Source organism: Nocardiopsis quinghaiensis, from assembly GCF_008638365.1.
Lineage (GTDB): Bacteria > Actinomycetota > Actinomycetes > Streptosporangiales > Streptosporangiaceae > Nocardiopsis > Nocardiopsis quinghaiensis.
Genome location: NZ_VWVU01000006.1, coordinates 56,054 through 112,040, shown reverse-complemented (window position 1 = coordinate 112,040; position 55,987 = coordinate 56,054). Strand labels below are relative to the sequence as shown.

Genomic DNA, 55,987 nt, shown 5'->3' with positions numbered 1-55,987 from the left:
CCCCGCGATCCGCTTCCGCGACGCCAGGAACGCCGTGCTCGACTTCGCGGACGCCCTGGGCGGCTTCGTCCGGCAGATGGCGGACGGGTTCCGGGAGGGCGATGACGGGCTTGACGAAGCCGACTACTGGAAACGGCTCGCGGACGGCTTCGACGCCACCGCGCGCAACGCCCAGGAGACGGTCTCGCAGCAGGAGTACCGCATGCGCCTGAACCCGAGGAAACTCGTGGACGGATCCCCTCCGGCGGGGAAGCCGATGGCCTACCGCGACTGGATCACCGCCCTGAGACGGTCCTCCCGGCACCTGCAGTCCCTCACCCGCACCCTGTTCTTCGCGCGTTCCTCCCACAGCCGCTCTCCCGAGCCGAGCGACTCCTTCCTGCGCGCCTTCGCCCCGGTCCTGGACGCGGCCGCCGAAGCCTTCCGCGCCGTGCACGACGCCGACGAGCCCGAGCGCGAGACGTTCTCGCCGGACCTGGACTCCTGCCTGGAGGAGGCGTTCCAGCGGATCACCCGGATGCGCGAACACATCGGCGATTACGGGACCGCCGACCTGTGGTCGGTGCACAGCGCGATGCTCACCGACATGGAGCGCCTGTTCGACGAACTGTACGAGGGACACACGAACACTGAGCGCGACGCGCGCGAAGGCGCGTGAGAGTACCCGGACACGACGGGGGAAGGGAGCGGGCATGGAATCCGCAGCGACCGGAAGGCCGGCGGTCCTCGTGGCCGCCGTCACCGGTGTCCTCGTGCTGATCGCCGGATGCGGTGGTCAGGAGGGCACGGACGGCGGACCGGCGGAGGACGGGGGCGGGGGTTACGGGAGCGGCTCCGCCGCTCCCGCGGCGGTCGAGCCCGGCGAACCCGAGGAGGTGGCCACGGGTCTGGAGGTGCCTTGGGGGACCATCTTCCTCCCCGACGGCTCCGCCCTGGTCTCCGAGCGCGACTCGGCCGAGATCGTCCGCGTGTCCGGGGACGGCACTGTCACGGACGTCGGGACCGTCGAGGGGGTCTCTCCGGTCGGGGAGGGCGGTCTGATGGGGCTGGCCCTGCACCCGGACTTCCCCGACGAGCCGTACGTGTACGCCTACTACACCTCGGAATCCGACAACCGGATCAGCCGCATGGAGTACGACCCGGAGGGCGGGAGCCTCGGGGAGGCCGAGGTCGTCCTCGACGGCATCCCCTCGTCGTCCCGACACGACGGCGGCCGGATCGAGTTCGGCCCCGACGACATGTTGTACGTGGGCACCGGGGACGCGACCCGGTCGCGCCTGTCCCAGAACACCGACTCGCTGGCGGGCAAGGTCCTGCGGATCACCCCCGAGGGGGACCCGGCGCCGGACAACCCCTTCGACAACCATGTCTACAGCTACGGGCACCGCAACGTGCAGGGCCTGGCCTGGGACGAGGAGGGGAACCTGTACGCCACCGAGTTCGGCGCGGACAAGCTCGACGAGGTCAACCTGATCGAACCGGGGGACAACTACGGGTGGCCCGAGGTGGAGGGTCCCGGAGGCGGGGACGAGTACGTCGACCCGCTGGTGACCTGGCCCCCCGAAGAGGCCTCGCCCAGCGGTGCGGCGATCGCCGGCGGCTCCCTGTGGGTGGCCGCTCTGCGCGGGGAGCGCCTGTGGGAGGTGCCGCTCACCGACGGTGGACTGGGTGATCCGGTGGCGCACTACCAGGGGGAGTTCGGCCGCCTGCGCACGGCGGTGGTCGCTCCGGGCGGTGGTGAACTGTGGCTGACCACCAGCAACCACGACGCTCTCGGCAGTCCCGTCGAGGAGGACGACCGCGTTCTGCGGGTGCCGCTGGAGTAGCCGGCCGGAGCAGCCGGTGCCCTTCGGGGCCGCCCCGCCCGTCGCGGAGAACGGCGGACGGGGCCCACGCTCTCCTGTGGGACCCCGTCCTTCTCCGGGAGGGTGTGCGGGGCGGGCGCCCGTCGCGCCCGCCCGTGGGATCAGCCGCAGACGGAGCCGTTGAGGGTGAACCTCTCGGGCACGGGGTTGGCCCCCCTCGGGAGTTCGCCGACGAAGCCGAAGGTCACCTCCCCGTCGGGGGCGAGGGCCCCGTTCCAGTCCAGGTCCCGGGCGGTCACCGCGTGTCCGGACTGCGTCAGCTCGCTGCTCCAGTAGCGCTCCACGGCCTGCGCGCCGGTGAAGGACCACCCCAGTTCCCAGTCCGGCAGGGGCTCGCCGCCCGTGTTGCGGACGGTCACCTGGGTGTTGAAGCGGTCCTCCCACTCGTCGTGGACCACGTAGTCGACCTCGCAGGAGGCCCCGGCCGGCGCGGAGGCCTCGCCCTGGTCGGCGACGAACCCGGACACCCAGGCCAGCGTGGAGTTCCAGTTGATGGTCAGCTCGTTGGTCGCCCACGAGTCGATGTGGTCGATGTAGCAGAACTGGGGGGCGCATCCGGCCAGGTTGGCCTGGGCCACGGGGTCCCAGGTGCCGGTGTCGGAGTTGGGGCCGCCGGACAGGGTGCCCTCGGGTGGGTTGGGCAGGCTCGGGTCGAGCTGGTTGGCGTACCAGCGGCTGTGCTGGTTGACCGCGTCGTTCTCGCCGTACCCGGTCACGTACGACTGGTTGAGGGCGTTGCGTCCGAGGACGTAGTCCATGCCCTCCAGGACCGCGTCGCGAAAGCGCGTGTCGCCGCTGATGTCGTAGGCACTGGCGATCACCACCATGTTGTTGAGCACGAGGTTGTTGGAGCCCCAGGCGAAGACGCCGCCCTCGGGGTCGTAGGCCAGCCCGTACGGGTGCTCCTCGACGTTGGCCAGGTACTGCTCGGCGCCCTCGACGACGGAGGCGCGGACCTCGTCGCGTCCGTCCAGGGAGTTGGGCACGGTGGCCAACTGGAGGCGGCCCAGCGGGGCGGTCCAGCGCCAGTCGAACCCGGAGGCGGTGAACACGTCGCCGGTGTGCAGCTCGGACGAGGCCACCGCATCCTCGTAGGCGTCGTCCCCGGTGGCCAGGTACAGCTCCGCGGCGGCCCAGTAGAACTCGTCGGCCAGGTTGTCGTCGTCGTAGGGACCGCCGCCATCGCCGCCCGCGGTCGCGTAGCGCTCGGGATCGGCCTCGGCGGCGGCCCAGGCGGTCTCGGCCGCGTCCAGGCACTCGGAGGCGAAGCCGGCGTCGTGGGGCGCGAACACGCGGGAGCACTGGGCGGCGGTCGCGGCCAGGTTCAGCGTGGCCGCCGTCGACGGCGGGTGCAGGTAGCGGGGCTGGGGGTCGTCGGCGGGCAGCAGGGGCAGGCCGGTCCAGCGCTCGTCGTGGACCTTGTGGTGCGCCATCCCCGCGAGCTCCTCGCCCTCGGGGACCTGCATGGACAGCAGGAACTCCATCTCCCAGCGGGCCTCGTCCAGGACGTCCGGCACGCCGTTGTCCCGCTCGGGGACGGCCAGGGTGGAGTCGGCGACCCGGTCGGGGTTCCCGGTCGGCGCGGTGTGCGCGCGCTCGTAGACGCTCATCAGCTGGTGGACGGAGATGCCGCCGTTGACCACGTACTTGCCGTGGTCGCCCGCGTCGTACCATCCGCCGGACACGTCGAGCGCGTAGTCGCACGGGGAGGAGGGGTGGCAGGTGACCTCGGTGTCGCCCTGGTTGGGCTCGACCCCGGCGTGTCCGGCCTCACGGCCGTATCCGGGGGCGATCTCGTCGAGGATCTCGATGCCGCTGCGCTGGGTGTAGTAGAAGTCCAGGGCGTCCGTGGCCAGTGTCGCGTAGGGGTCGGCGGTGATGCCGAAGGGATGGCTGGTCTCCCCGTCGGCGGTCAGCGTGTAGCCCTCGCCCGTCTGGGTGAACCCGCTGAAGTCGACGGTGTGCACGTTCTGCCCGGAGGTCTCGTCCAGGCCGTACGGGGAGGTGAGGCCCTCGGCCACGACCGTGCCGCCGGTGTCGGCCAACTCCCAGGGCAGCGCCTCTCCGGACTCGGTGACCACGGTGGCGTTCTTGGGGCCCTGCGGGAGGTAGCCGACCTGGTTGACCCGCACGCGGGGGCCGGTGTCGGGTTCGTGGACCGGCGGTTCTGCGCCGCCGGTAAGGGACACGTCGTCCAGGCAGAACGTCCAGTCCTCCTCGGCCCCGCCGACCTGGAAGGCGAGCTGGGCGTCCGCCATGTCGGCCGCCGCGGTGAAGACGTACTCGTAGCCGGTCGCCGTCCCGGTGAGTACGGGCCGCTCGTCCAGTTCGGTGCGCCAGGGATCGACGGGCTCCTGGACCAGGGAGCGGACGGGGTGGCCGTCGGCACCGGAGGCGGTGAACGAGAGGGCGTAGGACTCCCCGGCCACGAGGGGGACGTCGTTCTGACCGACGATCTGATCCCACGGGTCGCCGGTACCGCCCGGGACGTCGACGCACAGGGTCTCGTCGTCGTTGACGGCGAGGTCGATCCCCTCGGTGGCCCACCACCCGGTGGTGCCGTCGCCGAAGTCGCCGTTGGTGATCTGCTCGACGGGTTCGTCGTCGGCCTGGACGGGTGAGGCCGCGAGAAGGCTCGCGCTGAGTGCGGCTGCGGCGCCGAGCGCCGTCGCCGTGTTTCTTCGTGCCGGGCTCAAGGGGGTCCTTCCGCTGGGGGGTTAGCGGTCGGAAGCACTGGGAGCGCTCCCAAAAGTATGACCATTGTTGTGTCGCCCCTCACACATGTCAATGGGGGCAAGCGAAGCGCCCCGCGTGCCAGGGGCGACGGGCACGCGGGGCGGGTGGTCACGCGGGAGACGGGAAACGGAGGCCGGGGGAGGTGGGGCGGGGGTCAGTCCGAGAGCAGGCCCCGGGCGACGACCTCCTCGACCAGGGCGCGGCGCACCTCGTCGGCGTCACCCGTGTGCCCCTGGTGTCCGGTGGCGGCGCGCACCTCGGCGCGGACCGCCTCGACCACGGTGTCGCCGCGCAGGATCTCCGCGAGCGGGGCCGCCTCGACGGCCTCCTTCCATCGGCGCAGCGCGTCCAGCCGACCGTGCTCGACGGCCTCGCGGGTGATGTGGAACAGGGCGTCGATGTTGTGGTGGTAGGCGTCCGGGTCCGTGAGGTCGACGCTGATCACCTCCACCGGCCGGTTGCCGCCGTTGTCGTTGGGGCGCAGGTGGTAGACCTTCCAGAGGCGGCCGCTGGTGAGGATCACCCACTCGGCCCCCTCCTCCGCGGCCACGCGCCGGGACACCTGGATGTTGCGCTGGTCGAGCTCCTGGCCGACCCTTCGTACCTCCACGGGCGCGAACAGCTTGCCGTCCAGCACGATCGCGTAGTCGATCGAGTCACCGCTGGTCCGGTACTCGGTGGTCATGTCCTGGTACTTGCTGAAGTTCAGACCGACACTGAAGAAGTCGGCGACGAGCATGCGGGTGTCGCCGTCGTTGGCGTCGCGTTCGATGAGTTCGTTCAGCGGACCGGTGAGGCGGTCGACCGCGGCGGCGACACGGCCGTGAACGGCGGTGTCCCAGCTCAGCGTGGTGCTGGTGAACTCGCTGGTCCTGGTCAAGACCTGGGTCTCTTCAGCGTCCATGAACGTCCGTTCCCGTGTGTGTCCCGTGTACCCCATGTCTCGCGGGCTCCGCCGCACGGCTTTCTCCGGGGAGCGGGGCGCACGCGGGCAGGAGGCGAGTCCGGCCCCGATGGTACAGCTCACCAAGGGTGCGGACGCCTCCAGGTTCCCCCGGCACGCGGAGGTTCCCCACGGGTCACAGGGGTATCGGGGATCTCGGCCGGGAAGGACGGAACCGGCCCGCACACGCGTCACCGGACCGTCCGCGCGGCCGTGCTCGACGGTTCGCGGAGGTCCGGCACGCCTCACGGCGGACGCCTGCGGTCAGGCGGTGCCGCCGACCAGGTGCTCGACGAAGGAGCGGTAGTCGCGCAGGGCCAACCGGAGCGCTTCGGTGTCCGCGCCCTTGTCCTCGTTCCAGGCGGCACGGAGTGCGGAGCGACGCGACTCGATCTCGGCGACCACGGCGTCGGCGACCTCCGTCGCCAGCGAGTCCAACTCGCGCACGGCCTCGTGGGGATCGTCGACGAACTTGTTCTGCGCCTCACTCCAGCGGTTCCGTACCGCTTCGGGGTCCATACCGCGCGGCTCGATTCTCCATGTCCCGTGGTCCGTGCCGGCGGTGGAACGCCCCGGTGCGGGGTCGGTCACCCGCGCGTCGGTCGCCACCGCCTCCGGGGCACCGGAATCCGCCCGGGGCCCGGGAACCTCGGCCGCCTCCGGCTGGTACACGTCCGGTCGCGTCCCCCGGTTTCCTCCGGTCCGCGCTGTACGCTCCACCATCTCGACCTCCTCCTGGTCTCGTCGTCGGTGTTGCTGATCCGTATGCGCTGAGGTGCTGCCGGGACCGGTCACCGCTGTGCCTTCGATCCCCGCTTCAGCCACGGATGCTTCGTCTCGGCCCTCGGCCGGGGCGCGCCCCGGTGGCCCGTGTCCTCGGACTCGGGCAGTCCGCCCAGCAGGGCCTCCACCAGTCCGCGGTAGGACACCAGCTCCTCGCGCATGTGCTCGGTACCGGTCTGGTCCGCCTCGGCGGAGCGTCCGGAGGCGTGCGCGCTGCGGAAGTCTGCGACCGCGGCGGGATGGTCCACCGACAGGTCCCTGAGGCGCGACTCGAAACCCGTGGTGTCATCGGCGCTGGCCGGGCGGTCGGGGTAGCCGCGATCGATCATGATCGCTTCCACCAGACCGCGGGCGCTGCGGACGGAACGGACGGGGTCGTCCACGAACTCCTGCTGCACCACGGCCCACGTGTCGGTGTGCGCCGCACGCTGCTGGTCGCTCAGTTCACGGAGCTTCATGTTCTTGCGGTGGCGGAGCCGCTCGGACAGATCGCGTTCGGCGGCCGCCGCATCGCCGTGGGCCTCCACGGCATGGTCGTACTCCGCGCCGAAACGCTTCTTCAGCCGGGTGGTGCCTCGGGCCGGAAGGAGGGAGGACCGCGCAGCGATCGCTATTCCTCCGGCGATGACGACCACCGCTACCACGATGATGGCGATGATGACAATAGTTCCGGTCTCCATTTATGCCACCTCCTGTCATCCCGCCTGCCCCCAAAGCCCTCGCCAAAACGCGACCATGGTTTGACCAGGTACGCGTGTCGGACGAGGGTGCGGGCGGCGCGTACCCGACGGGGCCGGTGGGAGGAGTGTCCCGGTACCGCCTGCCGGGGGTGCCGGTTCAACAACGACACCGATTGCCAGGAGGGCTTCTACGGCCTTCGCCTGTACCGGAACCGCCACGGGCGCTACCTGGTGGGTGTGTGCCTGCAACGCATGGACCTGTGCCAGTCGATCGAGGACTTCCTCAGTGCCCCCGTAAGGACGAGATCCTCCGCTTCCGCCAGGCCGACCGTGACAGCCTGGAAGCCGCCCACCGCACCCCCGCTTCCCTCACCACGACACACAGCACGGAAGGGAATCCGACGCCATGAGCGCGATCGAGTACGAGGCCAAGGTCCTGGAGATCGACGTCGACCAGGTGGCCCGGCGTATTCTCGACAAGGGCGGCACGGACCTGGGCGAGGTGCTCCAGCGCCGCTACGTGTACGACATCGAGCCCGGGGACGCCTCCCGGTGGGTGCGCCTGCGCGACACCGGCGAACAGGTCACGCTCACGGTCAAGGAGATCGACTCCGACGCCATCGGCGGCACCCGCGAGACCGAGACGGCTGTCGGGGACTTCGAGACCGCCAACGCGTTGCTGGGCAAGCTGGGCTATGTCCCCAAGGCCTATCAGGAGAACCGCCGCCGCAGTTTCACCCTGGACGGTGCTCAGGTGGAGATCGACACCTGGCCGCGCATCCCCGCCTACCTGGAGATAGAGGCCGACAGCCGCGCCGAGGTGGTGCGTGTAGCGGCCTTGCTCGGCTACACCGAGACGGACCTGACGGGGGAGAACACCACCAAGGTCTACGCTCGCTACGGCATCGACCTGTCCACCATTACCGACCTGCGCTTTGGCATGGAATGAGCCTTCCATGGGAGTACCGCGGCCTCGACGAGCGATGGTGCACCCGGAACGCGAAGACGGCCCCTGGTGTGCGAAGCGTCTTCGCAGACCAGGGGCGTCTTTCGAACGGAGCGGATGACGGGAATCGAACCGCCCAGTGTCAGTGCTGTGACCTGCGCGAATACGAGAACGCGCAGGCTACACCGCTGGCCGTCCCTTTGTTACACCCGGTTGACCCCAGTTGCGCTGCACCCGGTGCACCCTCCGGGTGCACGACCTTTGCCTTTCTGGTGCACCCTCGCGGGTGCACAGAGTCTGAGCGTGAATCTACCCAGCGGCTTAAAGTCCCCAGATCTCATTTTTCCACGGACAACTCCATGCCGGTTTGAAGCCACGGGACACTTCTTTGGCATATACATGCCTGCAAGCAGGAATCGGCCATCAGAACGGCGCGCACTGCAGCTCATCTGGTACGTGATACGAATCTCCACTGCTTGCCATGGAGGCTGCAATCCGAACTGCTTATGGCAGTTCACGAAGCTGGTGATCCACGGGGACGGTCGACGGTGGCAGGGTTGTGATGAGGAGTTCGTCAGCGTTGCGCTTTCCGGTCTTTCCGCTGACGGTATACCGCATCTTTACCAAACGTTTTGTCAAGGCCCATGATCGAACTCCGAGCGTCTCCCGGTCCTCGCGGCTCGGAGTCATTCTGGAGCGCGAATAGAGCCAAGGGTTTTCGCTCAGAAGTGGGTTACTGTCGTAGCTGAGAAGCCAGCGAAACTGTGCTTTAGTGCGCAGGTATGCGGCGAGCCTCATGTGGAGCATGTGGTCATTTAATCCCGCCTTGCTGGACCTATCAGAACCATATCCACCGCTCGGATCAAAAGATGTGCGATACAGGTGCGATGCCTTATTAATATAGGGCGGGTCGAGGTACGCAACGACACGGGATGGAATCAGCTGTGGATAGTACTCGGGAATGTCAGTAAGTGTCTGTTTCCAATCTTTATGCCAGACATCTACGAGTCGACCTGTTTCATACAAATGGCCGACGTACCGAATTCGCTCTTCTATGGAGTCCGGGTTCCATCGACATCCGATGCCATAAGGACTTTCTTGCTTGCGTCCACCAATAGGGCCCGCCTTGCCGTGGAGGATCCCAGAGAATGTTGTGCGGTTCAGGAATAGGCACTGCATTGCCAGCCCCAGTCGAGCCGTGGTTGGCTTCGTATTCCGAGCTGGCACCCAGGAACGCCAATAATCCCACCGTTCAACTGCAGCCGCTCCGCCCTCTTTGACGTAGCGGGTCCACTCATCGTGCATACGATCGATTAGTGCCTCTGTGTCAGCGGCAGCAGCCTGCCAGAATGCAGTCACTAGCGGATCAACATCGGCGAGCAGTACTCGATCGACGATCCCTTGGCCGACGAGTCGCAAGGACGCTGACGCCCCGCCTGCAAACGGCTCGACCAGCAGGTTGATTTCAGGAACGGTGCGCGAACACTTGGCGGCGTCCAAGACCCGGGCGATCACTGGGGCGAGGGACGACTTGGCTCCCGGGTAGCGCAGTGGCGACTGGTATCTGCTCGTCATGAGCGCGTGGTCGATGGCACCGAGCGGTGAGACGAGTTGGCGGGGGTCGTCGAGGATGTGCGTCGGAATTGTGGGCGTGGCAGCGGGAGCGGCGCGCATGGGTGCGACCGGCGGCACATCCACATTCTGGATCATGAGGCAGACCATACCGGATCTGCTTGCCCACCAGAAGAATCGAGACCGAGACGTTTGGTGGCTACGAGGCGGAGCACATCGGTGCCTACCCCGATCGGGAACGCGGCCTTCCCATGCGCGGCAGCCACCGGGATGATGCCATCAACGTACATCGAGGATCCGGTGCGGTCGATCACGTCCAGGATTGCCGGCAGTGTCGGGTAATCCGCTGGGACGGCTTTTCCCCCGTTGTCATCGTACGGTGCGCCGACTGGTGGTGGCACCGTCGGGACGACGACTCGACCGTCAAGAGCGCGATAAACGAATTTACGGCCCCAGTACGTCTCCTTGCCGTAGGCGCGAGCGTTATTGGCGTTGACGACACGAGCGATGATTTCTTCGTCGCATACCAGCAGGTTGCCCGGCTCGAGAATGTCGTGCCGAGCCAATTGGCGCGCATAGTCCACCAAAGCTCCGGACTTCTCGATCCCACAAACGTATGGTGCTTTGCCCGGAGAGGTGCTGCCCATCGCTTGAAAGTACTGGAGGGCTCGCCCGCGAAGTTTTGCTGGTGTACCGAACACGGCCAGCGGGCCATCGACGATGAACAGCGTCGTGGGAAGAGCCCTCTGACGCGACTGCTTCCACAGCAGCGTAGCCAGCCCTACCAGCGCTAACAGCTCGATAACCGACATTAGCCGTCCAAGAGCGGACTGGTTCGTGCCCTCTTCTCCGACCTCTTCATGGATACGAAGCGCGTCGGTGGGAAAGAGATGCACGCCGCAGGCGTCGCAGTCGGTGCCAGCGGGCGGCACGGGGACGTTCTTGCTGCTGCATGCCTGGTTCGGGCAGTTGACTGGCACTGTGGCAGCTGGCCTATCGGGAACGCCGTGGAGAAGGAAGAGGAGGTCCAGCAGTGGCTGGTCAAGGCGGTTGACCTCGATCTTCTTCTGCCGGAACAGCTCGTTGATGGTCTCGCGCCACGAAGTCACGATGTCGACACCAGCGCGCGTAAATGCGCCAGAGACCGGCAGATCCAGCGTCACGAGGGCGGTGTTGACCGCACCCTCAATCTCGTACGGGTCGACAAACCGCTCGGCCTTTTGCGACTCGAGGACACCGAGGTCCACGTACGCGGCGGCGGCCTGCGCGAACCCATACAGCACCGATGGTAGACCGTCGCGCACTTGCTCAACGACATGCGAACCGTCGATTGCCAGCGCGGCGGTAAGGCGCTCTGAAACAGGTGGGGCGGCGAAGTCGCCCCGCGGATGGATTCGCTTGCGGATCGAATCCGAGTCCTGGATCGCCTCGGCCGGAACGTAGAAGGCGCGTTGGTCTGCGATAGCCCGAATGGCAGCCGACGAGTGCCCTAACCGTGATGCGATTTCGTGAGCCCCACCAGCGGTCTCGTATGGCATTAAAACTCCGTCCCGTTCAGTGTCAACGGCGAGTCACCGGCCGCTGCTCGTGCTTCATTAACGAGCGCGCTGTCGTACCGGTCAATCTGGACAGGGACGATATACGGTGAGGACAGCGTCTTGAGCCGTACATAACCTCGGTCCTCCGAGGCGATAATCGCATCCGAGAACGCCCCGAAGTCGTAGAATTTGGCCAGCTCGCGTACCTCTGTCGTATTGTTCAAGTGGGCGACAACCCAGTTGGCAGTGTTGGCCTTGACCTGGTGCGCGACGCCGGATACCTCCTGCGTTGCGTACGTCATTCCGAGGTTGAGTTTGCTGGCTTCTTTGGCGAGCTTGACCCACACGTCGAGATCGTCCTTGTACCGGTCTGACGAGAACAAGTTATGAGCTTCCTCAAGCATCACCTGAATGTGCGGGGGTTCCTTTCCCGATGTGAACACTTCGGTTTGCTTGGAAAGGAGCCGTCGGGTGATCGATTCGCTAAGCGCCTTGGTGATCGCCTCGGCGCCGACGTGAAGATCGACGATGACGATTCGACCTTTGACGAGCTCGCCGTAGATCTCCAGAGCGGGATCTTGCTGTGTCAACGGGCTGTGGAACGGACGCAGCGGGTTCAGGTTCTTCCAGCCTCGGACGTTGCGATTTCCGCTCTTCGCCGTGAAGATCGGCTCAACACTCTTCCATCGCACGTCGTTAGTAAACTCGATCGCGTCAGTGTCATCGGCCTCGCGCAGTTCGATGATCTTGTCGACGACTGCCTCAATCTCACTGGAAGCTATGGTGACAATGTTGGCAGTCCGGCCAGCTTGTGTGAAAGGTTTGCGGTTGAGTCCGACTACTGATTTCTTCCCTTGAATGCCGTTTTCGATCTTTAGTTGCAATGCGCTTTTGATGTTGATCTTTGCGGCGAAGTTGGAAGGCACGGGGAAACCCGCGCGCATCAATGCGCCATACAGTACCATCCGCGCGCGGCCCGGATGGGCATTGTGCGGATTGGCGGGGTCATTGACGTAAGACGTGCCAGCGAAGTCCTTGACGTACCCAGAGTCCTCGCCACTCAGTTGGTTGGCAATAAGTCCTTGGACGGCATCGATCTGGTTTTCCGCGAAGAAGTTGATGCTGAGCGGCTTAACGTGGAGCTGTGATCCGTCAGCGCCGAACTTGAAGATTCGGACGTGGTTCGCGCCGATCGCCGCGATCTCGGTGCCATCCTGCGTGTTCGGGTTGGCGTACTCGCCCTGCGGATCGAAGATTAGCTGGCCGATGGGCTCTCTGCCTGCGGCGCGCTGCAGCTCTGAGATAACGAACGTTCGCGCGATGATGATCTTTGCGGTATTCGATTTACCCATCCGGGTCATGCCGAGCAGGGCGGTCTTGTTGCCAATGAAGTCTCGGATGTTGACTTCGACCGCGGCGTTGGCTTGCCGGGCGGCCTTCGCTCGCCGCCGTGTCGCCGAGTACCGTACCGCACCGATACGCACGCGTTTGACCGGGCGCCCGGTCGGCTTGAGGTAAGAAGCGATTGTTGCGAGACCTTTACCGATAGGCTTCAGGACTCGATACGTGGACGTGGCGTAGAAATTATCCACGTCGGCACCAAACTCCAGTACCTTCTGTCCGTCCACATCGTCTTCGTAGAAGGTGCCGAGGATTTTACACCGCACGCCGGTGAACGAAACTCGGTTCTTGGTGAACGGGTCGAGCTCCGCATCGAGCACGACAGATGGCGATGGGTCCTGGTTATTCGAAAGAGCCGTTCGCAGGGACTCCTCGCGCACGGCGTGCAAGTCGCGCTCGAGCGACAACGGCGCAGTGCCCTCGACGCGCAGAAGCAGTACCTCGTCGTCGTCGACGTGAGGGTCGTTGACGTCCTGTGCGGTCGCGAGTAGGAACGAGAACTGTGGGATGCCGCCAGCGTCGAACTTCCAGCGGTCGTGAGTCAGCACGACGGCCTGGCCGTAGTCGATCTGATGAATCGCGCCGATCCGCATCGACCGACCGTCAGCAAGCAGCTCCGACCGCAGCAACGACCCAGCGCCGACGCCGGGGATAAGCTCTGTCATTCTCCGCCCTCTCGAGACACCGCTAGGGGACACGCCTGCACAGCTTACCGGCAACATCGACACCCCGTAGAGTGCTTTGGACGATTCGCAGCATGAGCAGGGAAGACCTGTCGGCATCGTGCATTTAGCGGGCCGATGATGAATTGAGGTGAACAGCAAAGAAGGGCGCCACTGACCTGTAAGGATCCGAGTATCGCAAACGGATCCTTAGCGGGAAGCAGGAGCGCCTCTTACGGTGAAAGTAACTACACGCTGAGATCAAATTCTTGCAGTACGTGTCGGACGCGGTCTCGGCCACCAGCTTCGCAGCATCGAAGACATCAGGTCTGAGCAAGAGACCTGGTCCAATGGCCAGAGGAGGAATACATGGCGGACGACGCACGTACCATCACCCAAAAGCAGTGGCGGCACGCGGAACTGATCTGGGAGTACCACCGCATGCACCACCGGGTGCGGCCGTGTGACGTGGCGATCGCCCTGGGCTGCAACGACATCGGCGTTGCAGCGCACGCCGCCGAGCTGTACCACGCCGGGCTCTTCCCGGCTCTGGTGTTCACCGGAGGGAATAGTCCTTCGACCGCGGAGGTGTTCCCGCGCGGGGAGGCAGTGCGTTTCCGTGAGCGGGCCCTGGAACTCGGCGTCCCTGATTCCGTGATCCTGGTGGAGCCGGAGGCGTCGAACACCGGCCAGAACATCACCTTCTCTCGCCGGGCCCTGGAGGTGAACGGCATAGTTCCCGCCACCGTGCTCCTGGTCTGCATGCCCTACATGGAACGGCGCGCTTTCGCGACCGCCCGGAAACTGTGGCCCGAGGTTGAGGTGGTGTGTGCCTCCGCGCCGCTGAGCCTTGGCGACTATGTCAAGGAAACCGGGGACGCCGAGCTCGTCATCGACATGATGGTCGGTGATCTCCAGCGGGTGATGGAATATCCCAAGCTCGGCTTCGCAATCGATCAGGAGGTCCCCCGGGAGGTGCGTGTCGCCTACGAGTCCCTCGTTGCCTCAGGGTTCGACAGCCGCCTGATCCAGGGCTGACTGTGAGGATGTTTAGTGACTGGACCAGAGCGTCCTCGACCCGGCCGAGCTGGCGGATTATGAGCTCCACGATGTGGCTTCGATCGAAACGGCGACGATCCCCGGTTCGCTCGGAGGATCGTTCAGGAGGACCGTGCTCGTCGCGAGGGAACGGCGCTCTATCTGGTGAATGGCGAGGTCGCCGAGTCACGGCTTATCGGTCGGTGAGCTGGGCGGTCTCGATGAAGGCGCGCCATTCCGTGCGGGTGAAGGCGAGTTGGCCGCGTGAACGGTTCTGGGTGTCCCGCATGTCCGCTCCAGTGTTGTGCTCGCGGACCTCGACGCACTCGTTCGACCCGCCGCTGTAACTGCTCTTGTGCCAGTCACTCATCGTCGATCTTCCTCATCTCGTCATGGATGGCCTGCAAGGTCTCCTGCGGGTCGCGGGCTGCTCCCTGGAGGGCTGTGAACAGCAGGCGGCTACGAAAGATACCAGCGGAGTCAGTGATGATCCGGCCCTCCTCAGCTGATTCCATGTAGACCACTTCCGGTTCGTCAGCGGTCGTGATGATCCGCCGCGGACCGGAGTTCCCCGCGTGGCGAGGAGAGTTCGTCGGCACCATCTGCACGGTCAACCGGTCGCCGTCCACAAGGCTAGCGACATGGGCGAGCTGCTCCCGTTGGATTTCCGGAGAGCCGTAGCGGCGGGCCAGCACGCTCTGGTCGATGATCAGCCAGAGCGAGGGAAGTTCAGCCTTCGCCATGTGCTCCGCGCGTTCCCGACGCTCCTTGGCCAGAGCCCGAACTTCTCGACCTGCCAGCCAGGGAGACCCATAGCGAATGAGCGCGTGAGCGTACTCCTCTGTCTGCAGGTAGGAGGGAAACACCAGCGGCTGGTACTCGAACAGGGCGTCGGCGGCGTGGGTGCGTTTGGTGACCTCGTGCAGCCACACCTGGCGTCCGGAGCCCGTCAGTTCCTCCCAGAGCTGCTCCAGCCTTCCGTTGCTCTCCAGGACCTCGTCCAGGAACTTGCGCAGCCACGGCCGGGCCATCGCCCGGCCGTTCTCGATGTCGGACACGTGCGAGTCGCTGATCGCCGTACCGCGCTGGCTGATGCGCCGGGCCAGGGCCTGCTGGGTGAGCTCGGCTTCCCCGCGCAACCTGCGCAATTCGCGTCCGAAAGCCTTGAGGGCACGTTCGTCTGTGTGCATGAGGCCATGTGAGCACAGAGCAACCCATCCTGTGGGGCGTTCCACGGAATTCCAGAGCCGTATGGAAGATTCGGGAACTCTCCGCTTGGACTTCCCGTGGCTAACGGCCTGACCACATTCTTTCGTTGCGGGCTCACGCACAGCGACCACGATCACGGCGAAAGGATCCGGTGGAAATCCATGACCCCGGCTCAGACCTCTCTCGATCTGCCCAGGCGTATCCGCCACACCGACCCCGACACCAGCGGCCTGGTCTGCGGTGCCGACCTCCACCACGTGAAGGCCGCACGCCGGTGGGCGATGCAGGCCACCAGGACCACACTCTCGGCCGCCCACCCGCTGTTGGTGTGCCTGGCCGAGCTGCACACCAACGCCCTCAGGCACACCGCCTCGGGGCTCCCGGGTGGCCGGGTGCGAATCGAGATCCAGCGGCGCTCGCGCCTGTTCCTGCTCCGTGTCGGTGACGACGGCCCCAAGCCGGACGCACAGGTCACCGTGCCCACCAAGCTCAGCGCTGGGAAGGCGGAACCCGTGTTGGCCGAGGGCGGGTACGGCCTGGCGCTGGTGGAGGCCCTGGCCCTGTATTGGGACTTCTCCGGGAACGAAGGCGGTCCGTTGACGGTTCGTGCTGCTTTCGACCGTTCCGGACGGACCCGCCTGCCCCGGTGATCTCAAATGCGATGACGTTTCCGAGCGGCCGGCATTGAAGAACCTCGTTCACCCAAGCGAACATCAACCAGCCCGGCGGAAACGGCGCACCTTTCCGTGGGGATCGGGCCATTGATGCCCTTTGTGTGATGTGGGTGGGAAGCGCAGTTCCGGGTGGCGTACGAACCCAGGGCCAATGACACCCGCTCGCCCCACACGGTCAGTAACACAAGAAGTGGAGGCGCCCCGGCCCGGTGTTCACAGCACCGGACCAGGGCTGAATCCCCACCTGGAATCAGCAGGAGGAGATCGTGGAGAAGCCTAGCGGGAAGCACCGCAAACCCGTCCGAGGATGGGCCCAGCAGGTGCGGTGGCTGTTCGGAGCGCTACTCACCGCGCTGCTGTGCAGCTCCGTGGACGTGCGCCAGCAACAGCGCCCGCTGCCGCCATCTCGCACGGATGCGCTGGAGCAGGCGAGGCCTTTGCCGTGTACCAGGACCGCTGTACCTGGAGTGCAGAGGCCACGACCGGGAAGCGCTCCGGCCGCGGCCCGGCACACACGCCCGGTTCCGGGGTCGGTGTGGGTACCGCGTCCCCGTCGCCCCCATCCCTCGGAACAGGGCTGGTGTGTGGATGACGACGGGGTGCGCGGAGTACGCCCCTACCTCTTCCATCACCCGAGTGCGGCGTCTTGCCGTCGGGAGCGGGTTGCGGTTGCGAGTGGGCCGGGGGAGTTCGATGAGCTGGCCGGCCTGGTGAGGACTTGGCTGGACACGCGCCGCTGAGCAACCCGCTTTCATCTCGGGGCGGTGCCACATGTGTGGTGCCGCCCCACGCGCGTTGGCGGGGGCCGTTGCGTCCACTGAACCCGCTCTGAACCCCTTCGGAACCCGAAGCGAACCCGCCCTTCGAGGCCGTGCAGGGGACGCCCGTGGGTCAAGGTTCTGCCCACCGGTGTCGAACCCGAGCCTTCCCCTGGCTTCTTTAGGGAGTGAAAGGCGAAGAACAGCAACACCCCGGGAGGGCACACGTGAGCGACTACAAGAAGACACTGATCCGGCTGGCACCCCGGATCACCGACCGGGACCGGCAGATCCTGGCCGGGCTCTGGGAGCACCGGGTGATGACCACCCACCACCTGCACCACATCTACTTCCCCGACGCCGGACCACGCCGCGCCCGCTCCCGCCTGCTCACCCTGCACCGCTACGGGGTCCTCAACCGCTTCCGCCGCCACGCCCACGACCGCAACGCCCCCGACCACTGGGTCCTGTCCCCCACCGGCGCGGTCCTGGTCGCCCTGCACCAGGGCAGGGAACCCGACGCGCTGAAGTTCCGCGCCGATCGTGCTCTGGCCGTGGCGCACTCACCCCAGCTGAACCATATGCTGGGCCTGGCCCAGACCCGGGTGGACTTTCTGCACAGCGCCCGCCAGTGCGGCGCCGAGGTGGAGCAGTGGTGTGGGGAGCGCGAGTGTGAACGCCGCTACGGCTACGACGTGCGCCCCGACGCCCAGGTGTACTGGAACCAGGGCGGGGTTCGTCTGCGGGCGTTCGTGGAGTACGACACCGGCACCGAGTCCCTGACCCAGCTCAAGAACAAGATGCGCGGCTACAAACGGCTGACCCGGTACCGCACCCTTGCCGCGGTGGTGCTGTTCGTCGTCCATTCCACAGAGCGCGAGCACAATGCGGCACAGAAGCTGGTCGGGGACTGCACCAACCGCATCGGGGTGTACCTGACCACGCATCACCGGCTGGCGGATCCGGGGGCAGGCGCACCGATCTGGCGTTCGGCCGATGACCCCCGCACCGTTTCCCTGCACCAGATCGCTGACGTCTATCGCACGGTCGAGGAAGACCAGTGGTGAGCCCTGAGGGTGCGGTGAACCCCGGGGCCAACGGGTGGGCCGGCATGGGCTCCGTCCGGGCGTCCGTGTGGTGCTCCGGCCTTGGGTGGACCACCCCTGAGAACAGTCACAGTGCAGGTCGCGCGGGCTTTTGGGTGGTCCACCGGCCGCCACGGCTGTCTACCCAAGTAGGTAGTCCTCTTCACGTAGGGCGGGCGGTGCCCCGGGGGTGTGCGGGGGCGTGAACGCCCCCGCACACCCTCATCACCAGACCGTCATGATCCGAGACGGTCTGCTCTCTCCGCTCTTCTGTGGAAGCTCTTCCTGCCTCTCAGCACTGCTCTTTGGTCTTCCCGTATCTGCTCTGTGGTGGCGGCGTGGCGCGGTCAAGATCAGCCAGCCGGCCGAGGAGGACGACGGCGCGCCTGTCCTTCTCACGCGCTGCGCTCGCGGCGGCGCGGACCTGCTGCGCGCCCGGTCGGGCGAGTGGTGGCGGTGCTGCGAGGACGCGGCCTCGCGGTCGCGGATGGGATGTCGCATCCGCGGTTGCGGGTGTCTTCGTAGGGGTTCATCAGGGCGAGAACGCCAGACGATGACACATCTCGCGCAGGGAGGTCGGTGCGTCCGACATCGGTGTTCAGGGCGGACCGTGACCGATCACGAAAGGGCGGTTATGGGGGACATGCAACGACGGGCGCCGCTGGGGGATCGGGGACTGGTGGGCGACGCGGCGGCCCGAACCCGGGGCCCGCGCCCTACGGGCCATGGCGGTGCTCCGGGCGCGGACGGGCCGTTTGACGGCCCCACAGGGGCCAGTGCCGCCCGTACCGCCGGGGACGACGATGGGGGCGGGTTCGGTGGGTGGCAGGAGCGTGCGGCCTGCCGGGGTCAGGATCCGGACCTGTGGTTCCCGGGCCAGGGTGGGTCGGTGCGTGCGGCCAAACGGGTGTGCCGCGTGTGTCCGGTGCAGATCAACTGCTTGGCCGAGGCGATGAAGCGCGACGAACTCTACGGGGTGTGGGGCGGCGCCTCCGAGGACGAGAGGCGCCAGTTTCGCACCGCTCTACGGAACAAGCGCGGGGGAGGTGTGCATGGCGCAGACCGGGTGGCCTGACAACGACGGCGAGGGGAAGGTACCGGAGCGGCTGTTGACGATTCCCGAGGTGGCGCGGGTGTTGGCGGTACCGCAGTCGTGGCTGCGGGAGAAGGTGAGGCTGCGCAAGGTGCCCCACCGCCGGTTGGGCAAGCATGTGCGCTTCAGCAGCCAGGACTTGGAGCGGATCGTGGAGGGCGCGGCCCAGCAGGTGGTGACCCGCCACCGTGACAGGCAGCGCCGTCCGCACTCCCGGTAGCCGGGGGAGTTGAGGAAGGGGCGGACCTTTGGGGGGCCGCCCCACCGTTGTGTCTGCGGTGTGGTTGTTAGGAAATCAGTCGCAGGCGTTGCTGGTCATCGAGCCCGAGCCCGGGGGTGTCGGCGGTGGTGCCGTCGATGGCCTCGATCATGGTCTCGTCCAGATCGGCCATGAGGTGGCCGTAGCGGTCCATGGTCGTGGTGATCGAGGAGTGGCCCAGGCGGCGCTGGATCTTGAACACGTGCACGTCCTTGTCGATGAGCCGGGCCACGTGGGTGTGGCGCAGGTCGTGGATGCGCGGCTTCTTACCCAGCCCCCGTTCTTGAGCGCGTTTGACCCCGGGTGCCCACCTGCGTGAGTAGAAGGAGGCGTGGCGCCACCACGCTCCGGTGGAGGTGGTGAACACGAAGTCCTCCGGGCACTTGCCTTCCAGGCGTGGGCGCAACAGGTGGATGGTGCCGGGGGTCAGCGGCACCCGCCTGCGGGAAGTCCTGGTCTTGGGGGCCCCGAGCTTGAAGGTGTTGTCCTTCTGGCGTTTCCACGCCCGTTTGACCTCGAGGTAGCCGCGGTGCACCCGCGTGCCGTCCACGGCTTGGATCGTGGTGGTGGTGATGTCGCGGACCTGTAGGGCGGCCAGTTCGCTGTAGCGCAGCCCGGTGCACAGCAGCACCTCCACCATGTCCCGCACGTCGGGGTCCATGGCCTCGATGAGCAGGCGGGCCTCGTCGTTGGTGAGGAAGCACATCTCCCGGCTGCCCTCGCCGTCGTCGACCCGGGGCAGGCGGGTGCGGGCGGCGGGGTTGGACTGGCGCAGCGGCGGCTCGGTGCGTGTGGCTTCGGCGCAGATGATGAACAGCAGCCCGTGCAGGTTCTGGATGGTCTTCGGTGCCAGCGGTGGGCGCAGCCACCCGTTGCGCTGCCCGCGTTTGGCGCCCTTCTTGGAGCCTTTGCCGTTGATCGGGTTGATGGGGGTGCGCGGGTCGGGGACTCCGGCCTGGAGGTGGTTGACCCACTCGCGCACGTCCTGGGGTGTCAGCTCGGATGGTTCGCGCAGGTTCGCCTTGGCGAAGTAGGGGAGCAGGTGGCGTTGGAGGTCGCGGTGGTAGTCGGCCCAGGTGCGCTCATCGATCCCCGACAGCGAGTCGACGTGCTCACGGGCGAAGTCGGCGAAGAGCACCGGCTCATCCTCAGGCTCCTCCGCCAGGTTCACCCATCCGTGGCCGGGGACCCACCCCTCGGCCCACCCCTGGCGGGGTACCCAGTTCTCCGGCCACTGGTGGCCTGCGGCTTCGACGTGGAGTTTGAAGGTGTGGGCGTCGGCCTGGGAGTCGAAGGGCTCGGACTGGGGCGCCCCGTCACGGGTGCCGCCGAGCCGCCATTTGACCCAGTACCGGGTGCCCCCGCCTGCGAGTTTGCGCTGGTTGATGGTTGCCATGGGACCGACCATCGCTCGGGTCCGGGCGGATACGAAGGGAATCGGCGAAGGTTCTCCGAGAACCTTCGTTCCGCACCGATTCCGGGTGTGCGGTCGTGCCCCTGGTTGGTTGCATGCGGCGAAAAAGTTGGTTTTGTGGAATCTGGATGATTTGTCTGTGTCAGGCGTGGTTCCTGTTGAGCGCAGCGAAGATGACAGTGGTCGGCGCAGCGGGGATGTCAGTGGATCGGTCTGCGCCCTGGCGAGCGGCGCATGTTCGCGCGGTAACCAGCATTAAGAGGTCCTGCCCGGGGCGGGGCCTGAACTGCGACACCACCCCGGGCAGGACCGGGCGCTATTGCGACAGGCCCGCCCGTGTTCTCCGGCGGCGCACGAGCACAACGACCGTGCCGGTGAGGGCGACCAGCAGCGCGAGGGCGCCCCACACCTTGCCCCAGCCGATCACGCTGGCGATCACCAGCGGATGGTTGGGGTTGGTGCCTTCGTACTGCAAGGGTGTCAGCCGGTCCAGGCCGGGGTCGGTGCCGTCGAAGGCCATGTCTCCCCAGGCCTGGCGTGCGGCGGGGTAGGGGTCCCGTTCCACGCGCAGGTCGTGGTCCAGCATAAGCGTGGAGCGCTCCTGTGCGTCGTAGAGCGGCCACTGGATTCCCGGCGTGGCGGGATCGCCGTCCCGGGCGAAGCCCACCCACAACTCCTGGACCTGCTCGGACAGGGCCCGGTTGTCGGCGGTGTCGCCCACGAAGGTGTCGGCGGCCTCCAGAGTGCCGAACATGAACGGCAGTTCGACGGCGTGGGGGGAACCCATGCGGCCGCCCAGGTCGATCGCGGGGACCGTGGCCAGGTACATGCGCACGTCGACGCCGCGCTCGGCGAGGGCCTCGGCCATCCGGATCGCGGGCATGCGGAAGGAGACGTCCCCCGCCATGGCCATGCCCAGTTGGGCGTCGGTCAGCTCGGGCCGCTCCTGCAGGTAGGCGTCGACGACCTCCTCGGAGCGCTCGCCCACCAGCGACTCCAGCCAGGGGTCGAAGTACATGCGCGGGAGGCGGTCGAGCTCGGGCAGCAGGTACAACCAGTACCGGGCCTCGTCCAGGGTGGTGCCGATGACGACCGGGGCGGTGGGGCCCTCGGAGGACGCCAGGCGCTCGTAGGGGAGCCCGGGCAGGAGGTCGCCGTCCACGACCGGGTGGAAGGCGGTGTCGGCGAAGTGCGAGGCGTAGAGCTCGTCGGCCGCGTCCAGTATCCGATCGGTGTCCAGGTCCAGGACATCGGAGGCGCTCTCCACCCCGGCGGCCTCGGTGAACGTGGTGGCCACATCCCGGCTCCAGTCGGCGGTGGCCACCGTTCCGGAGGTCCCCGACTGCAAGATGGCGCGGTCGTAGAGACCGTCGGCCTCCTCGATGCCCATCAGCGCCGAGATGCTGATGGCGCCGGCGGACTCGCCGGAGACGGTCACGTTGTCGGGGTCACCGCCGAACGCGGCGATGTTCTCGCGCACCCAGCGCAGCGCCTCCATCTGGTCCAGCAGGCCGTTGTTCATGCTCTGTGCGTAGCCGGGGCCCGCCTCGCTCAGGTCGAGCCAGCCCAGCGGGCCCAGCCGGTACTGGATGCTCACGACGGTGGCGCCGGCGGCGGCCAGGTCCGCGCCGTCGTACCAGGCGTTGCGGGCGGTGCCGGAGGTGAAACCGCCCCCGTGGATGAACACGATGACCGGGTCGGAGCCGGAGGTGTCGCGGCTCCAGACGTTGAGCGTCAGGCAGTCCTCCGAGATCGGTTCGCCCTCGCCCAGTTCCAGGTCGCTGGGCCTTTGCGGGCATGCGGCGCCGAACTCGGCCGCGTCCAGGGGCTCGCTCCAGGACTGGACAGGCTGCGGGGGCAGGAAGCGGTTCTCTCCCACCGGGGGCTCGGCGAAGGGGATGCCGCGGAACGCCTCCAGCCCGTCTTCGCGCACCCCGGTGACCGGGCCGCTGGCGGTGGTGACGGTGGGGCGCTCGGCGGGCTCGGCCGGCTCGCGCGGTTGAGCGGTCGCCGGCCCCGCCCCTGCGGTGAACAGCAGGGCCGCGGCGACGGCCGTCGCGGCCGCGCGGGTGAACAACTGTGGCATATCGGTTCCTGTGCCGTGAGGTGGAAGGATGATGCGATAGCGTATGTTGTCATCAGTGACAATAAAAAGGGGGTGGCATGGGCAGGCCGAGCAAGGCCGCGGAGCGCACCGAGCAGATCCTCGACGCCGTGGGGCGGTGCATCGTCCGCTACGGCATGGACGGCTGGACCCTGGAGCGCGTGGCCAAGGAGGCGGACCTGAGCCGCAGCCTGGTCCGCCACTTCGTGGGCAACCGCGATGAGCTCAGCGCGTTGTTCCGAGAGCGCATCCTCACCCGCTACGGCGACATGCTGGGCGCCGACGACGGTGGGCGCCCGCCCACGGAGGTGGTGCTGGAGAAGCTGTTCTCACCTTCGGCGAACCTGGACGACTACGCCGCCATCGACGCGATCCTGGCCTCGGCCCGCTACCAGGACGGCCTGCGCGAGGAGGCCCGGGACATCTACCTGCGCTTGGAGGCGGCCATCGCCCGTGCCATGGCCCACGACAACCCCGGCTGGGGCGCCCAGCGCGTACAGGGCCGCGCCCACCGACTCCTCCTGCTGGCCTTCGGGCACTGGAGCATGACGTCTCTGGGATTCCCGGCCGACCGCACCGAACACGTGCTCACCGCGGCCCGGGAGCTGCTGGGCCTTCCCCAGAACACACCATCACACGAGGAGCCCTGCGGATGAGCCCGCACATCGATACCGCCTCCCACGCCGACATCCCGGCCTGCGCGCGGATCATCGCCCGCGCCCTGCACCGCGACCCCGTCGTCCGCGACATCGTCCCGGGCGAGGAGGACCGCATCGAGCGTCTGACCTTGCTCTACACCGCGGAGCTGCGTTCGGGCCCGGCCCGCACCGGGACCATCGACATCGCCCGCTCCGAGGACGGCGCGATCCTGGGGGGCGCGGCCTGGGAGGGGCCCCGCCGGCCCGGCTTGGGGGACCGGTGGCAGCGGCTGCGGGCGCTGCCGCTGCAGGTGCGGGCGATCGGGGTGCGCCACCTGGGGGCGACGCTCTCCACGCTGTCGCACTTCGGTGCCGCCAGGCCCCGGGCCCGGCACTGGTACCTGGCCGACATCGCCGTGGGCGACAGGGCGCGCGGACTGGGAGTGGGGTCCGCGCTGCTCACCCACCGGCTGGCCGCCATCGACCGGCAGGGACTGCCCGCCCACCTGGAGGCCACCACCCCGCAAAGCCGCCGCCTCTATGAGCGGTTCGGCTTCCAGGAGACGGGGCGGCTCGGCATCCCGAGCCGACCGGCGGCCATGACCCGCCCGCCCGCCACGCCCGATCACGCGCAGTGATCGTTGGCGGCCCGGACGGCCACCGGCACCCGACCACCTCCGCGTAGTCCTCATGCGTCGTCGGCGCAGGTCAGAAGGTAGACCAATCCGACCGAACGGAGTGGTCTAGCTCGCGCGCGTGGTATGCCCTGTTTTCGACTCGCCCCCGAGCGTTGTCACAGCCGGTGACCACCGGCGCGGAGTCGGTAGAGGGGAAGATGGGGCGGGTCGACCTGGAGAAGCGCCGCGCGGCGACCGAGCGACTGCGCCAGCTCGCCGACGCCGGGCACCTCACGTCCCGGCACGTGCGCCTGACTGCCGCCGGGCGCGGGATCAGCGAGCACACCGTGTGGCGGTGGATCGGCCCCCATGCCCCGCCGACCGACGGCCGCTCCCGGCCCGGGTACCGGCTCACCGACACCGACCGTGCCGCCTTCGTGTTCTACCAGGGCAACGTCGGGTGTACACCGTGCCCGCGCCGCGCGGTCATCAAGGGCACACCGGCGCCCAGCGGGACCGATCTGCCCGAGGAGTTCGTCCAGGGATGGCGCTGAGCCCGACCGGTGTCGCTGCGCACCCTTCAGGTCGCCTTCGCTGACCAGTTCACCGAGGCCGAGAAGGCGCTGTGGAGCAGCGGGGAGAGTGCCGCCGTGACGCCGAGGTGTACCTGTCCCGCCCGCCCTGAGCTGGGTACGCGATGCCCAGCGAATCCGTGAAAACACCATGTCCACAGCAGGCTGCCGGGGCAGGATCGCCTCTATGGACACAACTAAGCTCCGTGCCTTCGTGGCTTGCGCCTCTCAGGTGAAGATGACCCGTAAGGAGTACACCTACGTCGAGGAGACCCCGGGCGTCTCGCTGTGGTGGGAGGACGCCGTCTTCGAGCCGGGGCACACCGAACAACGTTGCCCCAAGGGCCGCGACCGTCATTGGGAGCTCTGCGCGGTGATGCCCACGAAGATGCGCACCACGCTCTCCTGTGCGTTGCAGTACGGGCATGAAGGTGAACACGCTGCGACAGCCGGGTACGTCAACGAGAACAGCGGTCTGGATCTGTACCTGTTCTGGACTGTGGGGGTTCCCGGTGCCCGGGAGATCCGCCAGCCTGGTTGCTGTCCGCATGATGGGCCAGGTACACCCGAAGAGTGCTGCACCTTGTTCACCGACCATGTCGGCGACTGCACCTTCGCCTGATCGAACAGGAACGGCTGGGGCACTCGGGCGGGACTGCGTTGCTCACCACCTTGGAACAGTCACCCCGAGATCAGCGGTGAGTATGTCCGCTGGGTGCACCCCCGTGCACCCGCAAACAGGGATGTATGACGGGAGCGGGGCGCGTCATCCATGGCGCCGTGCACCCGCTGGTGCACCCCCAACGCGAAAACGGCCCCTGGTGTGCGAACGATGTTCGCAGGTCAGGGGCCGTTTTTCGTACGGAGCGGATGACGGGAATCGAACCCGCGTTATCAGCTTGGGAAGCCGAGAACGCCCCTGACGCCTGACCTCGCGACTCGTCTACCTGCGCTGACGCGGCCCTTCTACCCGCGACTCCCCGTGGTTCCCCGCCGCTGACCGCCTCGTGTGGCACGTGTGTGGCACAACCTTTGTTCCTCTGGTGTGAACAAGGCACAGATTGTCACACCCGCTCTGTACGGTCCTGGGCAGAGCGGTTGACCCTGTGCCAGAAGTACTGAGCAGTGGTCTACGAGTCGCAGTCGCGTTACTTCGGCTCGCGCTCGGAAGGGGAGGGGCTATGTCCCCGAGGCATGTGAAGGTAAGGCTGGACTGCCGAGGTGCCCGTCAGGGCATTGACTTGTGCGTGCAGGTCGAACGGCAGGTTCCTGAACCGCTGCGGTGCACGCCGGGCGGTGGTAGGCCCGTGGGGAGTGGGAATGGGCCCAGTTTCTGCCCTGAGTGCGATGCTCTCCTCAGGGAGGGCGGTCGCCTTCGGGAGCGCGTCAACGACCTGACCAGAGGGGGCTGGGGCCCCTGGATACAGGCCGGGTCAGTGGTCATCGGATGCGGTGGCTCGTAGGGGAAACCATCCGGCTGGAACTCCTGACCCGAGGCACGTAGTTCTAGCCGGGAAGTACCGCATGCAGTAACCACGGAATCGAGCCGAGGTGCCCGGTAGCGCTGGTGGCGTTCACCCATGACAGTCGCACTCCGCTACCGGGTGCCTCGGGATCTGAGCACGTCATCAACCGATTTTGTCTGAACGGCAACCGTTCGTCTCCGGGCCGCGTCATGATGCCAAGTGGTACGGCGGTCGGCCGCGCTCGGGACCGGGCGGCAGCCCGCAGCCCGAGCAGTGGCCGTAGGCCGGCGCGACGGCGCTTGCGCCGTCGCCTTGATCCCATACAGCCCAACTCGGCAACCACACGAGGATAGGTCAGTGCTAAAGAGATTTTCTCATAAACCCACGTTTGACAAGAGTTGCATATATTACACATTTGCTTTCAGTCTCCCAAGGGGGGTGGATATTTACTTGCTTTCCGATGAGCTATTGAAAACGGGAATGGCGGAGTTTGGAAGGGCGGCCGGAAGCGCGGAAACTCGGTTTTCGAGTAGATATATGGCTATGAAGAATAAACTGAATCTTGTAAAGTCTATAACAGGCTTCCCGGGTGACGGTAGTACTTTAGATTCTCTAAGGTGGATTCTGAAAAACCCACACATATCTTTCGAGATGGCAAAGATGAAGTTGATCTCTCTTCGTATGGGTGGGCGAGGTGAAGAAAGTACAGATCACGCGCCTGATGACAAAGACTGGAAGGGGTTTATTCGCGATCTCGAGGAAGACATTGAAGACTTTCATGGAAAGTTGTTTGGTGCCCAGATGAGATTTGGAATCAAGTCGGCTTCTGATAGTCGCATGTTTTCTTCCCCTTATCTAAAAGGCGATCCTTTTGTCCGACTTGAGCTTAGGCCGGTTCGACTGGGGTTGGGTCGGGGAGTTGATCAGTTCCGTATTGAAGTTGATCTTCTATTGCATCGTTCCGGGGTGGCAGTCCTGACTTTTGTAGCGCCAATGCCGGAGGGGCAACATGTAGCAAATATTTCCAAGATGTCAGCCTCTTCGGAAGGCTTGGCTATGGATTCGGTGATGCTAGCCACAGATGTCTGGGACGGACCACTAGCGCCAGCCGAAGATTTTATTAGGGATAGCATTATTTTGGAGGAGGAAGGGACGAGATGGCGCCTTTTGGAGAGGGTAAACTTGATAACCCTACAAGACTTGTTTCGCTTGTACTCTGCGCGAGTGATTGGGCATACCGTCACGAAAAATTCTGAACCTGAAAACTGGATGTGTTATACCACTGTTTCATTGAGTGGAATGCCATGCTGCAGAAATAGGAAAACCTGGATTAGGCGTCATTCTCGTGACCTTGCTAGATTAGTTATGCGCACGTCTTCAGCTCACGATTTTCGGGCGGAATACCTGCAAGAAATTTTGAGTAAGGATCGATCCAAGGTTGAGGGTTCTTCTCATTTCTTTATGCCAGGCAATGCTCTCTTAGTTGATTGGAGCTTCCCTTATAGTGAGCGGGACGGCGACGATATGGCCGCAAGTGACTATCAACATCTCGCTTTGATTGAGAACGTACTAATTCAGTTTTGGCAACTTCGTTCCATAGACTCGGAAATGAAGGATGTTAGAGTTAGTCCTCTTGGTGTTGCTGAAGTGCAAAGATCTATAGCTCAGGGGATAAATGAATACATGTCAGCAGTTCTTTCTCGTGGAACTTCCCGAGAAGTGGTGGATTCGATATCTCAAGGGCTTGGGTTGGATCGTCTGTACTCCCGTGTAATGGACAGATCGAATAAGCTTGACCAGTTGGCGAACTCTACTTCTTCTGCCCTATCCGCCAGGAATAGTTTTCTGCTGGCAATTTTGGTTGGATTAGTTGCGGTTGTGGCGGGTCTTCCTGCGATAGAGGACACAGTTGATTCTATTTCGGTAGTGGCCAAAATAATCCCCCAAGAGGTGCAAGAATTTCTTCCGGAAGAGAGGGTTTTTTCTCTGGGGGTGTACTTTTCATTCGTTTTGGCTTTTATTTCTACAACGGCGTTTCTGGCTCTTCGGAGTTTGAGAAATAGGAGGGTTGGGAGGAGTCGTGATTTTGGCGTTCAATGGACTGAATCGAGTCAAAAAGTCTGGATAGTTGACCAGTAGAGGTACTAATGTTTATTATCGATGTAACTTCTTGTCAGATCCTTATGGCTCCGTGCCATGTGTTCTCAAAGCTCTTCGCGTAAGTATCGAACATGGCCTGATGCGAACTTCGGTTGATCCTGATTACAGGCGAAATTGCTGCAGGCATGCCGTATATATGTTGATTTGAAATGATTGTTCTCTCTGTTAGGTAAATAGAGTTGTACAGGACGGTCGAATGCGTACGGATCTCGACGCCATCGATGTCCTGGAGTGCTCGGAAGAGTAGTAAGGCGTTATTCGCCCTGGCAGGCAGGGCTTCTCCGACCTGCTCATCTCTCCCCCGCTGCTTTACCTGCTCGGATTCCGGGTCGCCGAGGAGGATACGGGTATTCACACCCTCGCGTGCCCGCGCTCCGAGGAGTTGCAGGATCCCCGCGTCGTCGGCGAGGAATAGGCCGCTGTAGACCAGGATGCCGATTTCCTGTTCTGCTGAACTGAACAGGTCCCACCACACTTTCCGAGGTACCTGCCAACGGTGTGCGTAGACACGTTGGACGTGCTCGGACGCGGGTTCGTGTGCTTCTTCTTCCTGGCTTCTTGGAGGCCAGAGAGCGTCTTCCTCGGTTTGGAGGAGATCAGCCAGCGCCCAGCGGTGTCGGGGGTAGGGCCGTTGTCCGGAGAGCCAGCGGCGGACGGTCTTGGGATCTACGCCGAGGTGTGCGGCCACGTCGATCTCAGTGAGTCGGGACGCGGCCAGTGCCTTACGCAGTGCAGCGTTCACGTCGGTGCCCTCCGGGGTGCGGGAAACCGACGATAACATAAGACGTCCCTAGACGTCCCTCAAGTTGTCCGATACGTGGTACACATGTCCGCTCACTCAGAGCATCGTTTCCGCATGTAAGAGGACTCCGACGCTTCCCTCCGTCTCGCCGTGAGTCTCACCCGAACTGACCAGGGGTGACCATGCGGAACCTGATCCCACACCTTCGGACACGCGGACCCACACGGATCCGGGCCGTCAAGCCCACACCGTGCACGGGACTCCCGTTCACTCCTCCACCTCCGGCTCGTCCCGTTGCGCCACTGGCGCGGCTGGTCCGCCCCTACGTCTTGGACGACACGAGGCATCGCCCGGTGGAGCTGGCCGACCCGTCCCAACTCGGTCTGGAACTACTCCTGGAGATCTCTCGCTTGGAGGCTGTCGCCGCATGAGTACTGGAGATGTTCCGAACACTCTGCTCCATGTCCTGCAACGCCACTACGCACAGCAGTGGTCGATCCGCCGCCACGGGGGCCTGTGGATCGCTACTGCCACCCGACACGAGATCACGCACGCGCCGACGCTGATCGAGGAGGACGTGGAGGTCTTCGTTCACCAGTTGGAGTATCCGCCTTCGGGGATCGGCAACTCTGATCTGTCTAGCAAACACCTCCGCGCAAGCGAGTCCCGTGCCGAGACCAGTTCTCGGCGGGGTTGAGGACCGACCGTAGGCCGACGCTGCTGGCTCTGCGGTTGGAGCGTCCGCCTGGTGCCGACTGAGGGGAGGACCCTTGGGTCGGGTCGGCACCGGCGGACGTTTGCAATGCCCATATCTTTTTGCAAGGTTCAAGTTGAATCGCAAGATTCGTTTTTGCCGTCCTGCCAGGAGGAACCCGCTTGAGTCCGCGCACCCCGTGGGGGACGTACCACCAGATCGCAGAGGCCCTGCGCTCACGCATCACCGCTGGGAACCTCGCACCAGGTGACGCGCTCCCCTCCGAGGCTGCTCTTGGTCAGGAGTTCAGCGTCTCTCGCACCACCGTGCGTCGTGCGCTGGCCGAGTTGGAGGCGGAGCGACTGATCAAGGCTCTTCCGGGAACCGGCCGTGTCGTGTGTACCGCCGAGGAACGGAATAGCGCACTTGCGGATGGAACCTCGCCTGCCCAGTACCGGCGCATCGCCGCTGACCTGCGAGAGCGCATTTCCAGCGGGGATCTCGCTCCCGGTGATGCCCTGCCCAGTGAGGCCGCGTTGGTCCGCCAGTACTCGGTGTCGCGCGGGACGGCTCGTCAGGCGCTCTCCGAGCTGGAGGGGACCGGGCTTGTCGTCGCCATCCACGGCAAGGGCCGGTTCGTCAAAGGGGCCGAAACGACCGCGGGTTAGCCTGGTACATGTGGGACATGTTCACTGGGCGCGGGATCTCGCGCGAGAACTGCTCGAACAGCCGCTTCCCCGACGCTGGGCGCATTCCCAGGGGGTAGCCGAACAGGCGCGGTCCCTCCAACCCGTGCTCGGCGCACATGCCGACCTGATGGAAGCCTCCGCCTGGCTGCATGACATCGGGTACTCCCCGGACCTGGCGACCACGGGCTTTCATCCCCTCGACGGCGCCCGTTACCTACGCGAGGTCCAGAAGGCTGACGAAGCCCTGGTCTCCCTGGTGGCCTATCACTCCTGCGCCGTGGTGGAGGCTGAGGAACGGGGTCTGCTCGCCCCGCTCAAGGACGAGTTCGACGTCCCACCGGATGATCTGCTGGACGCGCTCACCTACTCGGACATGACCACCGGCCCGGACGGCACACACCTGCCCGTGGAAAGGCGGCTGTCGGAGATCCTGGAGCGTTACGCGCCTGAGGACCTGGTCCACCGCTCCATCACCCGCTCCTCACCGCTGCTGACGACGTCGGTTCGGGCCGTGGAACGCCGCCTGGCCGAGGCCGGCTGACCGCTCACCCGATGTAGGTCGGGCCTCCGCTGAGAAACTGGTCCACGCGCATGCGCATGGACCGGTCCATCCGGTATCCGGACAGGTCGGCCTTGGGCGCCCAGACGACTTCCTTGGACTCGTCGCTCGGCGTGGGCTCACCCGCCAGCGGTCGGGCGGTGAACACCAACGAGAACTCCTGCCGGGCCTCGCCGTCGCTGGTGTAGTAGATGATGTGTTTCGGATCGCTGTAGATGCCCACGATCCCGGTGATCTCGCACGTCACACCGGTCTCTTCCAGCGTCTCACGCACAGCGGCCTGGGGGACGGACTCGCCCAGGTCCACCGCGCCCCCGGGCACGGCCCAGTTGCCGTTGTCGGTGCGGCAGATCATTAGGACTTCGTCGCGCTCGTTGACGACGAACACGTTCACCGACGGGACGAGGCTGTTCGCTGTCGGGGCCTCGGGGTCGTCGTAGTAGTCGATCCGCTTGCCCATGGTCTACTCCCGCGTGTACTGGGACGGTTCAGCCATGCTCTGGTGGACTCGCTCGCGTACAGCCTTAGGCGAGATTCCGAGACCGTTCAGCACAGTGGCCGCGGTGCCCTCCTCGTTGTGTACCAGTCCAAGAAGCAGGTGCTCTGCTCCGATGAAGCCATGGCCGAAACGCTGAGCCTCCGGAAGCGCCTGATTCAGAGCTTCCTTGCTCTCCTCGGCGAAGGGTACGTTTCCCCAAAGCCGCCACTTCCTCCGCCCAGGAACCTTCAGCACCTCAGCGGGGATCCTCCCAGGATCGAGCCCCAACGCTTTCAGGGTTTCAGCAGCCACAGACCCCTCCGCTCCCAGGATGCCGACTAGGAGGTGCCCAGGTCCGATAACGCTGCTCTTGTGCGTGACTGCTTCTTCTTGGGAGAGAACCACCACGCGTCTAGCGTGATCGTTGAACATCTGGGCCATGCTTCGAGTTCCTAGGTCATGCGAGCGGGGATGCTTGTGCCCATACCTTCTCGTAGCTCTCCAGGTAGGTGCTGACCATCTCCCCGCCCGGGATCTTGCGCAGGTGGAAGACGGGGGCCTCCGAGGCCATCGCGCCGTAGACGTGCGTGTTCACGATCAACTGGTCATCGGCGCGGTAGAGCGAGTTGTACAGCGTCGTCCCGTGGAGACGGAACTCCACTCCTGGTACCTGGCGCAACGACCGGTACAGCACGATGACGTTGCGGATCTTCGCCGCGAACAGCTCGTTCAAGCCTTCGTCCCGGCCGCGCTGGGCCACCGCCTCGCTGTCGGGGTCTCCCAACAACATGCGCACACGGACCCCCGCCTTGGCCTTGTCCGCCAGCAGCTTGATCATGCTCGGATCGTCGGCCAGGAAGAACCCGCTGAAGACCAGGACCGAGATCTCCTGCTGGGCGTTCTCGAAGATGCGACGCCACAGATCGTTCGGCACGCTCCACCGGTGCGGGTAGATCTCCACGATCTCGCTCTGTGAGGCGGCCTTGCTCTGCTCGGGGGACAGGGCCTTGGGCCAGAGGTAGGTCTCCTCCACGCCGAGGTAGGCCGCTGCCGCGTAGCGGTGACGGCGGTAGGGGGTGCGCCCCTGGGTGATCCAGCGCTCCACGCTCTTGGCGTCCACGCCGATCTCCTCGGCCAGAGTGGCCGGGGTGGCTCCGCGCTGGAGGAGCGCGGCTCGCAACCTCTCGTTCGGCATGTACCTCGGGGGTTCGCTGGATGTCTGGGGACGCGCTCACATTATCGAGACGTCCTGAACACGTCCAGCCATGTAGTGATCCCGTCCCGGCCCTGCCAGGGATGGTGGAACCCTCGCCGCCACCCGAGAGCGGCGACGGATGCGACAGCGACGAACAGGAGCGTGCGGCTATCACTGGTTGCCAACTTAGATACATGCTATACATGTATCGATTCTCGGTTGAGGCGATCGCCTGTCGGTCGTGCCGAGGGTCGTGAACAGCACGAACAACGAGAAGAGGACTCATCCCATGGCTATTCAGGGTGCGTTGCCCGTCGCGTTCGGGACGGTGTTCCCGCACGGTGCGTTCGCGTTGGGGGTGGAGGCGATCACGGGCTTTGAGACCAAGCGGCTCCAGCTCGACAAGGACAGCGGGTTGCCGTTGTGGGCGGTGGACGTGATCGACGCCGACCCCGAGGCGCGGGGCAAGGCCAAGTCGGTGAAGGTCAAGGTCGCCGCCGAGGTGTGCCCGACCCTGCCGGACGAGGTTCCGGGGCTGCCGTTCCGGCCGATCGAGTTCGAGGCGATGGCGGTCATGCCCTACGTGGATGACAACGGTCATCGTCCTCGGGTGGCGTACTCGCTGCGTGCCCGTGGCGTGAAGGCTCCCGGCGGTGCTGGTGGTCGCCGTGCGGCTCCGGCCAAGGACGCCGCCTGACCCTTACCTGACAAGCAAGCGGGGCGGCCTGGTGCTGCAACACCTGGGCCGCCCCTTGAACCCCTCCCCAAGCCCTTGCACAAGCTTCGTGAAGAGGTGTCTTCAGTATGTCCGATGACCCCCGTGACCTGTCCGGGCTGAGTAGTCCGGAGCTGGTCCGTCTGCTGCTGGACGCGACCAACCCCCCGCCTGCTACCGACGCTGAGCGGGCGGAGTTCTTCGACTTCAAGGCCCGTGTGTTCGCCACCCTTGCCGACCAGGACGAGAACCCTGCCGCCGCGACCTTCGCCGCCCGTGCTCACTCCGACCGTGACCGGCTCCTGGCCCAGATCGAGAACGAGAAGTGGGGTGGCCTGTGATGATGCGACAGCCCAAGATCGGTTCCGCCCAGTCCTCTCCGACCCTGCCCACCCCGGCTCAGGGGGTGCGGTGGACAACACCGATCGTGGAAACCCCCGGGATCGTCGTGCTGGCCTCGTGGATTTGGCGGCTGGTGCGGTTCCTGGTCACCCTGCCGTTCCGTTTCCCCGTCATGGTCACCTGCTTGGCCGTCTCGGTGGGGGCCTGGTGGTGGTTGGACTGGCCTGGTCTCGCCGGGCTGTGGGCCACTGTCTCCGTGGTGTCCCTCATCTGGTGGCGGACCTGGCCGGACTCCTACCGCACCTGTGTCACCCTGCGTCTGCTGGCGTGGTGGCGGCACGTGGCGGTGTACCGACGGCACTGGCAACCGGTGTTGGTGATCTCCGGGCTGGCCGAGTCCTACCAGGAACGCCGCTACCTGCCCCGTATCCGCCGGGTCTCCTGTAACGCCTGGGCTGACTACGTGCGTGTCTCCCTCGTGGCCGGAACTGCCCCGGCCGACTTCGAGCACCGCGTGGCCGAACTGGCGCACGGCTTCGCCGCCCCCTCCTGTCGAGTGGTGGTCAACGGTCCCCGGGACATCACGTTGGAGTTCCCCCGCCGTGACACGTTGGCCGAGGCGATCGACGCCTTCCCGATGACCCACCACGTGGACCTCGACGCCCTGCCCGTGGGGCGACGCGAGGACGGCTCGCCGTGGTTGCTGCGCCTGCACGGAACCCACGTGCTCGTAGTCGGGGTGACCGGAGCTGGCAAGGGATCGGTGATCTGGTCCACCGTGCGCGCCATGCTCCCCGCCATCTCCGAGGGCACGGCACAGGTGTGGGCGATCGACCCCAAGCGCATGGAGCTGGCCTACGGACGCGACCTGTTCGCCCACTACGCCGACACGGGCGAATCCGCGGTGACCCTGCTGGAGCGGGCGGTGGCCTCGATGCAGGAGCGGGCCGAACGCTACGCGGGCAAGCAGCGCTCCCACATCCCGACGACGGCTGACCCGTTCGTGGTCGTGCTCCTCGATGAGGTGGCGTTCCTGACCGCCTACCACCCCGACCGGGACGTGCGCCGTCGGGCGGAGAACGCGATCGCCACCTTGACCTCACAGGGCCGTTCGGTCGGCTTCACCGTGCTGGCCGCATTGCAGGACCCGCGCAAGGAGGTCATGAATCTCCGGAACCTGTTCCCTGACAAGGTCGCCCTGAGGTTGGACGAGGCGTCCCAGGTGGACATGGTCCTCGGCGAAGGAGCACGCGAACGCGGAGCGGAAGCCCACCTGATCGACCCCACCCTTCCCGGGGTGGCCTACGTCCGCATGGAGGGCTCACCGGCTCCGATCCGGGTTCGGGCCGCCTATGTCTCCGACGACAACATCACTGCGATGACCAAGGTCTACGGCTCGGACTTCTCGTCGAACGGCGGGGTGGGCTGATGCGGCTTCGTCTTCCGGCGGTACCGGATCCAGGCAACACAGCTGAACGCAACCAGGCCGTAGACACCCAGGAACGCCATGGATTCCACGAAGCCTGCATAGTCGCGAATGGTCATTGCGGCGAAGAACGGCAGCCCGAACATGAGGGCCGTGACGAGCAAGTGTCTTCTATCCATGCGGTGGGGACTCCCGTTCTGCGGTTGTGGGGGTGGGCTGATGCCGACGCCTACCGGTAAGTCCACCCGGGCCGAACGTCTCGCGCAACCCCTGGCACGGGAGGTCGCTGAACAGATCGCCGCTGACAAGGGGGTGTGCATACGGCCGGTCTCCCTACGACGTACCGACATCGCCACCGGCCAAACCGAGATCATCGACTTCCCCTGCGGCTCCACCCTGGAATCCCGGTGCCCTGCCTGTGCAAAGAGGAAACGGTCCCTCCGCAGAACTCAGTGCGAGGAGGGCTGACACTTGGCCACCGAGCCCGTGGTGGAGCCCGGCCCGCCGTCCGAGGAACAGCGCGGACGGGTGGAATAGCGTGCGATGGTCACCGCCGAACGGGAGATCGCCTCGCCGCCACCGGGGCCGCTGACCCGGAACAGTTCTCCGCGTTGGATGCGGCGATCGCGGACCTGGACGAGGAGATCACCGCCTCCGGCCTACGCGGCTCCATCACCCGCTCCGCTGACTCCCCGGCCTCATCCGGGACGCGGCGGGTTCGCTCGACCAAACGCCGTCAGGACGTGCCCGACCTGCCCAAGCGGCCCATGACGAGGAAGACGGTCGAGCGGGTCTTCACTGACCCGGCCTCGGGGAAGGTGTTCCGGCCCTCGCTGTTCATCACGCTCACCCTGGATTCCTACGGGCGGGTGCGCTCAGACGGCACCCCGGTCGATCCCTCGACGTACGACTACCGGCGTGCCGCTCGGGACACGCTGCACTTCTCCAAGCTGGTGGACCGGTTCGTGCAGAATCTTCGCCGGGTCGCCGGGTTCGATGTCTAGTACTTCGCGGCCGTGGAACCCCAACGACGGCTGGCACCTCACCTGCACATGGCCACACGCGGCACCATCCCACGGGCCGAACTGCGCCAGATCGCCGCCGCGACCTACCACCAGGTGTGGTGGCCTGCCGCTGACACGGTCCGCTTCGAAAGTGACCACCTGCCGGTCTGGAACGAGGACAACAGCACCTACCTCGACCCCACCACGGGCGAGGTCCTCCCGACGTGGGATGAGGCGCTGGACACCTTCGATGATGACCCGGACGCGGAGCCTTTCCACGTGGTGCGCTTCGGCCGTCAGGTGGACGCCAAAGGTGTGGTCGCTGGCTCGGCTGACGCTGACCGGTGCGTGCGCTACCTCGCGAAGTACCTGACCAAGGACATCGCCGACTGCCACACCGTCGAGTCCATTTCCCAGGAACAGCACGTGGACCGTCTCCTGGACGCTCTCCGCTTCGAGCCCTGCTCGCCTCGGTGCTCCAACTGGCTCCGCTACGGAATCCAGCCCGAGAACGCCAAAGCCGGGATGCGTCCGGGATTCTGCCGGTCCAAAGCACACCGACGCGAACACCTGGGCTACGCGGGTCGCCGCGTCCTGGTCTCGCGCAAGTGGTCCGGGAAGACCCTCGCCGACCACAAGGCGGACCGGCTCGCCTGGGTCCTGGAAACCCTCGGCGTCGATCCCACCGACGACGACCAGGGCGACGAGGACAACCCGCGTTCCCCGGTGCTGTCCTCGGTCTCCTCGGGCTCCTTCGAATGTGAGTTGGCCAGACCCACCGACCCCGACGTGGCCCCCCGGGAGCAACGCCTCCTCCGCGCGGTGGGCGAAGCACTCAAACGCCGTGCCCAACTCGACGCCGTTCGAACCCCCGCCCCCTCGGCAACGGAAGGGGCTGCCTGATGGCCAGTAAGAAGACCCGTCCGACCGGCCGTCTCCTGACCGTCGCGCAGGCGGCCGAACGCCTCAACACCTCCGAGCGCTACCCCCGTCGCCTGATCGAGGAACGGCGCATCACCTTCGTCCGTATCGGACGGCACGTGCGCATCCCGGAATCGGCGCTGGACGAGTTCATCACCGCCGGAACCGTCGAGCCGGTCAGCCTGCGCATGAGCGGGGCGGCCTGATGCCGGGCAGGAAGACGCGGGCCTTCGGCAACATCCGCCCCCTGTCCTCGGGGCGCTTCCAGGTCCGCTATCGCAGTCCGGACGGGCGTACACGACCGGCCCCGACCACGTTCGCCACCAGGAAGGCAGCACAGCGCTGGCTGACGCTCAAGGAGGCGGAGATCGCGCAGGGGGAGTGGTTCGCCCCCGAGGCCGGCGCCCTGCCCTTCGGTGAGTACGCGGCCGAGTGGATCGAGCACCGTGACCTGACGCGCAAGACCAGGCGCACCTATGAGGACCTGCTCCGCCTCCACCTGGCCCCGACGTTCGGCAACATGCTCCTGAGCGAGATCAAGGAGGCCGACATCCGCCGCTGGCGCTCCTCACGGCTCCGGCGCAAGAGGGGAAAGGCCCAGGTGCCCAAGGCGTACCGGCTCATGCGGGCGGTACTGAACACCGCCGTCAAGGACAGGCTGATCCGCGAGAATCCCTGCCAGATCGACGGCGCGGGCCTGGAGGAGACCGAGGAACGCCCGGTGCTGTCGGTGGCCGAGGTCTTCGAGCTGGCCGAGGCGATCAAACCGCGGTACCGGGCGCTGGTGCTGCTGGCGACGTTCGGCAGTCTGCGATGGGGCGAGCTGGCAGGCCTGCGCCGCCGACACCTCGACCTGGACGCCCGGACGGTGCAGGTTCGGGAAACGGTCTCGGACGTGGGCGGGCTCTACAAGGGCAAACCCAAGTCCCGGGCGGGTCACCGGACGGTGTCCCTCCCCGAACTGGTCGTCCCGGACCTGCGTCGCCACCTGGACGAGTACTCGGCACCCGGGCCGGACGGGTTCGTGTTCGTCGGGGTACGCGGCAACCAGCTCCGCCGGGGCAACTTCTCGAAGTACTGGGCGGACGCCTGCGCGGCCGTGGGCCTGGAGGACGTCCACCTCCACGACCTTCGGCACACCGGCAACACCTACGCGGCCGAGGCCGGTGCCTCCGTGCGCGAACTCATGCGGCGGATGGGACATTCCAGTGCCCGCGCGGCGATGATCTACCTCCACGCGCGCGACGAACGCGAACGCGAGATCGCGGGCCGGCTGGGGGAGAGGGTGGCCGAGGAGCTGAGGGCGAACCGGGCCGAGGAGGACGGCTACGAACCGCCCTCCACAGGTGCCCGTCGCTGAGGTCGGCGTCCGAGCGTGTGGCACGTGTGTGGCACGGCGACCGGAACGGGACCCCGCAAAGCAGTGCGGCCAGGTGTTCGGAGAACCCCGAACGACCTGGCCGTCTGTGTGTCTGGAGCGGATGACGGGAATCGAACCCGCGTTATCAGCTTGGGAAGCTGAAGTTCTACCATTGAACTACATCCGCGTCGCACCCGCCGGGAGTACCGGCTGGCAACGCATGTCATCCTAGCCCAACTCCGGACCGCGTGGGCAAGTCGGCGCGGACCACGAGCAGGCGGGGGACTCGCGACTACGCAGCGTTGCCCCAAGCGGTAGGTTCGGAGCGTGCTGCTCTCCGATCGTGATCTCAGGTCAGAAATCGACGCCGGGCGGGTCAGGATCGACCCCTTCGACCCCGGACTCGTCCAACCCTCCAGCATCGACGTGCGGCTGGACCGCTTCTTCCGGGTGTTCGAGAACCACAAGTACCCGCACATCGACCCCTCGGTTGAGCAGCCTGACCTCACCCGGCTGGTCGAGACCGACGGCGAGGAGGCCTTCGTCCTGCACCCGGGCGAGTTCGTGCTGGCGTCCACCTACGAGGTCGTCACCCTCCCGGACGACATCGCCAGCCGCTTGGAGGGTAAGAGCTCCCTGGGACGCCTGGGACTGCTCACCCACTCCACGGCCGGGTTCATCGATCCCGGCTTCTCCGGGCACGTCACCCTGGAGCTCTCCAACGTGGCCACCCTGCCGATCAAGCTCTACCCGGGCATGAAGATCGGTCAGCTGTGCATGTTCCGCCTCTCCTCCCCGTCCGAGCACCCCTACGGCTCCGCGGGCTACGGGTCCCGCTACCAGGGGCAGCGCGGACCGACGCCGTCCAGGTCCCACCAGAACTTCATCCGCACCCGGATCAACCCGCAGTAGTCGGGGGAAGACAAGAAGAGACGCTTACGGTACGGTCATGGATTGACACTTTCTGTCGCATGGCCCGCATGTCTCTTCTATGTGACCAAGATCACCTCCTGCATGCCTATGGCATAGATCACATATCGGCACTTCGCGGAGTCGGCATCCGCCGCTATAGGTCGGCGGACGGTTTTTATGCGGGTTAAACATGTTATTTGCTGGTTACATGCCGTCTGAACTGCGCGTACGCACCTCGGTAAGGTTGCGCCCTGTGACGTGAACCAGGTAGCGGTTCCGCCCTGGTGAGGGGCGTGCAAAGGGCTCTGAGCAGGCCGACTACCTGTGACAACCGCGGGTCGGCGAAGGGGCGAACTGTGCTCCGCGCACCCCGCGGCCGGGACAGCCCTCATGAGGAGACCGTGCCAGCAGTACGCGCAGACCACTTGTACAAGGTGTTCGGCAGACAGTCGGGAGCCGCCGTCGAGCGGCTCTCCGACGGCAGTCACCGTGACACCATCGCCGACCTCGACGTGACGGCCGCCGTCATCGACGTGTCGTTCGAGGTCGAACCAGGCGAGATCTTCGTCGTCATGGGCCTGTCGGGGTCGGGGAAGTCAACCCTGATCCGGATGCTCAACGGACTCCTGGAACCCACAGCGGGGACGGTCGAGGTCGACGGCGTGGACATCACCGCCCTCAACAGGAAGAGCCTTCTGAAGCTGCGGGGCGAGAAGGTCAGCATGGTCTTCCAGCACTTCGCCCTCCTACCTCACCGCACGGTCCTGGAGAACGCCGCCTACGGCCTGGAGCTGCGCGGCCTGCCGCGCGGGGAACGCGTCAGCAAGGCCCGCGAGACCCTCGAACTGGTGGGGCTCGGCGGCTGGGAGGACAAGCTTCCCCAGCAGCTCTCCGGAGGTATGCAGCAGCGTGTGGGCCTGGCCAGGGCACTGGCCGCCGACACCGACATCATCCTCATGGACGAGGCCTTCAGCGCCCTGGATCCGCTCATCCGGCGGGACATGCAGACACAGCTCCTGGAGCTCCAGGCGAGCCTGGGCAAGACCATCGTCTTCATCACGCACGACCTCAACGAGGCCATGCGCCTCGGTGACCGGATCTGCGTGCTCCGCGACGGCCGCGTCTCCCAGGTCGGTACCGCGCAGGAGATCCTCAGCGAACCCGCCAACGACTACGTCGAACGGTTCATCGAGGACGTCGACCGCACCCGCGTGCTCACCGCCGCCTCGGTGATCGACCCCGACGCCCCCGCGGCCGACACGTCCGCGCCCCGGGTCGAAGCCGACACACCGGTCGCCGACCTGTACGCCAGCGCGGCCGCCTCCGATCACCTCCGTGTGGTCGACGAGGACGGCAGCGTGCTGGGCACGGTGACGCGCAACTCCGTGCTCGCCGCGCTCGCGGCCGGAAAGGAGACGTCGTGACACTCGTCGACTTCCCGCCGAACCTGCCGGTCGGTGACGGTTTCGAGGCTTTCAACACCTGGCTCAAGAGCAGCTTCGGCCCCGTCTTCGACGCCACCGCCGTGTTCATCCGCTGGGCCGTGGAGGCCCTGTCCGGGTTCTTCACCGATCCGGCGGTCGGACAGCTCGCCTTCATCGCCGCCGTGATCATCGCCGTCCCGCTGCTGCGCACCCGGCGCCTGCCGCTGGTGGCCATCGTCGCCGTGGTCTCGGTGCTCTACGTCCTGCACGCGCAGTTCGCGTTCGGCAACACCATCGTCAACAGCCTGCCGCCGCAGGTCTTCCTGTGGGCGATGCACCTGTTCGACCAGCAGTACGTGGACGCCTACCTCTGCATCTCGCTGCTCTTCCTGGCCGCCGTCACCGTGCTGGGAGCGCTCGACAGGGGCACCCGCGTCCGCACCGGCGTCGTCGCGGGCGGCTGGCTGGTGCTGGTCCTGCTCGGCTGGCTCCTCCTCCCGGCCCTGGTCACGAGCCCCAGGGCTCTCGTGATGATCCTGCTGCTGAGCCTCCTGGCGTTCTCGGTGGCCGGATGGCGGATGGGCCTGTTCGGCATCATCGCGCTCACCCTGGTGGCATCGGTCGACCAGTGGACCAACGCCATGGACACACTCGGCCTCGTGCTCGTGGCCAGCGCCATCGCCGTGGTCATCGCGATCCCGATCGGCGTCCTGGCCGCCTACAACGACCTGGTCAGCAAGATCGCCAAGCCGGTCCTGGACCTGATGCAGACGCTGCCCGCGTTCGTCTACCTGATCCCGGCGATCTTCTTCTTCTCCATCGGCGCCGTGCCCGGCGTGGTCGCCACCATCGTGTTCGCGATGCCGCCCGGCGTGCGCCTGACCGAGCTGGGCATCCGCCAGATCGACAGGGAGCTGGTGGAGGCGGGCGAGTCCTTCGGCGCCCCCAGCCACAAGATCCTCACCGGTATCCAGCTGCCGCTGGCCCTGCCGACCATCATGGCCGGCGTCAACCAGGTCATCATGCTCGGCCTGTCCATGGTCGTCATCGCGGGCATGGTCGGGGCCGGGGGCCTGGGCAGCGAGGTCTACGAGGGCATCACCCGCAACGACGGCGCCCTCGGCTTCGAGGCCGGTATCGCGGTGGTCATCCTGGCCATCTTCCTGGACCGCCTCACCGTGGCCGTCACCCGCAACGGCCCGCGCGCCTCAACCGCCTGACCGGGCGCGTACGCACACCGAGGCCCAGCACACGAGGGCCCCACACACCGAGGCCCCGCACAAGGCCTCGCGCACAGAGTTCCCCGAGGGAAGGAATCCCACGATGTACAGCCGCAAGCGCATGACGGCCCTCTCCGCGGCGGGAATGAGCGCCGCGCTCCTCCTGACCGCCTGCGGCGGCGGCAGCGGTGAGGACCTCACCGGCCCCGAGGACGGCGGGGAGGAGGCCAAGGAGATCAACATCGGCCTGATCGCCTGGGAGGAGGCGATCGCCACCACGAACATGTGGAAGGTCATCCTGGAGGAGAAGGGCTACGACGTCACGGTGACCGACCTGGACGTCGCCCCGCTGTTCCAGGGCCTGGACAACGGCGACGTGGACCTGTACCTCGACGTCTGGCTTCCCACCACCCACGCCGACTACTGGGCGGACTACGGGGAGGACCTGGAGCAGCTCAACACCTGGTACGACAACGCCAAGCTGACCATGACCGTGCCCTCCTACATGGAGGACGTGAACAGCATCCCCGACCTGGCCGACCACGCCGAGGAGCTGGACGGCCGCGTCGTCGGCATCGACCCGGGCGCCGGTCTGACCCGCGTCACCAAGGAAGAGGCCATGCCGGGCTACGGCCTGGACGAGGACTTCGAGCTGGTCGAGTCCTCCACCGCCGCGATGCTCGCCGAGCTGGACTCGGCGATCGCCGACGAGGAGCCCGTCGTCGTCACCCTGTGGCGTCCGCACCCGGCCTACGCCCAGTACGACCTCAAGGACCTGGAGGACCCCGATGGCCTCATGGGCGAGTCCGAGACCCTGCACTCGGTCGGTCGTGCCGGTTTCAGCGAGGAGTACCCCGAGATCACCGGTTGGCTGGAGAACTTCGAGCTCGGTGACGAGGAGCTGGCCGACCTGGAGGTCATGACCGTGACCGAGGAGGGCGGGTACAAGGACGACCCCGAGGAGGGCGCCCGCGCCTGGCTCGCGGAGAACTCCGAGTTCCTGGAGCGCACCCTGGGCGAGGACGCCGAGGGCCTGGAGTTCTAGGCTCCGTCCGCCTCGGAGCCCCGACCGCCTCCGGGGCGCCGCCCCGCCCCCCGGGCGTCCTCGCGTGACGACCCGGGCCCGGGGCCTGTGAACACCGACGGGCCGCTCCCCTCTCCGGGGAGCGGCCCGTTCGCGTGTTCCGGTCCGGTGGCGTGCCGGTACCGGCCTCAGGGGGCGTAGTAGCCGCCCTGGGCGCCTCCGTAGCCCTGGTTGAGCTGCCTGTTCCCCTCCCGCTTGGGGAGCAGGTAGGCGGCGAACATGCCGCCGAGGAAGCCGAAGAGGTGCGCCTGCCAGGAGACACCGGGGTACTGGGGCAGGACCCCCCAGATCATCGTCCCGTAGAAGAGGATCACGCAGATCATGATGACGATGTCGATGGTCTTGCGCTCGATGATCCCGCGCAGGACCGTGTAGCCGAAGTAGCCGAAGACCAGACCGCTCGCTCCCACGGTGAGGGAGGTCGGTGAGCTGAACAGCCACACGCCCACACCGCTGACGACGACGATGATCATCGTGGTGAGCAGGAACCGCCCCAGGCCGCTGAACGCGACGAGTACGCCCAGCACGAGGAAGGGCAGCGAGTTGCCGATGAGGTGTTCGAGGTTTCCGTGCATGAACGGTGCGGTGAACATGGTCCAGAGCCCCTGGAAGTCCCAGGCGCGCAGGCCGAATCGCTGGTCGAGCGTTCCGAGGAGCAGGAGGCTGTCGAGGATCTCGATGACCCACATGGCCGCGAGCATCCCCGCTACGGTCAGGATGGCGGTGATTCTGGACTGCTTCACCCCATCGAGAGTAGAGGACACGGGCTTGCGGTGGTATGTCCGTGGGGCGCGTGGTGCGTAATTGTCCGCTGTGCCCGAAGTTGCCCTGATCCTGTTCGTCCGGTTCCGGACCCGTGCGCTGATGGTCATACGGGCCGGACGGCCGTCCGGCCGGGCCGACAGGCCGCGCGGGTCCGGGAGCCCCTCAGGAGACCGCGAGCGGGCCCTCAGGAGGTCAGGGAGCGCTTGCGCGGCGGTATGCCCGCCATCGCCATGAAGGACTCGACCTTGGCCGGACTGGTCATCCCGGTCAGCGGCAGGTACGCGCGCGAGGTGCGGCGGTTCTGCAGCGAGGGGAAGCGCTTGGGCCGGCCGGTGGTGTCGCACAGCCCGAGGGAGCGGATGCGGCCCGGCAGGACGTGGTAGGAGCCGATGTCGTGGAAGGGCACGCGCACGATGTAGCGGCCGCGCTCGTAGCGGAACTCCCCGTCGGAGACCTCCAGGACGGGGGACTTGATCATGTGGCCGTGCACGGCCAGCGCGACGCCGGTGAGGAGCAGGAGGACGCCGAGGGTGAGGTTGGCCCAGTGCGAGGGGTCGACCACGACCGCCACGACGCCCAGTGCCACCAGAGCGTAACCAGCCCACAGTTCCACGTGCTTGCGGCCCGCGGGGCAGACCAGGCGGACTGTTTCGGACACGGCAGAGGCCTCTCTCGCTGGATACTGCGTGTGGGATGACGGTGAGCGCCGTACGAAACCTTATCTGCTCCGGTGGTACGTGGCCGGTGGTTTCGGACAGCTGGGTGTGCAGATTTCAGCACACTTATACGTGCTTTGGTGCTCTTTGCTCTGTTTGTCGGATCTATCTGATTATCATCGGATCATCCTATGAATCACGCATCGAAGCGCATCGAGAGGTGGGTGCTGAGGTACCGGGAGCCTCAACGCGGAGCTTGCATGTTATATGTGTGTTTTGCGTGGTTTGTCTGTTTTTCTCTGTGTAGCCGCCTGGGGCGGATCCGTAGTTAAACGACGTTTACTTTACTATAAACACCGTTGACCGAAGTAAGCGATCCCCAATGCATTTCCGGCTTGTCCGAATCCGGGAGCGTGGGAGTGGACGTCGGCACGACCTCTGATCTGCGGTAACGTCCGTGTTTCCCAGGGGTGTGGATCCGCGCCGGTCGCTCGGGGCGATGAGCGCGAACCGGTTGCGGATGGGTCACGAATCCGGCAGTGGGGCTATACAGACATTTCGCTCAATGGTCTTCTGATCGACTAATCGCCTAAGTTCTGCGGGGCGTGTGCGAACCACACAAACCCAGGGATCCGGCTCGTATTAGTGATCAAGGGTGTAACTGATGCACAAACGAAGGAAGACGCTCGCGCTCGCGGCGGCGGGAACCTCCGCGCTGATGGCGCTGACCGCTTGCACCGGTGGTGGCAGCGGTGAGGAGGCTGAGAAGGAGGTCACATGGGTGATCAACAGCCTGCCCGCCGCCTGGGGAGCGATCAGTAGCGCCGGCGGCAGCGTCTACGTGATCCAGATGCTCTCCGGCGTCATCCCCCACACCGGGCAGTACCAGCCCGACGCGACGTACGAATACAACATGGACGTACTCGCCGAAGAGCCCCAGCTCGTCAACGACGACCCCGACGAGGGCCCCTTCGAGTTCAGCTTCACCCTCGCCGAGGACGCCGTGTGGAGCGACGGGACGCCGATGACCGGCGATGACCTGCGCGTCACCATGATGATGTCCGCCTCCCCCGACGAGGGTTACTGCACCACCTGTGACTCCCGCGGTACCACGGGCGCCGACATGGTCGAGGAGGTCACGGTCGACGGCAAGACCGCCACCTTCACCCTGAAGGAGGACCTGGCCAACCCCGAGTGGAAGGGCATGTTCGACGCGCACAGCGTGGCGGGCGGCTTCTACCCGGCGCACCTGGCCGAGGAGCAGGGCTTCGACGTCGAGGACCCCGACCAGCTGGGCGAGTACTACACCTGGCTGCACGACACCCGGCCCGAGTGGTCCGGCGGCCCGTACCAGATCGTGGACGGAGACCTGGAGAACCAGGTCGTCAAGGAGCCCAACTCCGAGTGGTTCGGTGAGACGCAGCCCGCGCTCGACCGCATCATCATGCCGTTCAACACCGACGAGGGCACCTTCGTCCCCGCGTTCCAGAACGGCGAGATCGACGGCGCCAACCCCGCCCAGTACAGCGAGGACGTCATCACCCAGATCCGTGAGATGGAGAGCGCCACGCTCACCGTCAGCGAGGGCAACATCTGGGAGCACATCGACGTCAACGTCGAGAACGAGTGGCTCTCGGACGTCGAGCTGCGCCGCGCCATCTTCACCGCGATCAACCGCGACGAGATCGCCAGCCGCAACTTCGAGGCCGGCTACCCCGACTACGAGCTGAAGAACAACCACATCTTCGGCAGCGACAGCGAGTACTACGAGGACCACCTCTCCGAGACCAGCCAGGGCGACGGCGACGTCGAGGCCGCCACCGGGATCCTGGAGGACGCCGGGTACGAGCTCGACGGCGACACCCTCATGCTCGACGGCGAGCAGGTCGGCCCCTTCCGCCTGCGCAGCACCGACACCGTCATCCGCAACAACTCCGTGCAGCTGATCCAGGCCCAGCTCGCCGAGATCGGCGTCGAGACCACCCTTGAGATGACCGACGACCTGGGCAACATGCTCGGGGAGCAGGACTACGACATCGTCCAGTTCGGCTGGAGCGGCAGCCCGTACTTCGCCTCCAACGCCGAGCAGTTCTGGCACTCCGAGAGCGGCAGCAACTTCGGCGGCTTCTCCAACGAGGAGGTCGACGGGTACGCCGAGGCCGCCGGCACCGCCTCCTCCCTGGACGAGGCGGCGGAGCACTCGAACGCCGCGGTGGAGGCCATCGTCCCGCAGGCCTACGTCCTGCCGATCGTGGCCGAGCCCAACTACTTCTTCGCCAGCGACAGGCTCTCCAACGTCGAGGACAACCTCCAGTCCAGCTACCGCGCCACCTACAACATCGGTGAGTGGGACATCGCCGAGTAGTTCGGCACAGGCCCATGGCCCGGTTTCGGGATACCCTCCCGGGACCGGGCCGGTCCTCGTTCATCCCTGAAGGATCACACCCATGCTCGTTTACACGGTGCGGCGCATCCTGGGCGCGATACCCATCCTGGTCCTCGCGTCCGTGCTCACCTTCGTCCTGATCGACGTCTCCGGAGATCCCCTCACCGAGCTCAGGATGCAGCAGCCTCCGCCGGACCCCTCGGTCATCCAGCTGCAGGAGGAGCGCCTCTACCTGGACCGCTCCATGCCCGAGCGCTACTGGCTCTGGATCACCGGCATCGGCGGCCACGGCGACATCGGACTGCTCCAGGGCGAGTTCGGCCCCTCCACGCAGAGCAACTCCTACGACATCGGCGCGGCCATCGCCGAGCGCCTGGGCACCACCCTGCGCCTGGTGGCCGCCGCCATGGTCTTCGCCCTGGGCCTGGCCGTCCTGGCCGGTGTCATCAGCGCGATGCGCCAGTACTCCAAGCTCGACTACACCCTCACGTTCATCGGCTTCCTGGCCCTGGCGATGCCCGTCTTCTGGTTCGCGGGCATCATGCAGCAGGCCGGGGTCGCCTTCAACGACCTGGTGGGAGACCAGGTCTTCGCCACGATCGGTGACGGCCTCTACCAGGCGCAGGGCGAGGACCTGTGGGGGAGGATCACCAACGCCTTCGCCTACATGACCCTGCCCACGATCGTGCTGATGCTGACCAGCTTCGCCTCGTGGAGCCGGTACCAGCGGACCTCCATGCTCGAAGTACTCAACAGTGACTACGTCCGCCTCGCCAGGGCCAAGGGACTGCCCAACCGTGTCGTCATCCGGCGCCACGCGCTGCGCACGGCCCTCATCCCGCTGACCACGGTGGTCGCAGTCGGCATCGCCGGGATCATCGACGGCGCGATCCTGACCGAGCGCGTCTTCCAGTGGCGCGGACTCGGCGAGTTCTTCATCACCGCGGTGGAGGCCAACGACTCGTACGCGCTGATGGCGTGGCTGCTGCTCAGCGGTGTCCTGGTCATCCTGGCCAACCTCATCGCCGACCTCCTGTACGGCGTGCTCGACCCGAGGATTCGCTATGAGTGAGAAGAAGGCGCCCGTAGCGCCGCGGAGCGCCGACGCCGAGAGCGTCGGGGGCGTCGAGCGCACCCAGTTCCAGATGATCCTGTCCCGGTTCCTCCGGCACCGGGCCGCCATGGTCAGCCTGGTCGTCCTGTTCGTCGTCGTCGCGGCCGCGTTCCTCGGCCCGTTCGTCTGGAGGTGGGACCACACCGTCCACCTGGAGATCCCGCCGAGCGTTCCGCCCAACGCCGACCACCCGCTCGGCACCACCACCGCCGGGCACGACGTCCTGGGCCAGCTCATGCGCGGCGCCCAGCAGACGCTGAAGGTCGCGTTCACGGTGTCGATCGTGGGCACCGTCGTCGGCTCCCTGTGGGGCGCCACCGCGGGCTACTACGGGGGCCGCGTCGACGGGCTCATGATGCGCGTCGTGGACGTGTTCATGATCGTGCCGCTGCTGGTGATGGTCGCCGCGATCTCGGGCAACGTCCGGGGCGGGACCACCTGGTACGCGGTGGCCCTCATCATCAGCTTCTTCGCGTGGGCGCAGATCGCCCGCGTCGTGCGCGGCGTGGTCCTGTCCCTGCGCGAGCAGGAGTTCGTGGAGGCGGCGAGGGCCGCGGGGGCCTCGCCCGGCTGGATCATCGTCCGCCACCTGCTGCCCAACGCCGCCGGGCCGATCATCGTCGCGGCGACCCTGCTGATCGCCGTGGCGATCCTGCTGGAGGCGGGCATGTCCTTCCTCCAGTTCGGCATCCAGTCACCCGACATCTCCCTCGGGCAGATGATCGGCGACGCGCGCACGGCGGCGTCCACCCGGCCCTGGCTGTTCTATCCGCCGGGTGTGCTGCTGGTGGTGGTGTGCCTGACGATCAACTTCATCGGCGACGGGCTCCGCGACGCCCTCGACCCACGACAGAGCATGGTGCGGCGATGACCACGACTGACCACATGAGCAACGAGGAGACCGCCTCGCCGGGAACCGGCGACGTGGTGCTGGAGGTCAGCGACCTCAGCGTGACCTTCCCCTCCGACGACGGGCCGCTGCCCGCCGTGCGCGAGGTGTCCTACGTCCTGCGCCGGGGCGAGGCACTGGGGATCGTGGGCGAGTCCGGATCGGGCAAGTCCGTGACCTCCATGGCGGTCATGGGACTGCTGCCCAAGAACGCCCGCGTCGAGGGATCGGCGAAGGTGCTGGGCCAGGAGATCGTCGGCCTCAAGGACGAGCAGATCAGCAAGGTCCGCGGCAACCGGATCGCGATGATCTTCCAGGATCCGCTGACCTCGCTCAACCCCGTCTACACGGTCGGCTACCAGATCGCCGAGGCCGTACTCGCGCACCGCAAGGTGGGCAAGAAGGCCGCGACGGCCCGTGCGCTGGAACTGCTGGAACTGGTGGACATCCCCAACCCCGAACAGCGGCTCAAGCAGTACCCGCACGAGTTGTCGGGCGGTATGCGCCAGCGCGTGGTGATCGCCATCGCGATGGCCAACGAGCCGGACGTCATCATCGCCGACGAGCCGACCACGGCCCTGGACGTGACCGTCCAGGCACAGGTCCTGGGGGCCCTGGAATCGGCTCGGAAGGAGACGGGCGCCGCGCTGGTGCTGATCACCCACGACCTGGGTGTGGTGGCCGGACACGTCGACCGGATCGGCGTGATGTACGGCGGCCGCATCGTGGAGATGGGGCCGGTGGAGGACGTCTTCTACCAGCCGCGGATGCCCTACGCCCTGGGCCTGCTGGGATCGCTGCCCCGGCTGGACGAGGACCGGAGCGAGCGGCTCACCCCCATCCTGGGGACCCCGCCCTCACTGCTCTCCCTGCCCGGAGGGTGCGCGTTCGCGCCGCGCTGTCCGATGGCCCGGGACCTCTGCCACGAGCAGGAGCCGCGCCTGCTGGCGACCGACGGGAACGGGGAGCGGGTCAGCGTCCAGGTGGGGGACACCGACACGCACACGTCGGCCTGCCACTTCAGCGACGAGTTGGAGAACGCCCAGCCCACCGACCTGTTCAGGGGAACGGCGGTGGAGGCCGACACCACCGAGGCCGCGGAGGAGCAGGCCGAGCAGGCCGAGCAGGCGCTCGCCGAGGTCGACGGGACCTCGGGGGGCGCCGCCGGCGGCAGCGGCCGGGAGGCCGTCCTGACCGTGCGGGAACTCGTGAAGCACTTCCCGATCCGCTCCAAGGGCCTGCTCAAGAGGAGGGTCGGAGAGGTGCAGGCGGTCTCGGGGATCTCCCTGGACCTGTACGAGCACGAGACGCTCGCCCTGGTCGGCGAGTCCGGATGCGGGAAGTCCACCACCGCCCGGCTCATGCTCCAGCTGATCAGGCAGACGTCGGGCGAGGTCCACTACCGGGGACAGCCGCTGCACTCGATGTCCCCGCGCCAGTTGCGGCCGCTGCGCCGGGACCTCCAGCTGGTGTTCCAGGACCCGTTCGCCTCCCTGGACCCGCGCATGACGGTCGCGGACATCGTCGCCGAACCGCTGCGGATCCACGGTCAGGGCAACGGCACCGCCAGGAAGCGGGTCAGGGAACTGCTGGAGCTGGTGGGCCTCAACTCCGAGCACGGTGCGCGCTACCCGCACGAGTTCTCGGGAGGCCAGCGCCAGCGCATCGGCATCGCCCGCGCGCTGGCGCTCAACCCCAAGGTGCTCATCCTGGACGAGCCGGTCTCCGCCCTGGACGTGTCCATCCAGGCGGGGGTGATCAACCTGCTGGAGGACCTCCAGGACGATCTGGGCCTGTCGTACCTGTTCGTCTCGCACGACCTGTCGGTGGTCAAGCACATCGCCGACCGGGTGGCCGTGATGTACCTCGGCAAGATCGTGGAGACGGGGACGGCCGAGGACCTGTTCAGGGCGCCCGCGCACCCGTACACGCAGGCGCTGATCTCGGCCATTCCGCTGCCGGACCCGGTCAAGGAGCGGACGCGGGAGCGGATCGTCGTCACCGGCGACGTGCCCAGCCCGGCCAACCCGCCGTCGGGCTGCCGGTTCCGGACCCGGTGCCCGAAGTTCGCCGACGAGCTGTCGGAGAACGAGCGCGTCAAGTGCGTGGAGGAGCCGCCGGAGCTGGTGGACCGGGGGGCCGGGCACCCGGACGCCTGCCACTACTCGCGGGCGGTCGAGTTGTTCTGACGCGCCCCGCGTGGCGGTGGACCCGGCGGGCCGGTGCGGGGGCGTGAGCCCCGGCACCGGCCCGCCGCCGTGTGTGCCGACCGGAACCGGACACGGCGTACACGTGGCGGGACGCGTTCCCTCCCGTCACCGGGCGCCTCCGCGGATCCCCACGGCGGCGACCCGCGCGAGAGGTCCTGGCGCCGGGACCCCCCACGGGTTAGGGTTCGATGCCCTTCACCCTTTGTGACCGGTAGGAGACGAAGAGTTGAGAACCTCCGCCCATCTCTGGAATCCCGCGCCCGGACGCCACCGCCCCGGAAGCCGCCCCGGAAGCCGTCGCGGCGCCGCCTGGAAGGTCGCCGCCGCGCTCGTCGCGATGCCCCTGCTCCCGGTGGCGCCGCTGGGCGCCTCCCCGGTCCACGCGGACACGGCCGCGGACGGGGAGCGCCTGGCCGACCTGCGCGAGAACATCGACCTCCTGTTGAGGCACTCGTCCCTGGAGGGCGCGGTGTCCGGCGTGGTCGTCACCGACCCCGACACCGGCGAGGTGCTCTACTCGCGCGACGGCGGAGAGCGGTTGCTGCCCGCGTCCAACATGAAGCTGTTCACCGCCGCCGCGGCCCTGGAGGTCCTGGGCGACGACCACACCTTCTCCACCGAGGTGGTGGCCGAGGCGGATCCCGGCCACCGGCGCTCCGTGGAAAACCTGTACCTGGTGGGCGGCGGCGACCCGACCCTGTCCGAGGGCGACCTGGACCAGCTGGCCGCCGACGTGGCCGGTGCCGGGATCAGGGTCGTGCGGGGCGGCGTGTACGCCGACGACACCTGGTTCGACTCCGAGCGCCTCGTGGACGACTGGTGGCCCGAGGACGAGCCGTACGCGTACTCGGCGCAGATCTCCGCCCTCACGGTCGCCCACGGGGGACGCCACGACACCGGTGTGACGGAGGTCGTGGTCTCCCCGGGGAGCGTGGGCGGTCCCCCCGAGGTCGACCTCGGCGCGGCCGAGGGCTACGCCGAGCTGGACAACCAGGCCCTCACGGGCGCGCCGGGCAGTGGGAACACCCTGGCCGTCGACCGTGTGCTGGGTACCAACACCGTCACGGTGAGCGGCGCGATCCCGGCCGGCGGCGCCCCCGTGACCGCCGTGCGCACGGTGCACGAGCCCGCCGGGCTGGCCGGGCACCTCTTCGAGCGGGCGCTGGAGCGGCACGGGGTCGAGGTCGCGGGCGGTGTGGAGTTCGGCGACGCGCCCGGGGGCCGGTCCGGCGCCAGGGTCCTGGCCGACCACGAGTCCCCCGAACTGGGGGAGATCCTCGTCCCGTTCATGAAGTTCAGCAACAACGGGCACGCGGAGATGCTCGTCAAGAGCATCGGCAGGGAGGTCGCGGACGAGGGGAGCTGGGACGCCGGACTCGCCGGTGTGGAGAAGGCCCTGACCGGACTGGGCGTGGACACCTCCGCCCTCGTCCTCAACGACGGCTCCGGCCTGTCCCGGGGCAACCTGGTCACCGCCGACACGGTCGTGGACCTGCTCACGCGCTCGCGCGACGCCTCCTGGCACGGGACCTGGAGGGCGTCCCTCCCGGTGGCCGGGGAGAGCGACCCGCTGGTGGGCGGCACCCTGAGGTACCGGATGGGGGGCACCGCCGCCGAGGGCGTCGTCTCGGCCAAGACCGGCACCATGACCGGGGTGAGCGCCCTGTCGGGGTACGTTCCCGGGCCGGACGACGGCGAACTGGTGTTCAGCATCGTCAACAACGGTCACAGCGGTCCGGCGCCCAGGGGCGTGCAGGACGCGATCACCGTTCGGCTGGCCGAGTACGTGGGCCACGGGGCGTCCGCCGGAGCCCGTACGCGGAGCGCGCGCGTGGAGGGCGGCGGTGAGCTGGAGTGCTCCTGGGAGCTGGCCTGCTGACGCGTCACGGGTCCGGGCCGCCGGAACGCCGATCCGTCGTCGGGCCGGTGCCCGGTCCGGCACGGTCACCGGCCCATCGGTTCCCACCAGGCGCGGCGGCCGAGGAAGGCGGGGAAGCGGGGCTGGGCGTCGGCGTCCTCGGGCGGGGCGCGCCTCCTCCAGCCCCACCCGACCAGGGAGTTCACAGCCGTCCTCGGTGTCACGCCCGGCCGCTACGCGGCGCGCGCGACACCAGCCGACTGAGAGTCCGGTACACCTCCTCGGCCGTCAGCTCCGGTTCGGTGCAGGCCCGCACGAACAGGCCGTCGACGGCGGCGCACACACCCGAGCGGTCGTCCGGATCGGGCAGGTGGGGCACGAGGAAGGCGTCCACGGCCCGGTTCCAGCGCTCGATCTGGGGGCGCAGGGCCGGGCGCCGCGCGGCGAGCAGGAACAGCTCGCACTCGGCCATCACATGGGCTCGCTCGGGTCCCGGACCCGCCGCGATCATCCCGGCGAGGGCGCGCAGGGCCGCGTCCGCGTCGTCGGGCAGGGTCGCCAGGGCGGCCACGTAGGTGTCGTTGACCCGGGTGAGGGCGTCCACGAGCAGGTCGTCGACGGCCGCGTAGTAGTAGGTGACCGCGCTGGGGGCGACCCCGGCCTCGGCGGCGACGCGCCGCTGGCTGACCGAGGCCACGCCGTCGCGCTCGACCACGCGCATGACGGCGTCCAGCAGCTGTCGTCGGCGCCGCTCGCCCTTGCGCCTGCGGCCGTCGGCGATCGGCTCCGGACCGGCGGCCTCCGCGCTGCTCCCGCTCAATGCCGTCCACCCATCTCCAGGGCCATCACCCCGGCGATGATCAGGGCGATCCCGCCCACCTGGACCCAGGTGAGCGACTCCCCGAAGAGTGTGACGCCGATCACGGCGACCAGCGCGATACCCGCGGCCGCCCACACGCCGTAGGCCACTCCGAGCTCCATGCCCCGGGTGAGGGACTGGCTGAGCATGAGGAAGGCCCCGGCGTACCCGAGCACGACGAAGACCGAGGGAACCAGGCGGGTGAAGCCCTCCGAGAGCTTGAGCGAGGTGGTGCCGATCACCTCGGAGATGATCGCGCCGGCCAACCAGAGCCACGACATGGAGCCCTCCCAACAGGAGAAACGAGCTTTTGGTCAGGCTTGGACGGAGCATAAACCTGAGCGTTCGAACTAGATTCTAGGGGTCGATTGCAGGGCAGGGATCCCCCGGCGCGCGGCGCGGGTTACGGATAGCCGTAATCTCATACCCGAAGGAAGTCGACTCATACCCCCCAGGTGTATTGTCGGTGGTTCCGGTGTCTCCCCGCGTCAGTGATAACCGATCTATACCGATGCGTGAGATCTCAGAACCTTTTGGGCGCTCGCGCGTCTTACTGGCAGTACACGGCGTTCAAGGCATGACATGGAGGTACCAGACGTGACGGGAAAGACACCCCCGGTGGTGATGCGCCGGCTCGGTATCGGACTGGTCGCGCTGGCGCTGGCCGCGACGGCCTGCACGTCCGGTGAGGCCGAGACGCAGGGCGGAGGTTCCGAGCCCACCGACGCCACGCCCCCCGCGGAACTGGTGATCACCCCCGAGGACGGCACCGGGGAGGTCGCTCCGAACTCCCCCGTCCAGGTCACCGCGGAGAGCGGCGTCATCACCGACGTCCAGGTGGACCAGACCGTCGTCGACGAGGCCTCCGCGGAGGGCGAGCAGGAGACCCCGGGCCTCTACGACGTGACCGGCACCCTCAACGGGGACGGCACCGAGTGGGTCAGCGACTGGAACCTGCGCCCCGGCTCGGACGTCGTGGTCACCGCCACCGCCGAGAACGACGCCGGCGAGGAGACCGAACTCGTCCACGAGTTCACCACCCTGGCCGCCGTTCCCGGACAGCGCCTGGAGCTGGCGTCCAACTACCCGGTCACCGGTGACACCGTCGGCGTGGGCATGCCGATCGTCATCAACTTCGACCTGCCGGTCACCAACAAGGCGCAGGTCGAGAACTCCATGGAGGTCGTCTCCGAACAGGAGGTCGCGGGCGCCTGGAACTGGACCAACGACCAGACCGCGGTGTTCCGCCCCGAGGAGTACTGGGACCCCTACCAGGCCGTCACCGTCGACCTCCGTCTCGCGGGCGTCGAGGCCTCCGAGGGCGTCTACGGGGTGAGGAACCACCAGATCGACTTCGAGATCGGCCGCGAGCTGATCGCGACCATGCACGTGCCCGACCACGAGATGGTCGTCACCGTCGACGGTGAGCACGAGCGCACCATCGAGGTGAGCAACGGCAAGGCCAACCGCCGCTTCGACACCACCAGCAGCGGCGTCCACGTGCTGATGGAGCGCTACGAGCACATCACCATGGACTCCACCACCGTGGGTATCCCCGAGGACTCCCCCAACTCCTACAACGTGGACGTGCAGTACGCGGTCCGCACCTCCAACAGTGGCGAGTTCGTGCACGAGGCCTCCTACAACTCCGCCATCGGCTCGGCCAACACCTCCAACGGCTGCACCAACCTGCGCATGGCCGACGCCCAGTGGTTCTTCGAGAACACCCTCATGGGCGACGTGCTGAACACCACCGGCACCGACCGCGAGTTCGAGTGGAACAACGGCTGGGGCTTCTGGCAGAAGTCCTGGGACGACTGGCTGGCCAACAGCGTGACCGGCGAGCCGCAGGTCACCGACGGCTCCGGCACCCCCGGCTCCGTCCACGGCGAGCGGTAACCGCCTTCCGAACGCCGAGGGGGCGCCGGGGACCACACGGTCCCCGGCGCCCCCTCCTCGCGTTCCGGCCCTCCCGCCTGACCGCCGTTCCGGTCAGTCCTCCCGGGACAGCCGGGCGACGACGGCGTCTATCACCAACTCGGTCACGGCGGCCATGTCGACGGCCTCGGGGTCCAGGAGCCACTGCACCTGCAGGCCGTCCATCACGGCGATGACCGCGGCCGCCGCGGCATGAGCCGGGGTGCGCCCGTCCGGTCCCGGAGCGCCGGCGGCCTCCCGGTACTCCGGCCCGAGCCGGTCCAGAACGGCGTCGCCGATCGCCTGGCGCAGCACCCTGTAGCGGTCCCGGAACCACTCCTGCGCGGGGTGCTCG

Annotated in this window: 51 protein-coding genes, 1 tRNA gene and 1 pseudogene (2 of these 53 cut by a window edge); 31 read left to right on the top strand and 22 right to left on the bottom strand. The window is 66.8% G+C overall.

From position 1 onward, the window contains the following. Both FYX01_RS14465 and FYX01_RS14460 read left to right on the top strand, forming a co-directional pair. Nucleotides 1–658 carry the 3' portion of an FUSC family protein gene (locus FYX01_RS14465; protein WP_150241553.1) on the top strand. 515 nt of this gene lie to the left of the window's left edge, so 658 of the gene's 1,173 nt are visible here — the last part of the coding sequence; the start codon falls outside the window, past its left edge; the stop codon is at nucleotides 656–658. A gap of 34 nt (nucleotides 659–692) precedes the next feature. Further along, nucleotides 693–1,826, top strand: a complete 1,134-nt coding sequence (locus FYX01_RS14460) for a PQQ-dependent sugar dehydrogenase (protein WP_150241551.1) — start codon at nucleotides 693–695, stop codon at nucleotides 1,824–1,826. A 140-nt stretch (nucleotides 1,827–1,966) separates the two neighbouring features. Here the strand turns inward: FYX01_RS14460 and FYX01_RS14455 are convergent, their stop codons facing one another. From FYX01_RS14455 to FYX01_RS14440, 4 genes are all read right to left on the bottom strand, one after another. Continuing rightward, on the bottom strand, nucleotides 1,967–4,561 hold the full coding sequence (locus tag FYX01_RS14455; RefSeq protein WP_150241549.1) for a glycoside hydrolase family 9 protein: 2,595 nt from the start codon (nucleotides 4,559–4,561) through the stop codon (nucleotides 1,967–1,969). 194 nt (nucleotides 4,562–4,755) lie between these two features. Beyond that, nucleotides 4,756–5,505, bottom strand: coding sequence for a hypothetical protein (locus FYX01_RS14450; RefSeq protein ID WP_150241547.1), 750 nt, complete (start codon nucleotides 5,503–5,505; stop codon nucleotides 4,756–4,758). 303 nt (nucleotides 5,506–5,808) lie between these two features. After that, a complete protein-coding gene (locus FYX01_RS26660; RefSeq protein WP_223830463.1) occupies nucleotides 5,809–6,267 on the bottom strand; it encodes a hypothetical protein in 459 nt (152 codons plus the stop codon). Between the two features lie 68 nt (nucleotides 6,268–6,335). Then, the gene (locus FYX01_RS14440) at nucleotides 6,336–7,007 is read right to left on the bottom strand and encodes a hypothetical protein (RefSeq protein ID WP_150241545.1); all 672 of its coding nucleotides are present in this window, start codon (nucleotides 7,005–7,007) and stop codon (nucleotides 6,336–6,338) included. A gap of 406 nt (nucleotides 7,008–7,413) precedes the next feature. Between FYX01_RS14440 and FYX01_RS14430 the strand changes: the two genes are divergently transcribed. Then, nucleotides 7,414–7,956 (top strand): class IV adenylate cyclase, encoded by a 543-nt coding sequence (locus FYX01_RS14430; RefSeq protein WP_150241543.1) that lies wholly within the window; start codon nucleotides 7,414–7,416, stop codon nucleotides 7,954–7,956. A gap of 501 nt (nucleotides 7,957–8,457) precedes the next feature. Here the strand turns inward: FYX01_RS14430 and FYX01_RS14425 are convergent. Genes FYX01_RS14425 through FYX01_RS14415 form a run of 3 tightly spaced genes read right to left on the bottom strand, consistent with a single transcriptional unit; the run spans nucleotide 8,458 to nucleotide 13,129 of the window. Beyond that, nucleotides 8,458–9,663 (bottom strand): DNA adenine methylase, encoded by a 1,206-nt coding sequence (locus FYX01_RS14425; protein WP_190394329.1) that lies wholly within the window; start codon nucleotides 9,661–9,663, stop codon nucleotides 8,458–8,460. Then, nucleotides 9,660–11,063 carry a hypothetical protein gene (locus tag FYX01_RS14420; RefSeq protein ID WP_150241539.1) on the bottom strand — a complete coding sequence of 468 codons (1,404 nt, stop codon included), beginning with the start codon at nucleotides 11,061–11,063 and terminating at the stop codon, nucleotides 9,660–9,662. The genes FYX01_RS14425 and FYX01_RS14420 overlap by 4 nt, the downstream gene beginning before the upstream one ends. Next, complete coding sequence (locus FYX01_RS14415; protein ID WP_190394328.1) at nucleotides 11,063–13,129, bottom strand: helicase HerA domain-containing protein; 2,067 nt, start codon at nucleotides 13,127–13,129, stop codon at nucleotides 11,063–11,065. Before FYX01_RS14415 ends, FYX01_RS14420 begins: the two co-directional genes overlap by 1 nt. 366 nt (nucleotides 13,130–13,495) lie before the next feature. Between FYX01_RS14415 and FYX01_RS14410 the strand changes: the two genes are divergently transcribed. Beyond that, the gene (locus FYX01_RS14410) at nucleotides 13,496–14,164 is read left to right on the top strand and encodes a YdcF family protein (protein ID WP_150241535.1); all 669 of its coding nucleotides are present in this window, start codon (nucleotides 13,496–13,498) and stop codon (nucleotides 14,162–14,164) included. Between the two features lie 193 nt (nucleotides 14,165–14,357). Here FYX01_RS14410 and FYX01_RS14400 read toward each other — a convergent pair whose 3' ends face one another. Both FYX01_RS14400 and FYX01_RS14395 read right to left on the bottom strand, forming a co-directional pair. Beyond that, nucleotides 14,358–14,534 (bottom strand): DUF397 domain-containing protein, encoded by a 177-nt coding sequence (locus FYX01_RS14400; protein ID WP_150241532.1) that lies wholly within the window; start codon nucleotides 14,532–14,534, stop codon nucleotides 14,358–14,360. Next, nucleotides 14,527–15,354 carry a helix-turn-helix domain-containing protein gene (locus FYX01_RS14395; RefSeq protein WP_150241530.1) on the bottom strand — a complete coding sequence of 276 codons (828 nt, stop codon included), beginning with the start codon at nucleotides 15,352–15,354 and terminating at the stop codon, nucleotides 14,527–14,529. The genes FYX01_RS14400 and FYX01_RS14395 overlap by 8 nt, the downstream gene beginning before the upstream one ends. Nucleotides 15,355–15,534: 180 nt before the next feature. Between FYX01_RS14395 and FYX01_RS14390 the strand changes: the two genes are divergently transcribed. The 4 genes from FYX01_RS14390 to FYX01_RS14375 all read left to right on the top strand — a co-directional run bounded on the left by FYX01_RS14390 (nucleotide 15,535) and on the right by FYX01_RS14375 (nucleotide 19,203). Continuing rightward, the gene (locus FYX01_RS14390; protein ID WP_150241527.1) at nucleotides 15,535–16,023 is read left to right on the top strand and encodes an ATP-binding protein; all 489 of its coding nucleotides are present in this window, start codon (nucleotides 15,535–15,537) and stop codon (nucleotides 16,021–16,023) included. A 1,009-nt stretch (nucleotides 16,024–17,032) separates the two neighbouring features. Next, a complete protein-coding gene (locus FYX01_RS14385) occupies nucleotides 17,033–17,872 on the top strand; it encodes a replication-relaxation family protein (protein ID WP_150241525.1) in 840 nt (279 codons plus the stop codon). A gap of 256 nt (nucleotides 17,873–18,128) precedes the next feature. Next, complete coding sequence (locus FYX01_RS27170) at nucleotides 18,129–18,965, top strand: WhiB family transcriptional regulator (RefSeq protein ID WP_317846071.1); 837 nt, start codon at nucleotides 18,129–18,131, stop codon at nucleotides 18,963–18,965. Beyond that, a complete protein-coding gene (locus FYX01_RS14375; RefSeq protein WP_150241521.1) occupies nucleotides 18,943–19,203 on the top strand; it encodes a helix-turn-helix domain-containing protein in 261 nt (86 codons plus the stop codon). Before FYX01_RS27170 ends, FYX01_RS14375 begins: the two co-directional genes overlap by 23 nt. Nucleotides 19,204–19,270: 67 nt before the next feature. Here FYX01_RS14375 and FYX01_RS14370 read toward each other — a convergent pair whose 3' ends face one another. Continuing rightward, entirely contained in the window at nucleotides 19,271–20,638 is a 1,368-nt protein-coding gene (locus FYX01_RS14370; protein ID WP_150241519.1) for a tyrosine-type recombinase/integrase, read from the bottom strand. Between the two features lie 334 nt (nucleotides 20,639–20,972). Then, a complete protein-coding gene (locus FYX01_RS14365) occupies nucleotides 20,973–22,742 on the bottom strand; it encodes a carboxylesterase/lipase family protein (protein ID WP_150241517.1) in 1,770 nt (589 codons plus the stop codon). 77 nt (nucleotides 22,743–22,819) lie between these two features. On the opposite strand from FYX01_RS14365, the gene FYX01_RS14360 reads away from it, so the two are divergent. The 5 genes from FYX01_RS14360 to FYX01_RS14340 all read left to right on the top strand — a co-directional run bounded on the left by FYX01_RS14360 (nucleotide 22,820) and on the right by FYX01_RS14340 (nucleotide 28,192). After that, the gene (locus FYX01_RS14360; protein ID WP_150241515.1) at nucleotides 22,820–23,416 is read left to right on the top strand and encodes a TetR/AcrR family transcriptional regulator; all 597 of its coding nucleotides are present in this window, start codon (nucleotides 22,820–22,822) and stop codon (nucleotides 23,414–23,416) included. Next, the gene (locus FYX01_RS14355) at nucleotides 23,413–24,036 is read left to right on the top strand and encodes a GNAT family N-acetyltransferase (protein ID WP_150241513.1); all 624 of its coding nucleotides are present in this window, start codon (nucleotides 23,413–23,415) and stop codon (nucleotides 24,034–24,036) included. Before FYX01_RS14360 ends, FYX01_RS14355 begins: the two co-directional genes overlap by 4 nt. A 197-nt stretch (nucleotides 24,037–24,233) precedes the next feature. After that, a complete protein-coding gene (locus FYX01_RS14350) occupies nucleotides 24,234–24,569 on the top strand; it encodes a hypothetical protein (RefSeq protein WP_190394327.1) in 336 nt (111 codons plus the stop codon). A gap of 256 nt (nucleotides 24,570–24,825) precedes the next feature. Continuing rightward, entirely contained in the window at nucleotides 24,826–25,209 is a 384-nt protein-coding gene (locus FYX01_RS14345) for a hypothetical protein (protein ID WP_150241509.1), read from the top strand. Between the two features lie 1,387 nt (nucleotides 25,210–26,596). After that, the gene (locus FYX01_RS14340) at nucleotides 26,597–28,192 is read left to right on the top strand and encodes a hypothetical protein (RefSeq protein ID WP_150241507.1); all 1,596 of its coding nucleotides are present in this window, start codon (nucleotides 26,597–26,599) and stop codon (nucleotides 28,190–28,192) included. 34 nt (nucleotides 28,193–28,226) lie between these two features. Here the strand turns inward: FYX01_RS14340 and FYX01_RS14335 are convergent, their stop codons facing one another. Next, nucleotides 28,227–28,955, bottom strand: coding sequence for a helix-turn-helix domain-containing protein (locus FYX01_RS14335; RefSeq protein WP_223830462.1), 729 nt, complete (start codon nucleotides 28,953–28,955; stop codon nucleotides 28,227–28,229). Between the two features lie 876 nt (nucleotides 28,956–29,831). Between FYX01_RS14335 and FYX01_RS14320 the strand changes: the two genes are divergently transcribed. Together FYX01_RS14320 and FYX01_RS14315 are read left to right on the top strand one after the other, a co-directional pair. Further along, nucleotides 29,832–30,317, top strand: coding sequence for a GntR family transcriptional regulator (locus FYX01_RS14320; protein WP_150241501.1), 486 nt, complete (start codon nucleotides 29,832–29,834; stop codon nucleotides 30,315–30,317). Between the two features lie 49 nt (nucleotides 30,318–30,366). Next, nucleotides 30,367–30,879 carry an HD domain-containing protein gene (locus FYX01_RS14315; RefSeq protein WP_150241905.1) on the top strand — a complete coding sequence of 171 codons (513 nt, stop codon included), beginning with the start codon at nucleotides 30,367–30,369 and terminating at the stop codon, nucleotides 30,877–30,879. 4 nt (nucleotides 30,880–30,883) lie between these two features. Here the strand turns inward: FYX01_RS14315 and FYX01_RS14310 are convergent, their stop codons facing one another. The 3 genes from FYX01_RS14310 to FYX01_RS14300 are packed head-to-tail and all read right to left on the bottom strand — an operon-like array spanning nucleotide 30,884 to nucleotide 32,570. Beyond that, nucleotides 30,884–31,357 carry an NUDIX hydrolase gene (locus FYX01_RS14310; protein WP_150241499.1) on the bottom strand — a complete coding sequence of 158 codons (474 nt, stop codon included), beginning with the start codon at nucleotides 31,355–31,357 and terminating at the stop codon, nucleotides 30,884–30,886. A 3-nt stretch (nucleotides 31,358–31,360) separates the two neighbouring features. Further along, nucleotides 31,361–31,816, bottom strand: a complete 456-nt coding sequence (locus FYX01_RS14305) for a Clp protease N-terminal domain-containing protein (protein ID WP_150241497.1) — start codon at nucleotides 31,814–31,816, stop codon at nucleotides 31,361–31,363. A 16-nt stretch (nucleotides 31,817–31,832) separates the two neighbouring features. Next, complete coding sequence (locus tag FYX01_RS14300; RefSeq protein ID WP_150241495.1) at nucleotides 31,833–32,570, bottom strand: DUF5919 domain-containing protein; 738 nt, start codon at nucleotides 32,568–32,570, stop codon at nucleotides 31,833–31,835. A gap of 289 nt (nucleotides 32,571–32,859) precedes the next feature. Between FYX01_RS14300 and FYX01_RS14295 the strand changes: the two genes are divergently transcribed. The 3 genes from FYX01_RS14295 (at nucleotide 32,860) to FYX01_RS14285 (ending at nucleotide 35,056) form a co-directional block, all read left to right on the top strand. After that, on the top strand, nucleotides 32,860–33,267 hold the full coding sequence (locus tag FYX01_RS14295; RefSeq protein WP_150241493.1) for a plasmid replication, integration and excision activator: 408 nt from the start codon (nucleotides 32,860–32,862) through the stop codon (nucleotides 33,265–33,267). Nucleotides 33,268–33,374: 107 nt separating this feature from the next. Next, nucleotides 33,375–33,626 (top strand): hypothetical protein, encoded by a 252-nt coding sequence (locus FYX01_RS14290; protein ID WP_150241491.1) that lies wholly within the window; start codon nucleotides 33,375–33,377, stop codon nucleotides 33,624–33,626. Further along, on the top strand, nucleotides 33,626–35,056 hold the full coding sequence (locus tag FYX01_RS14285) for an FtsK/SpoIIIE domain-containing protein (RefSeq protein ID WP_150241489.1): 1,431 nt from the start codon (nucleotides 33,626–33,628) through the stop codon (nucleotides 35,054–35,056). Before FYX01_RS14290 ends, FYX01_RS14285 begins: the two co-directional genes overlap by 1 nt. On the opposite strand, the gene FYX01_RS14280 is transcribed toward FYX01_RS14285, so the two are convergent. Next, complete coding sequence (locus FYX01_RS14280) at nucleotides 35,017–35,217, bottom strand: hypothetical protein (protein ID WP_150241487.1); 201 nt, start codon at nucleotides 35,215–35,217, stop codon at nucleotides 35,017–35,019. The two genes, FYX01_RS14285 and FYX01_RS14280, sit on opposite strands and share 40 nt — an antisense overlap. A 55-nt stretch (nucleotides 35,218–35,272) precedes the next feature. Between FYX01_RS14280 and FYX01_RS14275 the strand changes: the two are divergent. From FYX01_RS14275 to FYX01_RS14265, 3 genes and pseudogenes are all read left to right on the top strand, one after another. Further along, nucleotides 35,273–36,960, top strand: a pseudogene (locus FYX01_RS14275) (replication initiator). Continuing rightward, the gene (locus FYX01_RS14270) at nucleotides 36,960–37,184 is read left to right on the top strand and encodes a helix-turn-helix domain-containing protein (protein ID WP_150241485.1); all 225 of its coding nucleotides are present in this window, start codon (nucleotides 36,960–36,962) and stop codon (nucleotides 37,182–37,184) included. The pseudogene FYX01_RS14275 and the gene FYX01_RS14270 overlap by 1 nt, the downstream one beginning before the upstream one ends. Next, on the top strand, nucleotides 37,184–38,338 hold the full coding sequence (locus tag FYX01_RS14265) for a tyrosine-type recombinase/integrase (RefSeq protein ID WP_150241483.1): 1,155 nt from the start codon (nucleotides 37,184–37,186) through the stop codon (nucleotides 38,336–38,338). Before FYX01_RS14270 ends, FYX01_RS14265 begins: the two co-directional genes overlap by 1 nt. Nucleotides 38,339–38,451: 113 nt before the next feature. On the opposite strand, the gene FYX01_RS14260 is transcribed toward FYX01_RS14265, so the two are convergent. Beyond that, a tRNA-Gly gene (locus tag FYX01_RS14260) sits at nucleotides 38,452–38,525 on the bottom strand. Nucleotides 38,526–38,665: 140 nt separating this feature from the next. Between FYX01_RS14260 and dcd the strand changes: the two genes are divergently transcribed. The 4 genes from dcd (at nucleotide 38,666) to FYX01_RS14240 (ending at nucleotide 42,939) form a co-directional block, all read left to right on the top strand. Beyond that, nucleotides 38,666–39,250, top strand: a complete 585-nt coding sequence (gene dcd, locus FYX01_RS14255; protein WP_150241481.1) for a dCTP deaminase — start codon at nucleotides 38,666–38,668, stop codon at nucleotides 39,248–39,250. Between the two features lie 425 nt (nucleotides 39,251–39,675). Further along, a complete protein-coding gene (locus FYX01_RS14250) occupies nucleotides 39,676–40,674 on the top strand; it encodes a quaternary amine ABC transporter ATP-binding protein (RefSeq protein WP_150241904.1) in 999 nt (332 codons plus the stop codon). Beyond that, nucleotides 40,671–41,894, top strand: a complete 1,224-nt coding sequence (locus tag FYX01_RS14245) for an ABC transporter permease (protein WP_150241479.1) — start codon at nucleotides 40,671–40,673, stop codon at nucleotides 41,892–41,894. Before FYX01_RS14250 ends, FYX01_RS14245 begins: the two co-directional genes overlap by 4 nt. 103 nt (nucleotides 41,895–41,997) lie before the next feature. After that, on the top strand, nucleotides 41,998–42,939 hold the full coding sequence (locus FYX01_RS14240) for a glycine betaine ABC transporter substrate-binding protein (RefSeq protein ID WP_150241477.1): 942 nt from the start codon (nucleotides 41,998–42,000) through the stop codon (nucleotides 42,937–42,939). 167 nt (nucleotides 42,940–43,106) lie between these two features. Here FYX01_RS14240 and FYX01_RS14235 read toward each other — a convergent pair whose 3' ends face one another. Together FYX01_RS14235 and FYX01_RS14230 are read right to left on the bottom strand one after the other, a co-directional pair. Beyond that, entirely contained in the window at nucleotides 43,107–43,721 is a 615-nt protein-coding gene (locus FYX01_RS14235) for a rhomboid family intramembrane serine protease (protein ID WP_150241475.1), read from the bottom strand. 206 nt (nucleotides 43,722–43,927) lie between these two features. Then, complete coding sequence (locus FYX01_RS14230) at nucleotides 43,928–44,401, bottom strand: hypothetical protein (protein WP_190394325.1); 474 nt, start codon at nucleotides 44,399–44,401, stop codon at nucleotides 43,928–43,930. A gap of 662 nt (nucleotides 44,402–45,063) precedes the next feature. On the opposite strand from FYX01_RS14230, the gene FYX01_RS14225 reads away from it, so the two are divergent. The 5 genes from FYX01_RS14225 (at nucleotide 45,064) to dacB (ending at nucleotide 52,877) form a co-directional block, all read left to right on the top strand. Continuing rightward, the gene (locus FYX01_RS14225) at nucleotides 45,064–46,764 is read left to right on the top strand and encodes an ABC transporter family substrate-binding protein (RefSeq protein WP_150241473.1); all 1,701 of its coding nucleotides are present in this window, start codon (nucleotides 45,064–45,066) and stop codon (nucleotides 46,762–46,764) included. Nucleotides 46,765–46,846: 82 nt separating this feature from the next. After that, on the top strand, nucleotides 46,847–47,857 hold the full coding sequence (locus FYX01_RS14220) for an ABC transporter permease (RefSeq protein WP_150241471.1): 1,011 nt from the start codon (nucleotides 46,847–46,849) through the stop codon (nucleotides 47,855–47,857). Continuing rightward, on the top strand, nucleotides 47,850–48,770 hold the full coding sequence (locus tag FYX01_RS14215) for an ABC transporter permease (protein ID WP_150241469.1): 921 nt from the start codon (nucleotides 47,850–47,852) through the stop codon (nucleotides 48,768–48,770). The genes FYX01_RS14220 and FYX01_RS14215 overlap by 8 nt, the downstream gene beginning before the upstream one ends. Next, nucleotides 48,767–50,977 (top strand): ABC transporter ATP-binding protein, encoded by a 2,211-nt coding sequence (locus FYX01_RS14210; protein WP_150241467.1) that lies wholly within the window; start codon nucleotides 48,767–48,769, stop codon nucleotides 50,975–50,977. The genes FYX01_RS14215 and FYX01_RS14210 overlap by 4 nt, the downstream gene beginning before the upstream one ends. Before the next feature lie 358 nt (nucleotides 50,978–51,335). After that, complete coding sequence (gene dacB, locus FYX01_RS14205; protein WP_190394342.1) at nucleotides 51,336–52,877, top strand: D-alanyl-D-alanine carboxypeptidase/D-alanyl-D-alanine endopeptidase; 1,542 nt, start codon at nucleotides 51,336–51,338, stop codon at nucleotides 52,875–52,877. A gap of 199 nt (nucleotides 52,878–53,076) precedes the next feature. Here the strand turns inward: dacB and FYX01_RS14200 are convergent, their stop codons facing one another. Together FYX01_RS14200 and FYX01_RS14195 are read right to left on the bottom strand one after the other, a co-directional pair. Continuing rightward, a complete protein-coding gene (locus FYX01_RS14200; protein ID WP_150241901.1) occupies nucleotides 53,077–53,577 on the bottom strand; it encodes a TetR/AcrR family transcriptional regulator in 501 nt (166 codons plus the stop codon). Nucleotides 53,578–53,672: 95 nt separating this feature from the next. Continuing rightward, on the bottom strand, nucleotides 53,673–53,996 hold the full coding sequence (locus FYX01_RS14195; RefSeq protein WP_150241465.1) for a DMT family transporter: 324 nt from the start codon (nucleotides 53,994–53,996) through the stop codon (nucleotides 53,673–53,675). 316 nt (nucleotides 53,997–54,312) lie between these two features. On the opposite strand from FYX01_RS14195, the gene FYX01_RS14190 reads away from it, so the two are divergent. Further along, nucleotides 54,313–55,614, top strand: a complete 1,302-nt coding sequence (locus tag FYX01_RS14190) for a L,D-transpeptidase (protein ID WP_150241463.1) — start codon at nucleotides 54,313–54,315, stop codon at nucleotides 55,612–55,614. Between the two features lie 93 nt (nucleotides 55,615–55,707). Here FYX01_RS14190 and FYX01_RS14185 read toward each other — a convergent pair whose 3' ends face one another. After that, nucleotides 55,708–55,987, bottom strand: the final stretch of a protein-coding gene (locus tag FYX01_RS14185; RefSeq protein ID WP_150241461.1) for a TetR/AcrR family transcriptional regulator. It continues 374 nt past the right edge of the window; only the last 280 of its 654 coding nucleotides appear in the window; its start codon lies beyond the right edge, outside the window; it ends in the stop codon at nucleotides 55,708–55,710.

Excerpts from the sequence above, each read along its gene's own strand:
- FYX01_RS14195 (WP_150241465.1), bottom strand. The coding sequence starts at position 53,996 with ATGTCGTGGCTCTGGTTGGCCGGCGCGATCATCTCCGAGGTGATCGGC.
- FYX01_RS14460 (WP_150241551.1), top strand. The coding sequence starts at position 693 with ATGGAATCCGCAGCGACCGGAAGGCCGGCGGTCCTCGTGGCCGCCGTC.
- FYX01_RS27170 (WP_317846071.1), top strand. The coding sequence starts at position 18,129 with ATGATCCGAGACGGTCTGCTCTCTCCGCTCTTCTGTGGAAGCTCTTCC.
- FYX01_RS14290 (WP_150241491.1), top strand. The coding sequence starts at position 33,375 with ATGTCCGATGACCCCCGTGACCTGTCCGGGCTGAGTAGTCCGGAGCTG.
- FYX01_RS14410 (WP_150241535.1), top strand. The coding sequence starts at position 13,496 with ATGGCGGACGACGCACGTACCATCACCCAAAAGCAGTGGCGGCACGCG.
- FYX01_RS14440 (WP_150241545.1), bottom strand. The coding sequence starts at position 7,007 with ATGGAGACCGGAACTATTGTCATCATCGCCATCATCGTGGTAGCGGTG.
- FYX01_RS14340 (WP_150241507.1), top strand. The coding sequence starts at position 26,597 with ATGAAGAATAAACTGAATCTTGTAAAGTCTATAACAGGCTTCCCGGGT.
- FYX01_RS14240 (WP_150241477.1), top strand. The coding sequence starts at position 41,998 with ATGTACAGCCGCAAGCGCATGACGGCCCTCTCCGCGGCGGGAATGAGC.
- FYX01_RS14370 (WP_150241519.1), bottom strand. The coding sequence starts at position 20,638 with ATGGCAACCATCAACCAGCGCAAACTCGCAGGCGGGGGCACCCGGTAC.
- dacB (WP_190394342.1), top strand. The coding sequence starts at position 51,336 with ATGCCCCTGCTCCCGGTGGCGCCGCTGGGCGCCTCCCCGGTCCACGCG.
- FYX01_RS14400 (WP_150241532.1), bottom strand. The coding sequence starts at position 14,534 with ATGAGTGACTGGCACAAGAGCAGTTACAGCGGCGGGTCGAACGAGTGC.
- FYX01_RS14285 (WP_150241489.1), top strand. The coding sequence starts at position 33,626 with ATGATGCGACAGCCCAAGATCGGTTCCGCCCAGTCCTCTCCGACCCTG.
- FYX01_RS14350 (WP_190394327.1), top strand. The coding sequence starts at position 24,234 with ATGGGGCGGGTCGACCTGGAGAAGCGCCGCGCGGCGACCGAGCGACTG.
- FYX01_RS14365 (WP_150241517.1), bottom strand. The coding sequence starts at position 22,742 with ATGCCACAGTTGTTCACCCGCGCGGCCGCGACGGCCGTCGCCGCGGCC.
- FYX01_RS14425 (WP_190394329.1), bottom strand. The coding sequence starts at position 9,663 with ATGATCCAGAATGTGGATGTGCCGCCGGTCGCACCCATGCGCGCCGCT.
- FYX01_RS14395 (WP_150241530.1), bottom strand. The coding sequence starts at position 15,354 with ATGCACACAGACGAACGTGCCCTCAAGGCTTTCGGACGCGAATTGCGC.
- FYX01_RS14225 (WP_150241473.1), top strand. The coding sequence starts at position 45,064 with ATGCACAAACGAAGGAAGACGCTCGCGCTCGCGGCGGCGGGAACCTCC.
- FYX01_RS26660 (WP_223830463.1), bottom strand. The coding sequence starts at position 6,267 with ATGGTGGAGCGTACAGCGCGGACCGGAGGAAACCGGGGGACGCGACCG.
- FYX01_RS14210 (WP_150241467.1), top strand. The coding sequence starts at position 48,767 with ATGACCACGACTGACCACATGAGCAACGAGGAGACCGCCTCGCCGGGA.
- FYX01_RS14415 (WP_190394328.1), bottom strand. The coding sequence starts at position 13,129 with ATGACAGAGCTTATCCCCGGCGTCGGCGCTGGGTCGTTGCTGCGGTCG.
- FYX01_RS14430 (WP_150241543.1), top strand. The coding sequence starts at position 7,414 with ATGAGCGCGATCGAGTACGAGGCCAAGGTCCTGGAGATCGACGTCGAC.
- FYX01_RS14420 (WP_150241539.1), bottom strand. The coding sequence starts at position 11,063 with ATGCCATACGAGACCGCTGGTGGGGCTCACGAAATCGCATCACGGTTA.
- FYX01_RS14310 (WP_150241499.1), bottom strand. The coding sequence starts at position 31,357 with ATGGGCAAGCGGATCGACTACTACGACGACCCCGAGGCCCCGACAGCG.
- FYX01_RS14270 (WP_150241485.1), top strand. The coding sequence starts at position 36,960 with ATGGCCAGTAAGAAGACCCGTCCGACCGGCCGTCTCCTGACCGTCGCG.
- FYX01_RS14360 (WP_150241515.1), top strand. The coding sequence starts at position 22,820 with ATGGGCAGGCCGAGCAAGGCCGCGGAGCGCACCGAGCAGATCCTCGAC.
- FYX01_RS14375 (WP_150241521.1), top strand. The coding sequence starts at position 18,943 with ATGGCGCAGACCGGGTGGCCTGACAACGACGGCGAGGGGAAGGTACCG.
- FYX01_RS14265 (WP_150241483.1), top strand. The coding sequence starts at position 37,184 with ATGCCGGGCAGGAAGACGCGGGCCTTCGGCAACATCCGCCCCCTGTCC.
- FYX01_RS14355 (WP_150241513.1), top strand. The coding sequence starts at position 23,413 with ATGAGCCCGCACATCGATACCGCCTCCCACGCCGACATCCCGGCCTGC.
- FYX01_RS14390 (WP_150241527.1), top strand. The coding sequence starts at position 15,535 with ATGACCCCGGCTCAGACCTCTCTCGATCTGCCCAGGCGTATCCGCCAC.
- FYX01_RS14450 (WP_150241547.1), bottom strand. The coding sequence starts at position 5,505 with ATGGACGCTGAAGAGACCCAGGTCTTGACCAGGACCAGCGAGTTCACC.
- FYX01_RS14300 (WP_150241495.1), bottom strand. The coding sequence starts at position 32,570 with ATGCCGAACGAGAGGTTGCGAGCCGCGCTCCTCCAGCGCGGAGCCACC.
- FYX01_RS14345 (WP_150241509.1), top strand. The coding sequence starts at position 24,826 with ATGACCCGTAAGGAGTACACCTACGTCGAGGAGACCCCGGGCGTCTCG.
- FYX01_RS14200 (WP_150241901.1), bottom strand. The coding sequence starts at position 53,577 with ATGCGCGTGGTCGAGCGCGACGGCGTGGCCTCGGTCAGCCAGCGGCGC.
- FYX01_RS14295 (WP_150241493.1), top strand. The coding sequence starts at position 32,860 with ATGGCTATTCAGGGTGCGTTGCCCGTCGCGTTCGGGACGGTGTTCCCG.
- FYX01_RS14220 (WP_150241471.1), top strand. The coding sequence starts at position 46,847 with ATGCTCGTTTACACGGTGCGGCGCATCCTGGGCGCGATACCCATCCTG.
- FYX01_RS14215 (WP_150241469.1), top strand. The coding sequence starts at position 47,850 with ATGAGTGAGAAGAAGGCGCCCGTAGCGCCGCGGAGCGCCGACGCCGAG.
- FYX01_RS14305 (WP_150241497.1), bottom strand. The coding sequence starts at position 31,816 with ATGGCCCAGATGTTCAACGATCACGCTAGACGCGTGGTGGTTCTCTCC.